The sequence below is a fragment of the Acinetobacter sp. Ac_5812 genome (genome assembly GCF_013072695.1).
Lineage (GTDB): Bacteria > Pseudomonadota > Gammaproteobacteria > Pseudomonadales > Moraxellaceae > Acinetobacter.
In genome coordinates this window covers 1-48855 of record NZ_LXUK01000019.1, presented here as the reverse complement: position 1 = coordinate 48855, position 48855 = coordinate 1, and the positions used below count along the sequence as shown (strand labels likewise).

General features: G+C 40.2%; 34 protein-coding genes. 20 read left to right on the top strand and 14 right to left on the bottom strand.

The annotated features are described in order from the left end of the window. The first annotated feature begins 74 nt into the window (after positions 1-74). The 4 genes from A7P55_RS13395 to A7P55_RS13380 all read left to right on the top strand — a co-directional run bounded on the left by A7P55_RS13395 (position 75) and on the right by A7P55_RS13380 (position 8459). Positions 75-5795 carry an Ig-like domain-containing protein gene (locus tag A7P55_RS13395; protein ID WP_216078052.1) on the top strand — a complete coding sequence of 1907 codons (5721 nt, stop codon included), beginning with the start codon at positions 75-77 and terminating at the stop codon, positions 5793-5795. A gap of 236 nt (positions 5796-6031) precedes the next feature. After that, positions 6032-6322, top strand: a complete 291-nt coding sequence (locus tag A7P55_RS13390; RefSeq protein WP_004652030.1) for a co-chaperone GroES — start codon at positions 6032-6034, stop codon at positions 6320-6322. A 58-nt stretch (positions 6323-6380) separates the two neighbouring features. Further along, entirely contained in the window at positions 6381-8015 is a 1635-nt protein-coding gene (groL, locus tag A7P55_RS13385; RefSeq protein WP_004801460.1) for a chaperonin GroEL, read from the top strand. 261 nt (positions 8016-8276) lie between these two features. Further along, positions 8277-8459, top strand: a complete 183-nt coding sequence (locus tag A7P55_RS13380; RefSeq protein ID WP_171552463.1) for a hypothetical protein — start codon at positions 8277-8279, stop codon at positions 8457-8459. Here the strand turns inward: A7P55_RS13380 and A7P55_RS13375 are convergent. Further along, complete coding sequence (locus A7P55_RS13375; protein WP_171552462.1) at positions 8446-8844, bottom strand: hypothetical protein; 399 nt, start codon at positions 8842-8844, stop codon at positions 8446-8448. The genes A7P55_RS13380 and A7P55_RS13375 overlap by 14 nt on opposite strands. 303 nt (positions 8845-9147) lie before the next feature. On the opposite strand from A7P55_RS13375, the gene A7P55_RS13370 reads away from it, so the two are divergent. Further along, a complete protein-coding gene (locus A7P55_RS13370) occupies positions 9148-13092 on the top strand; it encodes a YadA C-terminal domain-containing protein (RefSeq protein ID WP_171552461.1) in 3945 nt (1314 codons plus the stop codon). 143 nt (positions 13093-13235) lie between these two features. Here A7P55_RS13370 and A7P55_RS13365 read toward each other — a convergent pair whose 3' ends face one another. After that, entirely contained in the window at positions 13236-13610 is a 375-nt protein-coding gene (locus A7P55_RS13365; RefSeq protein ID WP_171552468.1) for a diacylglycerol kinase, read from the bottom strand. 190 nt (positions 13611-13800) lie between these two features. On the opposite strand from A7P55_RS13365, the gene A7P55_RS13360 reads away from it, so the two are divergent. Next, positions 13801-14868, top strand: a complete 1068-nt coding sequence (locus A7P55_RS13360; RefSeq protein ID WP_171552460.1) for a 4-phosphoerythronate dehydrogenase — start codon at positions 13801-13803, stop codon at positions 14866-14868. Then, positions 14865-15848 carry an EF-P lysine aminoacylase EpmA gene (gene epmA / locus A7P55_RS13355; RefSeq protein ID WP_171552459.1) on the top strand — a complete coding sequence of 328 codons (984 nt, stop codon included), beginning with the start codon at positions 14865-14867 and terminating at the stop codon, positions 15846-15848. The genes A7P55_RS13360 and epmA overlap by 4 nt, the downstream gene beginning before the upstream one ends. Before the next feature lie 19 nt (positions 15849-15867). Here the strand turns inward: epmA and A7P55_RS13350 are convergent, their stop codons facing one another. The 4 genes from A7P55_RS13350 to A7P55_RS13335 all read right to left on the bottom strand — a co-directional run bounded on the left by A7P55_RS13350 (position 15868) and on the right by A7P55_RS13335 (position 20636). Then, positions 15868-16995 (bottom strand): LuxR C-terminal-related transcriptional regulator, encoded by a 1128-nt coding sequence (locus A7P55_RS13350; RefSeq protein WP_171552458.1) that lies wholly within the window; start codon positions 16993-16995, stop codon positions 15868-15870. 211 nt (positions 16996-17206) lie between these two features. Then, positions 17207-18205, bottom strand: a complete 999-nt coding sequence (locus tag A7P55_RS13345; protein ID WP_216078051.1) for an SUMF1/EgtB/PvdO family nonheme iron enzyme — start codon at positions 18203-18205, stop codon at positions 17207-17209. Then, positions 18202-19884 (bottom strand): arylsulfatase, encoded by a 1683-nt coding sequence (locus A7P55_RS13340; protein WP_171552457.1) that lies wholly within the window; start codon positions 19882-19884, stop codon positions 18202-18204. Before A7P55_RS13340 ends, A7P55_RS13345 begins: the two co-directional genes overlap by 4 nt. Positions 19885-20018: 134 nt before the next feature. Next, positions 20019-20636 (bottom strand): rhomboid family intramembrane serine protease, encoded by a 618-nt coding sequence (locus A7P55_RS13335; RefSeq protein WP_171552456.1) that lies wholly within the window; start codon positions 20634-20636, stop codon positions 20019-20021. 153 nt (positions 20637-20789) lie between these two features. Between A7P55_RS13335 and nfuA the strand changes: the two genes are divergently transcribed. Together nfuA and A7P55_RS13325 are read left to right on the top strand one after the other, a co-directional pair. Then, positions 20790-21428 carry a Fe-S biogenesis protein NfuA gene (nfuA, locus tag A7P55_RS13330; protein ID WP_004652044.1) on the top strand — a complete coding sequence of 213 codons (639 nt, stop codon included), beginning with the start codon at positions 20790-20792 and terminating at the stop codon, positions 21426-21428. A gap of 226 nt (positions 21429-21654) precedes the next feature. Continuing rightward, positions 21655-23667 (top strand): ligand-gated channel protein, encoded by a 2013-nt coding sequence (locus A7P55_RS13325; RefSeq protein ID WP_171552455.1) that lies wholly within the window; start codon positions 21655-21657, stop codon positions 23665-23667. Between the two features lie 34 nt (positions 23668-23701). On the opposite strand, the gene A7P55_RS13320 is transcribed toward A7P55_RS13325, so the two are convergent. Beyond that, positions 23702-24706, bottom strand: a complete 1005-nt coding sequence (locus A7P55_RS13320) for a hypothetical protein (RefSeq protein ID WP_171552454.1) — start codon at positions 24704-24706, stop codon at positions 23702-23704. A gap of 24 nt (positions 24707-24730) precedes the next feature. Further along, positions 24731-25747, bottom strand: coding sequence for an alpha/beta hydrolase (locus tag A7P55_RS13315; RefSeq protein WP_171552453.1), 1017 nt, complete (start codon positions 25745-25747; stop codon positions 24731-24733). Positions 25748-25980: 233 nt separating this feature from the next. On the opposite strand from A7P55_RS13315, the gene A7P55_RS13310 reads away from it, so the two are divergent. Together A7P55_RS13310 and aac(6')-I are read left to right on the top strand one after the other, a co-directional pair. After that, positions 25981-26595, top strand: a complete 615-nt coding sequence (locus A7P55_RS13310; RefSeq protein ID WP_004652048.1) for a carbonic anhydrase — start codon at positions 25981-25983, stop codon at positions 26593-26595. Positions 26596-26695: 100 nt separating this feature from the next. After that, positions 26696-27136: an AAC(6')-Ighjkrstuvwx family aminoglycoside N-acetyltransferase gene (gene aac(6')-I / locus A7P55_RS13305; RefSeq protein WP_171552452.1), complete on the top strand. Its 441-nt coding sequence runs from the start codon at positions 26696-26698 to the stop codon at positions 27134-27136. Between the two features lie 25 nt (positions 27137-27161). Here aac(6')-I and A7P55_RS13300 read toward each other — a convergent pair whose 3' ends face one another. Continuing rightward, positions 27162-27791: an arylesterase gene (locus tag A7P55_RS13300; RefSeq protein ID WP_171552451.1), complete on the bottom strand. Its 630-nt coding sequence runs from the start codon at positions 27789-27791 to the stop codon at positions 27162-27164. Between the two features lie 36 nt (positions 27792-27827). Here A7P55_RS13300 and A7P55_RS13295 point away from each other — a divergent pair, with 36 nt between their 5' ends. Together A7P55_RS13295 and A7P55_RS13290 are read left to right on the top strand one after the other, a co-directional pair. Beyond that, positions 27828-28532: an ABC transporter ATP-binding protein gene (locus tag A7P55_RS13295; protein WP_159414456.1), complete on the top strand. Its 705-nt coding sequence runs from the start codon at positions 27828-27830 to the stop codon at positions 28530-28532. Further along, a complete protein-coding gene (locus A7P55_RS13290) occupies positions 28529-31012 on the top strand; it encodes an FtsX-like permease family protein (protein WP_171552450.1) in 2484 nt (827 codons plus the stop codon). Before A7P55_RS13295 ends, A7P55_RS13290 begins: the two co-directional genes overlap by 4 nt. Positions 31013-31030: 18 nt before the next feature. Here A7P55_RS13290 and A7P55_RS13285 read toward each other — a convergent pair whose 3' ends face one another. Together A7P55_RS13285 and A7P55_RS13280 are read right to left on the bottom strand one after the other, a co-directional pair. Further along, complete coding sequence (locus tag A7P55_RS13285; protein WP_171552449.1) at positions 31031-32290, bottom strand: HAMP domain-containing sensor histidine kinase; 1260 nt, start codon at positions 32288-32290, stop codon at positions 31031-31033. Then, positions 32269-33030, bottom strand: a complete 762-nt coding sequence (locus tag A7P55_RS13280) for a response regulator transcription factor (RefSeq protein WP_216078050.1) — start codon at positions 33028-33030, stop codon at positions 32269-32271. Before A7P55_RS13280 ends, A7P55_RS13285 begins: the two co-directional genes overlap by 22 nt. 164 nt (positions 33031-33194) lie before the next feature. Between A7P55_RS13280 and A7P55_RS13275 the strand changes: the two genes are divergently transcribed. Both A7P55_RS13275 and A7P55_RS13270 read left to right on the top strand, forming a co-directional pair. After that, the gene (locus tag A7P55_RS13275) at positions 33195-35345 is read left to right on the top strand and encodes a TonB-dependent siderophore receptor (RefSeq protein ID WP_216078049.1); all 2151 of its coding nucleotides are present in this window, start codon (positions 33195-33197) and stop codon (positions 35343-35345) included. A 79-nt stretch (positions 35346-35424) separates the two neighbouring features. Continuing rightward, entirely contained in the window at positions 35425-35703 is a 279-nt protein-coding gene (locus A7P55_RS13270) for a transcriptional repressor (protein WP_171552447.1), read from the top strand. Between the two features lie 9 nt (positions 35704-35712). Here A7P55_RS13270 and A7P55_RS13265 read toward each other — a convergent pair whose 3' ends face one another. Next, entirely contained in the window at positions 35713-36519 is an 807-nt protein-coding gene (locus A7P55_RS13265) for a rhomboid family intramembrane serine protease (protein ID WP_171552446.1), read from the bottom strand. Positions 36520-36591: 72 nt separating this feature from the next. Between A7P55_RS13265 and mtgA the strand changes: the two genes are divergently transcribed. Further along, a complete protein-coding gene (gene mtgA, locus A7P55_RS13260) occupies positions 36592-37266 on the top strand; it encodes a monofunctional biosynthetic peptidoglycan transglycosylase (RefSeq protein ID WP_167250749.1) in 675 nt (224 codons plus the stop codon). Between the two features lie 114 nt (positions 37267-37380). Further along, positions 37381-39459: a polyphosphate kinase 1 gene (gene ppk1 / locus A7P55_RS13255; RefSeq protein WP_171552445.1), complete on the top strand. Its 2079-nt coding sequence runs from the start codon at positions 37381-37383 to the stop codon at positions 39457-39459. 48 nt (positions 39460-39507) lie between these two features. On the opposite strand, the gene A7P55_RS13250 is transcribed toward ppk1, so the two are convergent. After that, positions 39508-41283 (bottom strand): ATP-binding protein, encoded by a 1776-nt coding sequence (locus A7P55_RS13250; RefSeq protein WP_216078048.1) that lies wholly within the window; start codon positions 41281-41283, stop codon positions 39508-39510. 77 nt (positions 41284-41360) lie between these two features. After that, a complete protein-coding gene (locus A7P55_RS13245) occupies positions 41361-42044 on the bottom strand; it encodes a response regulator transcription factor (protein ID WP_171552444.1) in 684 nt (227 codons plus the stop codon). A 257-nt stretch (positions 42045-42301) separates the two neighbouring features. Between A7P55_RS13245 and A7P55_RS13240 the strand changes: the two genes are divergently transcribed. From A7P55_RS13240 to A7P55_RS13230, 3 genes are all read left to right on the top strand, one after another. Further along, the gene (locus tag A7P55_RS13240; RefSeq protein ID WP_171552443.1) at positions 42302-42820 is read left to right on the top strand and encodes a hypothetical protein; all 519 of its coding nucleotides are present in this window, start codon (positions 42302-42304) and stop codon (positions 42818-42820) included. Between the two features lie 123 nt (positions 42821-42943). Then, complete coding sequence (locus A7P55_RS13235) at positions 42944-43738, top strand: hypothetical protein (RefSeq protein WP_216078047.1); 795 nt, start codon at positions 42944-42946, stop codon at positions 43736-43738. 282 nt (positions 43739-44020) lie between these two features. After that, positions 44021-48855: ESPR-type extended signal peptide-containing protein (locus A7P55_RS13230; protein ID WP_289847043.1), on the top strand; the 4835-nt coding region annotated here is incomplete at its 3' end.

Below are 48855 nucleotides of genomic sequence, written 5' to 3'. Positions count from 1 at the left end.
CTGATGGTGTTTACCAGTTCAAAGCGATCGTAACTGATAAAGCTGGAAACAGTGCAGAAGTATTGTCTACAAAGGTGACAGTCGATAATACTGTACCTGCCACCGGTACATTGGCATTCTCAAATTTTAATGATACAGGTATTTCGGCTACAGATTACATTAGCCAAGACCATAGCTTCGATTTGAGTTTAATAGGCCAGGAACAGGGGACGGAACTTGTTTATCAAGTGTCTAAAGATGATGGTGCGTGGACAACAACAACGGTAAACCAAAGTAATCTGTCTGATGGTGTTTACCAATTTAAAGCGATCGTAACTGATAAAGCTGGAAACAGTGCAGAAGTATTGTCTACAAAGGTGACAGTCGATAATACAGCACCCGTTGCTGGGCTATTATCAATTACGAATTTAAACGATACAGGTTCTTCTGCGACGGATCGAATCACTCAAGATAAAACCTTTGATTTAAGCCTGACAGGCCAAGAACAGGGCACAACAGTTGTTTATCAAGTGTCTAAAGATGATGGTGCTTGGACAACAACAACGGTAAATCAAAGTAATCTGTCTGATGGTGTTTACCAGTTCAAAGCGATTGTCACGGATGTGGCAGGAAATAGTGCAGAAGTATTGTCTACAAAGGTGACAGTCGATAATACTGTACCTGCCACCGGTACATTGGCATTCTCAAATTTTAATGATACAGGTATTTCGGCTACAGATTACATCAGCCAAGACCATAGCTTCGATTTGAGTTTAATAGGCCAGGAACAGGGGACGGAACTTGTTTATCAAGTGTCTAAAGATGATGGTGCGTGGACGACAACAACCGTAAACCAAAGCAATCTGTCTGATGGTGTTTACCAGTTTAAAGCGATCGTAACCGATAAGGCGGGTAATAGCGCAGAAGTTCTTTCCCCCATCGTTATTATAGACAATACACCACCAGTTGCAGGAACTCTGATATTTGGCGATTTAAATGACACTGGTGCTTCGGCAATTGACCGAGTAACACAAGACAACAGTTTTGAATTGCAATCTTTACACCCAGTCGTCATCGGGCAGGAGGTTGCTCTGACGGATCATTATGAGATCTCTATAGATGGTGGTTTGACATGGGCAACGACAACGGCACAACAAACAAATTTGATCGATGGGACTTATCAATTTAAAGCAATTGAAACCGATGTGGCAGGTAATGTCGTAGAGACTGTAATTGAAACAGTTGTGGTTGATACATTGAAGCCTCAAATGGCAACCAACTTATTCATCAGTGAAGATGGTTGGACTTTAATTGGTTTAAGTGAATCCGCCGGTTTGAAGGTGAGTGTCTTTGACCAAAATGGTTTTTTGGTTGGCATAGGTGAAAGTTATGGTGACGGGGAGTTTAGCCTGCGACTGAATCAATCTTATGTAGACAACGAGCAATTCAGAGTTGTGTTACATGATCGTGCAGGAAATGAGAGTGATGGTGCAAATGTGATTGCACAAGGTGATATTACCCAACCTGAGGCTGCCACAGAGCTTGAACTTATTGAAGGCAGTAGTGGTTCGATTTTAATGGGTAAAGCAGAACCATATGCTGTCATCCACGTTTATGATCAGCAGAATAACCTCGTTTATCACTGGAATAACGATGTGAGTGCTGATGGAACATTTACGGTTTATTTTGATCAGTACTATCTGAAGGGCCAAGTTTTAACTGTCACAGTTACTGATGCCGCTGATAATGTCAGTGCAAATACAATAGTGATTGCACCATCGGATGAGACAGATCCTCAGCCAATTGCTGATGTTATATTTGATGAAAATGGTCTGCAATTTATGACCCACGCCGAGGCTAATAGTACAGTTAAGGTCTACGATACGGACAATAATCAAGTCGGTATTGGTTATGCGGATAGTGACGGAAATATTTCGGGTTGGTTCAATAATGTTTATCTGGGGGGGCAATTACTCACCTTTATTGTATTTGACCGTGCTGGAAACCAGAGCACGGAAGTGCTACGCAACGCAATAGATGATAACTCTCCACCAGATATCGCAATAAATCTTAGCCTGACCGAGGGGAGTGGCGGTTCAGTTCTGACAGGTAAAGCAGAGCCGTATGCCACCATTCAGGTTTATGATCAAGATGATAATCCAATCTATATATGGAATAGCAATGTTAATATTGATGGTACTTTTACGGTTTACTTTGATCAATATTACTTAAAAGAACAAGTATTAACGGTGCGTGTCACAGACCGTTCGGGTCTTGTCAGTGAAAAAGCAACGATTGTTGCGCCATTAGATAATACCTCTCCTGATGCTATTCAGAATATTGAGTTCAATGAGGATGGGCGGAACTTCACGGCAACAGCAGAGGCCAATAGCAGCATTAAAGTGTTTTATGAGGGGAATGAGGTCGGCAATGGCTATACAGATAGTGATGGCCATGTATACGGGACTTTTTATCAGGTATTTCTGGATGGGCAGCAACTCTCGTTTGTTGTGAGCGATCGTGCACAGAATGAAAGTATTGCAGTTGATCATAATGCTTTGCAAGATCGAGAGGCCCCTGATGTTGCAACTGAACTTGAGTTGATTGAAGACGGCTCTATTTTAAAAGGTAAGGCTGAGCCTTATGGAACCATTCAAATTACAGATCAAGAAGGTAACTCGGTCATTTATTATTGGGCAAATAGTATTGTCAATGAAGATGGGACCTTCTCGGTTCAGTTAAATGACTATTTCCTTCATGGTGAAACCTTGACGGTGACTGTCAAGGACCGTGCCGGAAATGTGAGTGACGTTGTGACCATTGATGCCCCAGTGGATAACACAGAGCCAAATCCTATTGATCTTAATCATCTTGTTTTTAATGAAAATGGATTGGCCTTCACTGCGATTGCGGAAGCGAATAGTTATATTAAAGTTCTTTATAACGGTATTGAGGTGGGACAAGGTTATACCGATAGTGAAGGAAATGTGTCTGGTTCTTTCAATCAGGTTTTTCTAGATGGACAAGAGCTTATATTTATTGTGCTTGATCGTGCACAAAATCAAAGCACTCCAATAACAGCAATTGCGCTGAATGATGATATTGCGCCTTTGGCCGCAGGAAACGTTACAATTACACCAGATGGTTGGATCTCAGGTGAAGCAGAGCCTCAGGCACTTGTTGAAATTACAGATCGATATGGGGCGCTGATTAGCTCAGCTTATGTAACTTATAATGGTATCTTCAGCCAATGGATTAATTTGAGCCAATTTCAGACACAAGAATTGAGTATTGTGGTGAAAGATGCTGCAGGAAATCGTAGTGAACCTGTGCATAAACTTTTACCAGCATTGGTGGATACACCTGAAGCGGCAACAGGTGTAGCGCTAGATGCAGAAGGTCATATTTTAACAGGTATGGCAACTGCTGGTTTCTATATTGCTGTGACCAATACGGCCGGTGTACGTGTTGACAGTGGTGGGTGGAATTCAACGGTAAATGAAGATGGCACATTTAGTATCCAGCTCAATGATTATTATTTGCAAGGACAAACATTACAAGTCCGTGTGTTTGATTATGAGACAAATCAATATAGCTCAGTTACAGAAATTATTGCGCCTTTAGATAATACGATTCCTGTTATTGAGGACGTCGCAATCAATGATGATGGATATGGGATCACTGGGCAAACAGAGCCCAAAGCTACAATCAAGATTGTGGATGCTGATGGAGATCTACGAGCTGAATATCAAGTGGATGACACTGGATATTTTAATCTTAGTATTTATCCACAAATTCTGCGCGGCGAGCAACTTTTTATTACGGCAACTGATTTAGCGAAAAACGAGAGTCATCCGTTTAACATGACGTTTAGTGTTGATAGTCATGCGCCAAGTCCTGCAGAAAATGTGGCGATCTCTGAAAATGGGTTTTTCATGGAGGGGGATGCAGCAGCCAATAGTTATGTACGTATTGTTGATACGCAAAGTAATGTTATTGGTGGCGGTACAGTCGATGAGTCCGGGCATTTTAGTGTTCAGTTATATCCACCTCAGGCAAACGGAGCGCTTCTCCGGGTTGTGGTCGAAGAAAATGGATATCAAAGTGGCTACACCGAAGTTGCTGCACCAATAGATAGTACCGCGCCTGCAGCTGCTACACAGTTGTTATTGAGTGAGGGGCAGGTGTTGTCTGGGCAGGCTGAAGCTTATTTAACTGTTTATATTTTTGATGTAAACAATAGCCAAGTTGGACAGGCGACTGTAGACAGTAATGGCACCTTTATCACCAGTTTATGGTATCCATATTGGCATGGCGAAAGCTTAACCGTCAAAGTGGTTGACGCGAATCAGAATGAAAGTCCAAGCACCACAATCATCGCTACAAATGATACGGTAGCCCCTGATGTAGCCACACAACTTGGAATCAATGAGTGGAGTTATCTCATTGGACAGGCCGAGAGCAATGCGACTGTTGAAGTCACTTATTATTATCCAGATCTGGAGCCTTATACCAATAGCACAACCGTAAGTGTGGAGGGGACATTCTCTATTTATATGGATGGTGCGGTTACTTCATTTGACTTAACTGTTGTGGATCGTGCTGGAAATCATAGCACAACGGTGACGCTCAATCCGGCGGAGATCCCGCACATTGTAGCCGATCAATTTAAAGGAGATAACACCGATAATATTTACCAAATCGACCATGGGGCTGATTTTGTTCAGGAATATATCGTCGAATATTATGAAACCTATGAACAGGTTTGGGTGGACAATAGCTACTATACGACTGAATGGATTGAAGAAGGTCATTATGAGCAGCAATGGTTTGAAAGTGGTAACTATGAGCAGCAATGGGTTGAAGAGGGGCATGATGAGCAGCAATGGATCGAAAGCGGATATTCAGTTACTTATCAGGTTTATCAAGATCAATATGGTATTACCTATATTGATGATGGTACGACAGAAAGTGACTACAGCCAGTATTTACATCAATACTATGATTTTGACACAGGGCAATGGCAAGAAGGCTATGAGCTAACGTATTTTGGTGTACAAGATAATTGGGTTGATACCAGTCATTATGAGAATGTTTGGGTGGATACCAGCCATTATGAAGATGTTTGGGTCGATACTAGCCATTATGAGGATGTTTGGATTGATACCAGCCATTATGAAGATAGATGGGTCGAAAGTGGTTATTGGGATAATCAGTTGGTTGCTTCTGGCTATAGAGATGTCGATTTAGGGGGATATGACAAGGTCATCAGTTCTGTCAGTTATAGTTTGATGGACCATTATGATTCGGTGAATGATCCAGCGAGTGCGGATAACTATCTAGAAAGTGGTCGTTATGTTGAAGATATAGAATTGATTGGCAGTGCAAATCTCAATGCGACTGGTAATGGATTGGATAATGTGATTACAGGGAACGCTGGGAACAATATTCTGGATGGGCGTGGTGGCCATGATACCTATGTTGGAGGTGCTGGTTCAGATACGGTGATTTATAATGTATTGAACTCTAGTGATGGGTTGATGGATAACTGGCAGGATTTCCATGTTGCTAATTCACAGGATGATACACAAGCCGATAAAATCGATTTAAGCCAATTATTGGTGGACTATTCTGGTAATGGCTCAGTAGCTTCTCTGGAAAAATTTATTCAAGTGAATCAAGAGGGAGACCATACTATTGTGAGTCTTGATCGAGATGGTGAAGCCTCTGCTTATGATCCGGTTCAACTCGTGACACTCAACAATGTCAATACAACATTGAGTGAATTATTGGGTAATCACCAAATTATTTTTTAAACATTTTTTTATGAAAATCTAAGAGCTGTCAATGACAGCTCTTTTTCTTGGCTGTAGACAATTTGTTCAATCAAAATCAGTTTGAAGAAAAAATACTAAAAAAGTCGAGTTTTTTTTAAATCTCCCCTTGAAGCTATTTTTTTTAACCCCACAAAAGTGGCATATCAAAATTTTATGTATTGCCATGAATTGGCGATACGAATTAATCAAAAAGACTAAGTCTGATGGAGTTAACTATGAGCAACATTCGTCCATTACATGATCGTGTTGTGATTCGTCGCGTAGAAGAAGAAACTAAAACGGCTGGTGGTATTTTACTTCCAGGTTCTGCTGCTGAAAAACCATCTCAAGGTGAAGTAATCGCAGTAGGTAATGGTCAAATCACTGACAATGGCGTTCGTGCTTTAGACGTTAAAGTTGGCGATAAAGTATTGTTCGGTACTTATGCAGGTACAACAGTAAAAGTAAGCGGTGAAGAACTCTTGATCATGAAAGAGTCAGATATCTTAGCTGTACTTGAAGGCTAATCGATATATAACTCACAAATTAATCAGATACAGTATTTAAAAAGATTCGGAGTTTCACATGTCAGCTAAAGATGTAAAATTTGGTGATTCAGCTCGCTCAAAAATGATTGCAGGCGTAAACACACTTGCAGATGCAGTAAAAGTTACTTTAGGTCCTAAAGGCCGTAACGTTGTCATCGACCGTTCTTTTGGTGCACCACACATCACTAAAGATGGTGTAACAGTTGCAAAAGAAATTTCTTTAAAAGACAAGTTTGAAAACATGGGTGCTCAACTTGTTCGCGAAGTTTCTTCTAAAACAAATGACATCGCGGGTGACGGTACAACAACTGCAACTGTACTTGCTCAAGCCATCTTAAATGAAGGGATCAAATCTGTAACTGCAGGTATGAACCCAATGGATTTAAAACGTGGTATCGACATCGCAGTGAAAACGGTTGTTGAAAATATCCGTACCAATGCAAAACCTGCGGATGATTTCAAAGCAATTGAACAAGTAGGTTCAATCTCTGCGAACTCTGACACCACTGTTGGTAAACTGATCGCTCAAGCGATGGAAAAAGTAGGTAAAGAAGGTGTTATCACTGTAGAAGAAGGCTCTGGCTTCGAAGACGCATTAGACGTTGTAGAAGGTATGCAGTTCGACCGTGGTTATATCTCTCCATATTTCGCGAACAAGCAAGATACTTTAACTGCTGAACTTGAAAATCCATTCATTCTTCTTGTTGATAAAAAAATCGGCAATATCCGTGAATTGATTGCTGTATTAGAAGCTGTTGCTAAAACGGGTAAACCACTTCTTATTATCGCTGAAGATGTTGAAGGCGAAGCGCTTGCAACACTTGTTGTGAACAACATGCGCGGTATTATCAAAGTATGTGCGGTTAAAGCCCCTGGTTTTGGTGACCGTCGTAAAGCAATGCTTCAAGACATCGCGATCTTGACTGGCGCGACTGTGATTTCTGAAGAAGTAGGCATGTCTTTAGAGCAAGCTTCTCTTCAAGATCTAGGTACTGCACATAAAATCACGGTATCTAAAGAAAACACTGTGATTGTTGATGGCGCTGGTAATGCAGCGCAAATTGCTGAGCGTGTTCAACAGATCCGTGCGCAAATCGAAGAATCTACTTCTGAATACGACAAAGAAAAACTTCAAGAACGCGTTGCTAAATTAGCTGGCGGTGTTGCAGTCATCAAAATTGGTGCGGCAACTGAAGTTGAAATGAAAGAGAAAAAAGATCGTGTTGACGATGCGCTTCACGCAACTCGTGCAGCAGTAGAAGAAGGTGTTGTTGCAGGTGGTGGTGTTGCACTGGTACGTGCTGTAAACGTCTTGGATGGCTTAAAAGGCGCGAACGAAGATCAAACTGCAGGTATCAACATTTTACGCCGTGCGATTGAAGCGCCGCTTCGTCAAATCGTTTCAAATGCTGGTGATGAGCCATCAGTTGTCATCAATGCAGTGAAAGCAGGTGAAGGTAACTTCGGTTATAACGCTGCAACTGGCGAATATGGCGATATGTTAGAAATGGGTATCCTTGACCCTGCTAAAGTAACGCGTTCTGCACTTGAACACGCAGCTTCTGTTGCTGGTTTAATGTTGACAACTGAATGTATGATCACTGATATCCCAGAAGATAAACCAGCTGGTCCAGATATGGGCGGTATGGGTGGAATGGGCGGCATGATGTAATTACATCATCGTCTAGATCAGAAAAATCCCTGTCTAGGCAGGGATTTTTTTATATAAACATTAAAAATTATAATAGTTGATAATTTGTGACATTCTTCGTCTAGTGTGTAGATTTGAGATTAATTTAATATATTATAATAAGAGCTAAATTAAAGCAGAGTAAGTATATAAATAACACCTATAATATTTTTTATTTTAAATGAATTTGTGGTTGATTAAAAAAGTGTGTTTTCGAAAATGACTTTCTAGGTAGGAAATTTCATGATTAATTTTAATAAAGTAGGAGATTTTGAGTTATATCCAGTCATTGAAGTCAAAGATTTATATAAATATAAAATGAATTATTTTAAGTTGGTAGAAGAATTGAATTTATTAAAGAAAGAAAATGAAGCACTTAAGCTCTATATTGTAAAAATCATTAATCAAGATTTTATTGCTGATTAGTATCAATTAATGCATTAATTAATTCATAGACCAGTTGTTTTTGCTTTGGCGAGAGTTGTGCAAATTTCTCAGGTAAGTCTTGCTGTACAAGTTGTATACCTGAATGAACCATTTCTGGATGCTGAATTTCATGTGTTGCATTACCAAAACGTAACCATTGACTAGATACTTCTAGCCATGCTGCCAAAAGTTGAAGTTTATCTTGGCTGGGAATTGCTACGCCTAATAACCAATTGTTTGCAGTTTGGATACTTACTGATTTTCCACTATATCGTAGATTAAATTCTCTCGCTAACCATGTTGGGCTTGTTTTAGCCCATGAATGATTTGAAAGTGTCTCTTTCAGTCTTTGGCTAAAAGCCTGTTTTTCATTTGTTTCGTGCATAAAAGATGTTGAGCCTTCTTGACTGATCAGAAAATAAAATCTTATTTATAACCATGAGCTTATCTACTTTATTTTATCTTGGTATACAAGATCAAGATAGAGCATATATGATTTTTGTAGTTTGAAAAGAAAAGACATAGATTAGAAAAAAATATTTAATATCAAATTTTGATTGATAAAATTCTAAAGTAAAACTAGAATTCTTCATTGAGGGAATCCTAATTAATAAATTATTTCAAAAATATTATAAGAAGTTGTTTTTAAATAGGAAATCTCAAAAAAATTAAAACAGGAGAGATAGAAATGAGTTCACATTTAAAAAAAACGTCTATTGCATTGGCTGTAGCCGCTGTATCTGGAATGACATTTGCTGCGCCAACACAATTAACTGAGACCAAAACCGATACTGTATTAAATAATGATTATCAACAAACTGTAGGTACAGAGGACTCTGATGCCCAAGCAGGACGTTATACTTCTGAAAAAGATATTATTATGGAAGGAACGAAACAGGTTGGAGCGCTTGTTAGCCAAACTTCACCTGTTGTAAATGGGCCAGAAACACAGGTTGGTGGTATTAATTATCGTAATTACACCTATCAGGAAATCCGTAAGGGGCTTTTAGAATCTCGTGATAATAAAAATACAACGTCAACCGTGGATGGAACAACAACCAACTTAATGAGTTGGAATGATACATTGGCAACAGGAAACATCACTCGAACTGCGAATACGAGAGTTCAACTTGATAAAACAGTTAATCCTGCTACTGAAATTGAGGTAACTTCTGAACGTCTAGATGATACGGGATTTACATTTGCTGCAGATGATGTGAATACAGTGATTGGTGCACATACAGAAAGTAATGCGGGTTTAAGTGAAGATGTGGCATACGCGGCTACTGACGAACATATGCGTTCTGCAAAGTTTTCAATCACAAATTCTAATTTGACTACAGAAGCAAAACTAGGAGCGGATGGTAAGCCTATTTCTGGGCAAACGATTCGTGTTGGTACGGTTGAATCTAAATTTAGCCAAAATGATGTTAAGTATCAATCTACGTCAGATTCAGCAACAGGTAAGGTCACAAGTAAAAATGCAGAAGGCATGCTGTCTAGTGGTGAGCAAAGTTGGTCAAATCATACGGTTTCTACTGATTATCAGCATCAAAATAATGATCCAACCAAAGATGTTGTTGCTTTTAATTTAAGTGCAGATAGAAAGTCGGTTATAGAATCTACAGTAGATACTAATAAATCAGCATTTAGTTCCAAAAATTTAGATTATGATGATGTAAATACAGCAGGGCTAGATTATAAAAAAGAATCTAAATGGTCTCAGGATAATACGAAAGAAAGTATGCTGGATGGTTTTATTCGTGTTGATAAGGTAGGAAATGAGTTTACTGAAACACAGTTTAACCAAGCTGCTTTAGGCGCTAGTGATGCTTTAGATTTCATTCGTACATCTAAATCGAGTTCAGAACAAAAATATCGAGATTTTGTAACTAATGAAAATGGTGAAGTTGTATTAACTAATGCTAAGCCAACAATAAAGACTGAAACTGAAGAGAAGAATACCTTTGAGTCGTATGACTCAGCTTATCAGCCAACTCGTTATACGGCAGATAATAGCAAGCGCGGTATTCTTAAAGGTGATGCTTACAATACGCAAATTTTAAATGATGGTACACCAACGATTTGGACGGATACAGATGTCCAAAAATCTACCATGAAAGGTACAGCAAGTAAGGTTGTGACCCATAAACAAGATGGAGACTTCCAAGAACATTGGAAGACTTCACTGGATAACAGCACAATATATGCACGTAACCCACAAGAAAATATTGAAGTTGATCGTGATCTTGTATGGGGTGGGATTCACGATAATAAATTCCTAAGCAAAATCATGGGTGTCACAGTGACTGAATCTGCAAAAGCAGATGACTTTAAAATCGGTACTGTCGCTGTTGATGTAAATGGGAACAAATTTACAGCAGCCGATGTTCATAACTGGAAAGATGCAGAGGGAACAGATCATTATTATGTTGTGATTGGGCAAGACGTTAATGGGAGCGATATTCGTAGTGAGGTGACGTTTAAAGCGGGTAAACCATTAGAGACCAAAGCAGCTGAACAACAGACAGTGACTACAGAACTTGGATCCTATAACCGTAATGATAAGGTGACAATGGGACAGGAGATTGCTTACCATACCACCGATAAGTTCACTTGGGATAATAAAGAAACCTCTAAAGATGGAAGCACCATATACAGTGCTGACAAAGGGGGAAATGAAACTGATATTAAAGTGTATTCAGTTGGTAAAAATGCACTTCACCGTGAGGCTGTAGCGACGACCACGAGTGAAACAATTGAAACTGAGTTTGATCGTTTGAATGGTAATATTATTTTTAAAGGTACTCAGCCTGTTGTAAATACAGTTGCTTACGATAAACAAGCAAGTCAACAAACAGATCGCTTATTTCAGGAAGGGCAAGATAAAGTACGTGAAAACATTTCTACGGCTTCTTATGAAAGTAAAACGACAGATGCTGTGGGCACGGTTCAAAAGAGTCGGAGTGGTCACGATAATATAACCACTGTTGACTATGCAAAAGGAAAAGAATTAGCGCAAACTGTTTTGAAAGACAGTGCAGATGAAATTAATTCAAATGCCATAACGAGCAATCTTGGTTATAACTATACTGGTACAGCCAAAGCCAATATTGACAGCAATACTTTACGAAATGATGGAACTGTAGCAGCTGGTTTAGCAGTTAAAAATGCTCGAGCAGGCAATATTATTATTGATCAAAAGCTGAATATTTCAAATGTAGAGGACAACAAAACATATCAGGATGGCGGTGTTAAAGCATTAGAAAGCACAACAACCAAGACTAATATCCAAACCATAACTTATGCGGATGGAACAACAGGGACTGTAAAAGGTACAGATAACCAAGAATCTACAATTACTTTATTTAATAAAGGAAAAGCTGATAAATATCGTGAATCAGTTACAACGACCCAAACTGAAAATTCAGGTAAAACATTTAGGCAAGATGCTGATGGTGACATCATTCTAGTGAAGGGTAAGCCTGTTGAACAAGGTACAATGAGTGATAAACAAACAATTAAAACAACTCAAAATCTTTATCAGATTGGTCAGGAGCGAAAGGCTGATGAGATGATCGTTACTGATTCTTCGAAAGTGGCGACAAATGTTAATGGTTCAACTCGTAATTTGATTGCAAATACAACTGAACAGAATATTGAATATCGAGCTGGTCAAAAAGATGGTGTGGTCTTTGATGATAGTTCAGCAACAACAAGTGAATTAAAAGCTAAAAATACTGACAATAGTGGGTTTACTTACAAAGTTGAAAGTCAAAATAGTACTGTAATTAACAATACAACAGGTAATGTTGAAGATGCCAATCGTGGTGAGTTGAACGCTGTTCAGGGCAAAGATTATCTATTAGCGAAACGTGAAGTAAAATCTGTAGATAAACATGAATGGACAGAGTCACTGGCAGCTGATGGTAAAGATACAGTCAGTATTACACGTGGTAATGAAACCGTAAAGCGTACGGATAGTAGTACTACGTCAACCATTTATGGTTCTGAAAAGACCACTACTGCAAGCGGAGTAGGGACAACGGTTTCGAAGAAGCAAGTGAATGTTGTAGATAAATTTGGTATTGGTGAATCTTCGTCGCTTAGTCATACTGAAAGCAAAATTGCCTCTGATAAGTCCATAACGAGTACAACCGCAACGCGCACTGATACTGTGAAAGGTGTAGTTTTAACAGCGACTCAAACCAATACAGACACATCTGGACAATCGACGACCACTGAACAGAAAACGACAATTGATTCAGGTCATGTTACGACTGGTCAAGTTGTCGCAGATCGAATTATATTGCAAGGTAAGGAGGTTCAAGGTGAAATTAATCGTTTAGATAGCCGTGCTGATCAATTGAATCGTCGTGTCGATGATGTGCAAAAAACTGCTTATCGCGGTATTGCTATTGCACTAGCTGCTCAACAAGCTGTGCCAAATATTCAGTCAGGTCAAGTCGCTGTTTTTGGAGGTGTAGGGCATTATGAAGGCGAAACTGCTGGATCTATTGGAGTGGTAACCTCTTTTACTGATCGTATTTCAGCAAGTGGTGCTTTAGGTTTTGCAGGAGGAAATGAGTTTGGTGGGCGAGTCGGCGTTGCTTACTTATTTGGCGGTAAGTAAATTACTGAGCGCAAAATAACAATAATAAGGAGGAGCGTTTGGGGTTAATGCAAATTGGCTAGCATTAGTTTTAAACGCTCCTCTCTAAGATCATAGCCGTTCTAGGTTGACTGTATTAGCATAGAGACAACCTTTTTCAGCTTTTATCTAAACAAAATAATCATCCACGTAAAGAAAATAATCGCTAAAGATACAAATTGCGCAGCACTACCCATATCTTTTGCATTCTTAGACAATGGATTTTTTTCTAAGGACACACGATCGACAACGGCTTCAATGGCGGAATTAAATAGCTCGACAATAATCGCCAATAAACAGACAGCTACCATAAGCGCTTGTTCAACGGCGGATACGTGTACGAAGAAGCTAATCGGGATCAAGATCACATTAAGTAATAGGATTTGTCGGAAGGCAGCTTCATGGCTAAAAGCAGCTTTAAAGCCAGCAATGGAATAGCCTGTGGCATTTAAAATCCGCTTAATGCCACTTTTGCCTTTATAGGGAGAGTATTGCGTCATTACGATAGAGGAATGAGAGAAAGGCTTATTATAAGAGCAAAGATGTTGCAGTAAATTGGCAATATGTCGCATGCGTGTACCATGAGCCGCAGCTTTCTGCCATTAATCTCTACAAAGCTTGCATTTATAAATTGTCAATTTGTGCTGTGCTAAGGATAATAAGCACAGAATTATTGAAGGACATTTCTGCATGAAAATTATCGCAGATGAAAATTTGGCATTTACCGATTATTTCTTTGCGGAATTTGCAGAAATACAGCACCGAGCAGGGCGTACTCTGACCCATGCGGATGTACAGGATGCCGATGCACTTTTAGTTCGCTCAGTGACCAAAGTGAACCATGCCTTAATTGAGCAGACTAAGATTAAGTTTGTAGGTAGTGCCACTATTGGAACAGATCATCTTGATATTCAAGCCTTAGAACAACAACATATTACGTGGAGTAATGCAGCGGGTTGTAATGCGCAAGCTGTCGCTGAATATGTGATTACCGCGTTACTACATTTAGATATTCATCTCTTGGAAAAAAATAAAGCCTTCACTTTAGCCATTGTTGGTTTAGGAAATGTCGGCAGCCGTCTTGCCATAATGGCGCAACTGCTTGGTTGGAATGTAATTGGCTATGATCCTTATGTGCAATTAGGTGGTATTGAAAATGTCTCTTTTGACGAACTATTAAAACGCGCTGATGCCATTTCAATTCATGTGCCTTTAACCTTATCGGGCGATTTCCCAACGCAGCATTTATTTAATACCGCTGCTTTGGCTGCAATGAAACCCTCTGCTATTTTAATCAATAGTGCGCGTGGACCTGTCATTGAACAAGCTGCATTAATGGCAGATATTATCGCGACGCAGCGTCAAGTTGTTCTCGATGTATTTGAGTTTGAACCAGAAATTTCTGAGCAGTTATTAGATTTACTGGCCTTAGCAACGCCACATATTGCGGGCTATAGTCTGGAAGGTAAGGCCAGAGGCACACAGATGATCTATCAAGCTTTTTGCGATAAATTTTCTTACGAAGCCTCAAAGCGTTTTGAGAGTCAATTGCCTCAGGTGGAACAATATTTCGGGCAGCAGGATTTAAAAGCTGTGCTTAAACAACATCTCATTCAGATTTATGATATTGCTACCGATGATCAGCAACTCCGGGCCTGTATCCAAGATGGCAAAGTAGAACAAGCAGCATTTGATTTACTCCGTAAAAATTATCCTTTACGCCGTGAGTGGGCTGCACATGGTGGGCCAAAAGCATGAGTCAAGATATGAAAACTTACCAACCGACCTGTTCACTTGAGGCCTTAAAAGCGCGTGCTGAGATGTACAGCAAGATTCGTCAATTCTTTGCGCATCGGCAAGTGCTGGAAGTAGAAACACCAGTTCTGTCTCAGGCAGGTGTGACGGATGTACATTTGGCTTCTGTTCAAGTACAGCGTCATATTCACGGTAAATTAAATACCCAGTATTTACAGACCTCGCCTGAATTTCCAATGAAACGTTTATTGGCCAGTGGCAGTGGGGCAATCTATCAAATTTGCAAAGTGTTTCGTGATGATGAGCATGGGCGTAAGCACAATAGTGAATTTACGATGCTGGAATGGTATCGACCGGGATTAGACTTAAAGGGCTTGATGCATGAAACTGCAGATCTGTTAGAAACCTGTTTGGCACATCGTTTTGGCGATATTCGTCCAGTTGTTCTCAGTTATAAGCATGCTTTTCAGGATCGTTTGGATATTAATCCTTTGCAAGCGAGCTTGAAACAACTCAAAGATACAGCCAATCGTGTTGGGCTTAATCTTGATTTGGGTGATGATCGTCTAGCTTATATGGACTTGTTATTCTCACACTTTGTAGAACCGAGTCTAGGCTTCGATGCACCTGTATTTTTGACCGATTTCCCACCTGAAATGGCATCACTGGCAAAAGTTAAACAGGATGAGGATGGTGAGCCAGTTGCAGCTCGTTTTGAAGTTTATATTGAAGGCCTAGAGTTAGCCAATGCCTACGATGAGTTATTAGATGCTGAAGTTTTAGCATCTCGTTTTGAGGCCGATAATGCAGAACGTGCAAAGCAGGGTTTGGCTGTGATTCCAACGGATCAATATTTACTGGCAGCTTTACCCCATATGCCTGAATGTTCTGGTATTGCTTTGGGTATCGACCGCTTACTTATGGTTGCCATGAATCAAGTCAAAATTGATCAAGTCATTGCATTCCCAGCAGAGATTGCCTAGGACTTTTATTTTTCAATCTTTATAGAAGTTGCATTAATAGCTGCATCAACTCACTTTGGCGATGTGTTCGGGTTTTTTTGAAAATTGATTGCAAGTGCTTCTTTACTGTATCGGCTTGAATCTCATGTGAAAGCGCAATTTCTTTGGTGGTTTTTCCTTCTAGAAGTTGCTCACATATTTTATGTTCAACTGGTGTAAACATAAACAGCTGGGTACAAATGTCTTTTTGATATTTTGGCTTCTGTTTTAATCCAGAGAAGGTTGCAAGTAAGACTGGACGAAGGCCAAAAATCTTATGGGTTTTTTCTGGGCTGAGTAAATCTAGTGTTAAGAATAAGTGTTGATCCAACAGCATGATTTTGGAACGTTTATGATTCGTCTGCTCTGGATTGTTTTTATAATGACGCTCCAATTCAATCAGGTTTTGATCAAACTGAATTTGCCTGTCTTCACTGAAAATAAAGCGACGTTGTCGGATGTGGATATGTGGATTATTTTTCAATAACTGCTGAGCTTCGGAATTGATTTCTAAAATATCGCCATTGAGGTTAATAATGGCAATCGGTTGGTTCATTTTTTGAATCAGCTGTGACCCGAGTAAGGTCATGGTGGAATATTCAAAATGATGACGATATTGCTGAATTTTATGCTGTACGATGGGCAAAATTTCATAAATCGGCTGAAGTTCAGTACAGCTTAATGCACCACGCTTTGGGCTGGTGAGAAAGGCGAGTAATACACAGACTTTTTGATCATAAATGATTTGGATGGCTGAACAGAAACGTAGATCTAAGGGGTGTAAAACACGTTGGTAAACTTGTGTTTGTGTGATTTCGTGCTCTTGAAAGTGTTGAATGCAATGCATCCATCCCGTCATCGGCCCCAAAAGCATTTTCTTTAAACGAGGGTCATCATCTATGGCCAAGCGGATTTGGGTCAGTGCGGCTTGTTCAAGTTGATTGGAGTCAAAATTCACACCATGATGGACGCTGAAAGAGAGTGCTTGTACCTCAAGGTCAACAGCCAACAGTTGTGAAGCTTGCACATCAAAATAGTGATTCAGTTGCTCTAAGAAAATCATCCAATCATCAGCATGCTGAACTTTATTCAAGATGTCCATAACAGTACGATGCTGGGTCAAATTCATTTAAGAATCCTATCGAAATAAATAGAATATATTCCATATAGTCTATATGGGTTTTTGATAAATGAAATTCCTAAATGAAAAAAATGTGATTTTTTATGCAATTATCTGACAGAAAGGTGTTTTGGGTTGAATTATCTTAGAAGAAATAATAGTGAATATGCCTAAATACCTTGGACGTCTAGACATATTGAAGATTTAGTAGGGTTCCTTATTATTGTGTGCGTAAAACCGTTCTAAATCCGACATGCGTTGCTGCCAAATCGAATTCTTGCGGATAGCGGCTGCTATTGCGATAACGGGCGCAAAAGTTAGAGGCACATAGAAAAGAACCGCCTTTGAGTACATATTGCGTTGCGGTGCTGTTTTGTTGACGCAGTTCTGCATAATTGCCCATGTGCTGATCATGTGCGCCGTGATAAACAGATGAGGTCCACTCCCAGACATTGCCAATCATATCGAACAGCTTAAAGGCATTTGCAGGGTAGCAGCCGACAGGTGCTACACTTTGAAAATGATCTTCAGCCGTATTGTTGAAAGGAAATTCACCTTGCCAATAATTGGCTTGTGGATGTTGATGGGCATCGCGTGGCGCTTGGTGTAAAGGGGTATCTGTTTTTGAACCAGCCTTTGCTGCGTATTCCCATTCTTGCTCTGTAGGTAAATCACGACCCAACCAAACGGCATAGTGTTCAGCATCATTTTTAGTGACATAGCGAACTGGCTCAGAGGCAAGAGGGGCTTGACCTGCTGCACCATTAGGATTTTTCCATGTGTAATCTGTTTTTAGTTGCCACCATTGTTTTGGATTGTTTGTATCTGGCGAAAATACCGCAGCCTGCTTCTGTTTTTCTGCATCAGTGATATAGCCCGTCGCTTTGACGAAACTAGAAAACTGGGCCACAGTGACTTCGGTTTGATCGATCCAAAACCCGTTTACCTGACGTTGTGATTTGCCAAAATTCAGCTCATCTGGGTAAGCCAAGTTTGAACCCAGTTGAAATGAACCTTTAGGAACCCACACCATCCCAGCGGTTTTACTGTTCTGCCATGCCTCAGGTAAGCCTGAATATTGTTGGCATTGCTGTAATGAGCCCAATTGAGTCACTGTGCTGTTTTGTGTATGAGGATAAGTAGTATCAGGCTTAATTTTGCTACAGCCTGTCACGAGGGACAGGCTGCTCAATGAAATTAAAAAGCATACCCACTTCATTTAAGGTTGTATTCCTTAACCCCATTTTGCTGGGTGTATTGGTTATATACATTTACCAGCTCTTGTAATTTGGCCGGATTATCTTGAGCAAGGTTTTGCGTTTCACCTCGATCATTCTTGAGGTTATACAATTCCCAAGACCCAGTTCCTAGTTCTGATTTACCTTGTAATGCAATTTTCCAGTCTCCTTGACGGGCATATTTACTGCCATGTAATTCATCAGCAAAACTGAAATTAACGGGGCGAATGGCTTGCGCTTTATTATCGAGTACAGGTTTCCAAGAATAGCCGCTTGGTGTATTGATTTGACGACCTTTGTATTGACCTTGTGGGACAGCAATATTGGCATAGTCGAGCACGGTTGGGAATACATCCAATACTGAGGCGAAACCATGATGGTTTGCTTGTGCTTTGCTTTGGTATGGCAGTTTTACAATTGCGGGTGCGGTGGTTGCACCTTCACCCGCAGTGTCTTTCCAGAGATGGAATGGCGCAGCACTGACTTCTGCCCAACGTGGTCCAACATAGTGATAAGAGCTTGAAGTTCCGACGTTATTGACACTGTTATCAAAACCTGACTCAGCTCCATAATTGCCACGAATAAAACCTTCTGCGCCGTTATCGGAAACAAAGAAAATTAAAGTGTTGTCATATAAGTTATTACGTTTTAGATACTGAATTACTCGACCAATATTGGCATCCAGATTCTCGACCATGCCTGCATAGATTTCCATTCTGCGTGCTTCCAGCGCTTTTTGCTCAGTTGAAAGCTCATTCCACTTGCCATATTTTTGCGGTGCATTTTGTGTGGCGATTGGTTCAGCTGCTTTAAAGTTTGCTGGAATTAATCCGAGTTGTTTTTGGCGAGCAATCCGCGCATCACGAATCACATCATAGCCTGCATCATAAACCCCACGATAACGGTCACGATATTCAGCGGGTGCTTGTAAAGGCCAATGCGGTGCGGTGTAAGCAGCATAGGCAAAGAATGGCTTGCCTGAGTTTTTACCTGACTCGAGATAACTGATCAATTTGTCTGTGAAGTAATTGCTAGAGAAGAAATCATCGGGTAAGGATGAAATCGGAACTTGCTTACCGTCTTCGGTATAAGTGGCATTACGCTTATAGGCCGTCGGTGCTTGTTTGAAATGTAGGTCTAAGCCTTGTAATAACGTAAATGAATGATCAAAACCTTTGGCATGCGCATTGGTTGCATCGGTTAAGCCTAAGTGCCATTTACCGCTGATATAGGTTCGGTAGCCATTGTCTTTCAGGACTTCAGCAATCGAAAGTGAACGTTCATTTAAATAACCTTCATAACCAGGCTGACCTTTTAAGTGTGCTGGTGTGAGCTCAGCCATTGCACCAATACCTGCTAAATGGTGGTCAGTCCCCGAAATCAATTGTGAGCGGGTCGGTGAGCAGGTCGGGGCAGTATGATAATCCGTTAAAATGCGTCCTGCTCGGGTCAGTTCGTCAATATTCGGGGTATGAATTTCCCCACCAAAAGCGCCTAAGTCTGAATAGCCTAAGTCATCTGCCATGATGAATAAAATGTTGGGTTGCTTCTTGGTTTCAACCACGGTATTGGAATCATCAGAGTCGTTATTGCTGCACGCTGAAATTGAAAGACTAAATAATGCGATAGAAAGTGTGCTAAGAAGGCTATTACGAAACATTAGAATCGACTTAATTTTATAGAAGAATTAGGGCGAGTTTAGAGAGATGATTTTTATGATAAAAATAATTAAAATTTGATTATTAATCTTAAAAAAAGAAAAGCCCCAATACAGGGGCTTATTTTTAAGACGATTTAAAATGGGATTTTGGTGAGTTGATTCAAGAAATGTGGAACAACTCGCGGTTCCAAAATGATGGTCACTACCACGCCATAGGCGGCACCCCAGAGATGCGCACTGTGATTGATATTGCTATTGCCGCGTTTACCTGACCAGATGCTATAGGCCACATATAAAATGGCAAAAATAATTGCAGGAACTGGAATGAAGAACACAAAAATTAGATTCCATGGCTGGAACAGGATATAGGCAAATAGTACCGCTGAAACTGCACCAGAAGCACCTAAGCTCGCCCAGCGTGTATCATGACGATGTTTCAGATAGCTCGGTAAAATCGCAACAATCAGTCCGCCCAAATAGAACAAAACAAAGCCCATGTCATAGAAAAACTGACGATAGAAGCTTTCGATAATATTGCCGAAGAAAAACAGCGTGATCATATTGAACAATAGATGCGTGCCATCGGCATGAATGAAACCATGCGTGATAAAACGGTCATATTGCCCACGTTGCATTGCAGGAGGCCAAAAGATCAAACGGTTCATTACAGCCTGATTGGAGAAGGCCAATAAGGAGATTGCAACAGTAATAATAATCAGAGTCACAGTGTGACCAAAGGGTAGATGTAACATATAGGTTTTAAATTGATCAGTGTCTAAGCAATAATGCCATTAAAAACTTAATAAACAATGTTCTTGCATAGAATTCCTACAAAAATGGTTGATTTTTTTTTATTACCCTCCATCTTCGGTTAATATAACGACATCAGCTTGAGGATTATTGTTATGTCGACTGAGAACACCAACACTGCTGTCGCAGAAGAAATTCCAAACCTTTTAATTACTCCCTCAGCACAAGAGTATTTAGGTGATTTATTAGCAAAGCAGAATACCCCAGGAATTGGCGTTCGTGTTTTTGTAGAGCATCCAGGTACTCCACGTGCTGAATGTTGTATGGCATATAGCGCACCTGAAGAAGTGGTGCCGACAGACTATAAACAGGATTATCCTAATTTTCCTGCTTATGTTGATGCGCCATCAATTCCGTATTTGGTTGACGCCGTAATTGACTACAACAAAGATCGTTTTGGTGGTCAATTAACCTTCCGTGCACCAAACTCTAAAGTACCGCGTGTTGGTCCAGATGCTTCAATTGAAGAGCGTATTACCTATGTACTGCAATCTGAAATTAATCCAGGTCTAGAAGGACATGGCGGTAATTGTAGTTTGGTAGAAGTCAATAATGATCCAGAACACGGTCTGACTGCTGTATTGAAATTCGGTGGTGGTTGCCAAGGTTGTTCTGCAATTGATGTTACCTTGAAGCAAGGTGTAGAAACCACTTTAAGACAGCATGTGCCTGAATTACAGCGTGTGGTGGATCAAACCGATCATACGCAAGCAGAAGGCGCTTATTTTAAATAATCGCTGGAAATTTACTGTATTTTTTAAAAGCCCTTTCGAGGGCTTTTTTTATTGTTTAATCAAAACTGAGATGATTTTTCTTTATTCTATAAATAGATGTATGCAAAACAAAGTGAATTTATAAATAATAATAATTATCATTTTTATTGAGTTTTATTTGTTTTTTGTTAGAATTCTCATGAATTTTTAAGCAAATCTTAAGATTTTTTCTGAATTAGGTGGGAATATGTCCAATACAATAGTACGTCAATCACTACTCACAATTTCTGTGTTGAGCGGTATGATGACCGTTGCACATGCAGCAGAAACTCAAACTAATAAAGATGTAGTGCAATTAGACAAGATTGTTGTCACTGCAAGTGGCTTTGAACAAGATATTAAAAAAGCGGCGGCCTCGATTTCGGTACTGACACAAGAACAAATTAATAAAAAAGCGTATCGTGATGTGACTGATGCACTTAAAGACGTGCCAGGGGTTGTGGTCACAGGTGGGGGCAGTTCAAGCGATATCAGTATTCGCGGTATGGGCAGTGCTTATACCGTGATTATGGTTGATGGTAAAAAAGTAAATACCCGCTCTGTACGACCAAATAGTGATAATTCGGGGATTGAGCAGGGTTGGCTGCCAAATATTGGTGCGATCGAACGTATTGAAGTCATCCGTGGCCCAATGTCTGGTTTATATGGTTCAGATGCAATGGGTGGTGTGATTAATATCATTACCAAGAAAAACGTTACTGAGTGGACTGGATCAATCAAGCTTGATACCACATTGCAGGAAAATTCTGACTCAGGTAATCAATATCAAACCAATGCGTATATTGCAGGTCCTTTGATTGCGAATCTATTGTCTTTTAAAGCCAATGGCCTGTATTCACAGCGTGACGAAGATGAAATTTATGGTGGTTATAGCAAGCAAAAAATTCGTGCGGGTGGAGCTGCATTTAGTCTGACACCGAATGATGATCACACCATTGATTTAGAATATCAACGTTCGATTCAAAATCGTGATGCAACGGTTGGAAAGAGCATTTCTCCAGTACAAACCGGACGAAACAAACCTGCTAATTCGCTTACTGATTATTATCGTACTGAATATAGCTTAACCCATCGTGGCAAGATTGGTGCGGTGGAAACACACTCATATATTCAACGTGAGGAAAATGAAAATCCATCACGTAATATGGAAGCGACGAACACCACCTTTAATACCATCAATAAAATTAATTTTGATCGTCATAGCTTGAGCTTTGGTGGTATGTATTTAAAAGAAGAATTAGATGATAAAGGCAACCAGTTAAGCGTGGGTGGGGCGAAACCGGTTTCAAACCTTGATCGTTACAGTTGGGCATTATTTGCTGAAAATGCTTGGAACATTGTCGATGATTTCACCCTAACCACATCACTGCGTTTAGATAAAGATGAAAAATTCGGTGATCACTGGAGTCCCAAAGTCTATGGAGTTTGGGGACTCAATGATAATTGGGTGATTAAAGGCGGTGTTTCTACAGGTTATAAAACACCAGCACTTCGTGCCACAGTTGCAGAGTGGGGGCAAGCAACGGGTGGTGGGCAGAGTAAAGGCGTGATTGTAGGGAATCCTGATCTAAAACCTGAGAAAAGTGTCAACTATGAGGTTTCTTTCAACTGGGATAACTTGGATAACCTGACAGCAGGATTAACGCTGTTTAATAGTGAATTTAAAGACAAAATTACAGAAGTGAGAACCTGTCAGGGTAAAAATGTTGGCGCGTTAGAGTGTGATTGGTTGGGCGAGAAGTTCGACTTTGTTAGCTTACGTGAGAACGTTGATAAGGCTAGTATGCGTGGTGCGGAAGCAACCTTTGGCTGGAAAGTACTTCCTAATGTGAACTTAAGTGCAAACTATACCTTCACGGATACTGAACAAAAGAGTGGCGTGAATAAAGGCAAACCTTTAAATGAAATGCCAAAACATATGTTTAACACCACCGCTGACTGGGAAATTAATGATCAGTTCTCAAGTTGGGGGCGTGTTAACTATCGTAGTAAAACCTCAGATTATTTAAGCCGTACCGCAATGGCGAAAGGTAAACCTGCATATACCATGGTGGATGTTGGGTTAAACTATAAGCCTACACAAAATATCGCAGTGGCAGCAGGGATCTATAATCTGTTTGATAAAGAGATTGACACAGCAACCTATAATTATGTCTTAGATGGTCGCCGTTACAATCTTGGCGTGACCTATAGCTTCTAAATAACAGTAAGGAAAGGATAGGGCAGCAAATGCCTTATCCTTGCTTATTTAAGATTTGATTGACTCTTTCAGAATAATAAAATTTCTCTAAATACGCACGAGCACGCTGTCTTAAATAACCTGTTGTAATGACTTGCTGTAAAACAGGGCTGAGCAAATGGCTCAGTTCATTTTCAACCAATTCTTCATCAATATTCAGGTCACGTAGTAACAGGTCAAAAGTGCGTTCCTGATTACGGGCATACCATGCATAGACGCCATCATGTACTTGCTGTTTTAGGTAAGGCGTTTGACGGATATGTTCCCAAATTTCATGCCCCATGCCGACTGTCTTAGGCAAATCTTGTACTTCGACATAATTACGCAAAACCGATAAAGGCATGAGCTTAATTTTATGCCAGAGATTGGCCTGAAAATGATAAAGCTTGTCATCATTAAAATGTTGATTTAACACTTTTTCACTCATTTGACTGATTTTTAAAATGTTCTTTTGTAAGTAGTGGTTAATCGTGTCATTCAGGTTGGAATCGGTCACTGTTTCTAAAACTGATTTTCCCATTTTCATAAAATGTCCAACGCCAGGAACACGTTTTGACATGGAGTTGTCCAGATAATCTTGGATTGAATGTTGAATCAGTTGAGTAATCAATGCAGAAAAAGCCGGGTTGTTCACCACTGTTTTAATCAAACGCTGCCGATGACCGCTTTTGCTTGCTACATATTGTGCAATTGAGTCGATGGTCAGGACTGGAATGACCTGTTCAATCGTGGTTTGATCATTGATTGGATGAATTAAGGCAAAACGTATATGTTCCGAAATTTGTTCGATTAAAAATGGACTGGCAGGTGTGGCCAAAATCTGCTTTTCAATCAGCTCAAAGATTTGTTCAAACGACCAAAGATGCTGTAACTGTTGTAAGCGCAACCAATGATAGAACTGTTTAAACTCGTATTGAATCGTTTCTGCTTGTGCAAACTCCTGCTCTAGAAAATCAAGTTGTGCATCAATCAGTTGTTCTATCATGGGTTGTTTCAACATAAAATCTCAAATCGCTCATTAAATTTAGGGTGAAGGTGTTGCTGCAGGCTTTTGTGTCTGAATCTTACTGAGGAAAGGTAGATATTGCTGAACCACCAATTGATCTGCTTCCAAGATTGGCATATGTCCAACATTGTCTAAGATTACAGGTGCTTGTGCATTTTTCAGCAGTGATTTTAACTCAGGTGCAACTTCAACATTAATAATTTTATCTTGTTTACCCCATAAAATCAGGGTAGGTGCATCGATTGAGCGCGCCAATAAGGCAAATGAGTCTGGTGTGTAGAGCTTATTCAAGGCAATGATTTGATCCACCATCTTTTGGGTTTGCTCAACCTGACCTATCATCATTTTCTCTTGCGCTTGGGCAATTTCCTTAGGAATGAAGGGTGGTGTATGCATGGCTTGTTGCATCAAGAAGTTAAAGTCTCCTTTCTTGCTCACAATCATGTTTCTTACTTGGGTTGGATCTTTGAGATAAGATGTGGTGGCAGATTTATATACCCCAGCCGCATCAATCAAGAACAAGCTCTTGGTTTCAAATGGATATTGACCTGCATATAGCATCGCAATTGAACCACCGAGTGAATGACCTGCCACATGTGCTGGGCCGGTGAGGTTGGCTGCTTCAACAAAACGACGCAGTTTTTCAGTCACGTTGGGCACAGAATAATCAAAATCTTTTGGCACCTGAGTTTCACCACTGGCAGGCAAGTCAGGGATGACCACATGGTAATTTGCAGTTAAGGCACGTGCGACACGGTTCCAGTTATCGCGACTGCCTGCTAAACCATGAACCAAAATCACAATCGGTTTACCTGCTTGGCCACCCTCACTATAGGACCAAGTAATATCACCTACTTTTAAGGTTTTACTTTGTAAGCCTGCCCAAGCACGCTCTTGTTGCAGTAGGTTTTGGAAACTCATCTCAATTTCCGCAGCCTGTGTGGTGCTGATCGCAACTGTAGTCAAACTGCATGCCAGTAAAGCTGCAGTGAGTGTCCTGCGGAAGGGCATTGTAAATTGGTTTATTGTATTCATTGTTCTGTCCTTGATCTATTTTTACGCCCATTGATTATTGGGGAAAGTGCTGAAGGAGTCATTTGCATAATCTACAGCTGTATGGAAATTCTTGCCAATGAAATCATTAATTTTCCATTATTTTCCTGATTAAAACATTAGCAGACATACTGAGAGTTTTTATTTTTGTCAGTGACTTTCAAACAGGCGCACATTACACTATTTGCTCATGTCAACCATAGATGGATTTAAGCATGCTCACTGCTCAAGAAGCCCTAGAACGTTTAAAAGCTGGTAATGCCCGTTTTGTAAAGGGAGAGGCAGTTCAACAAAAATTATTGTCTCACCAAGAACGTGCCGAAATGGCAAGTGAACAAAATCCTTTTGCGATTGTTTTAGGTTGTTCTGATTCCCGAGTCCCTGCGGAAATGGTGTTTGACCAAGGTTTAGGTGACTTGTTCGTGATTCGTGTAGCAGGCAATATCGTTGCACCATCACAAGTGGGGAGTGTTGAGTTTGCGGCAGAACGTTATGATTGTGCTGTGGTGGTGGTGCTAGGGCATAGTCACTGTGGTGCGATTCAAGCAACGATTGATACCTTGATGAACCCACAGCAACCGCCATCATCGAATTTGATGTCGATTGTCAACCGTGTACGTCCTTCGGTTGAAATCTTGATGCAAACAGATTTAAAGAATGATTTGAAAAAACTGTCAGCTCATGCGGTTCGTTCCAATGTCTTTGCTTCAGTGAATCAATTACGTCATGGTTCGGCGGTGTTGGAAAGTCTGATTGAGAAAGGCAAAATGATTGTGGTCGGAGCAGAATATTCACTGGAAACAGGTGAAGTCAGTTTCTTCGATTTTTAAAGCAGATGGCGAGTTGAGAGACTCGCCATTATTTTATCATTCATGCTTTATATCCCTCGTTGATAAAATTTGGATGTTTCAATCAAAGAGCAGCCCCTTTATGAATATTATGCCGATATCTGAATCACAATTATCAGATTGGCTAGCATTAAGAAGTTTGCTCTGGCCTGATCATGAAGAAACACATTTACAGGAAATGCGTCAACTGGTCACACAGGCACATCGCTTACAATTATTGGCTTATACCGACACCCAACAAGCAATTGCCATGTTGGAGGCTTCGATTCGATATGAATATGTGAATGGTACGCAAACCTCACCTGTAGCTTTTCTTGAAGGGATTTATGTATTGCCTGAATATCGCCGTTCAGGTATCGCAACAGGTTTGGTTCAGCATGTCGAAATTTGGGCAAAACAATTTGCATGTACAGAGTTTGCTTCAGATGCAGCGCTGGACAATCAGATCAGCCATGCCATGCATCGAGCACTCGGTTTTCATGAAACTGAACGTGTGGTGTATTTTAAGAAAAATATCGTCTAAAATATTTTATCCATATATCAAGTACTTATAAGGCACCTTTGATATAGGGGTAAGCTACATTCAGCATAATCGGTTGCGCTTTGGCATTGGGATGGATTTGATCATTCTGAATTAAACTCTTATGCCCAGCCACGCCCTCAAGGAAGAACGGCAAGAGTTTTACTTTATATTGCTGACTTACAATTTTGTAATTATTTTCAAAAGCCGTGCTATAGGCGGTCCCATAATTCGGTGGTATTTTCATACCAAACAGTAAAACATTGGCTTTCTGTTTTTGGCTCAGCTGTACCAATTGAGCGAGATTTTTTTGAATCATTTGTGGTGGTTGGCCACGTAGACCATCATTGCCGCCAAGCTCAATCACCACAATTTCAGGCTTATAGGTTTGTAATAACTTCGGAAGTCTTGCCAATGCACCGCTGGTGGTTTCACCGCTGACACTTGCATTGACCACTTTGTGTTGTTTCGGATACTGTTGGTCTAGGCGTTGTTGTAATAATTGCACCCAACCTTGCTTTACATCGATGCCATAACCTGCGCTCAGGCTATCACCCAAAATTAAAATAGTCTTTGCTGAAACCAGTGTTGGGATCAAGCCAATGGCGATGATTCCAACTGCTTTTGATAGTGACCAGATAACTTTAGATTTTTGCATCGTATTTCAAATTTGTCCTAAAGGATACGTGACATCATGCCACAACCGATTATCTCTGCCCAAAAAGTTACACAAAACATTCAAATCAATCAGCAAAGTCTGAGCATTTTAAAAGACATAGATTTAGATATCTATCAAGGTGAACAGATTGCCATTACTGGCCGTTCGGGCTCGGGGAAATCAACGCTATTAGGTATTCTTGCGACATTGGATCGACCGAGTCTGGGAGAGTTATGGGTCTGTGGAGAAGCCGTTCATAAGCTTACTGAAGAACAACGTGCCCGTGTCCGTTTAGAAAATATTGGTTTTGTCTTTCAATCTTTTCAGTTGTTGCCGCAGTTAAGCGCATTGGAAAATGTGATGTTGCCTTTACGTCTGCAACCAGATTTTAATTTTAAGCAGGCAGAACAAAAAGCATTGGCATGGTTGGAAAGGGTTGGATTGATTCGACAAGCACAGCAAACACCGAAAGTGCTTTCAGGTGGAGAGCAGCAGCGTGTTGCAATTGCACGAGCTTTAATTGCCGAGCCGAAAATCATTTTTGCAGATGAACCCACAGGGAATCTGGATGGGCAAACTGCGGAAGAGGTTGAACAACTATTATTTGATTTAAATAAAGAATTAGGCACAACATTAGTCTTGGTCACCCATGATCAAAACTTGGCTGCACTTTGCCAACGCCATGTCAAACTCGCCGATGGTCAAATTCAGGAAATCGTCAAGTTGCAGGAGGGGGTATGAGTTCAGTCCTGAAACCCTTACTGTTACAAAGTTTTCGTACTGGAGGCTTATATCTGCTAATTATTGCCTTGTCTTTGGCAATTAGTGCAACCACGGCGCTCAAGTTTAGTAATACCCAAGTCCAAAATGCGGTGGCATTACAAGCTGCTGAAATGTTGGGGGGGGATTTAGTCCTATCAGACAAGGACCCTATTCAGCCGAATTGGCTGCAACAGGCAGATCAGCTCAAATTAAAACACGCCCCTGTGACCGTATTTAGCTCGATGGCACATACCCAAGATCAGTTTGTGATGGTCAATGTCAAAGCGGTAGATGGAAATTTTCCCTTACGTGGTCAGTTGGTGATTCAACCCAAAGCACAGGCGATACAAGCAGGAGAAGTCTGGTTAAGTCAGCGTGCCATGGATTTATTACATGCAAAAATGGGGGAGCCACTGGCAATTGCCGATGCTCAGTTTAAGGTCACGGGCATAATCGAGCGTGATTCTAATCAAGAGACTGGATTTTCAGGGTTCTCTCCGACGGTGATTATTCATCAAGCCGATATTGCCAAGACCAATGCAGTTCAAGTTGGAAGTCGTATTGAATATCGACTGCTACTTGCGGGGGAACCTGATTCAATCAAGGCCTATAAAAAGATTTTCAAACAATCTCAGAAGACTGAACAAGACACTGAACAGCAGGCAGATCAACAACTTGAAGGTGAGCAAAGTTCACTGAAACTCAGAGATGCCAGTCAATCCAATACCCGCTTAATGAAACCAATTGAAAATCTGGATACCTTCTTACAGCTAGCTAATCTATTGACTATTTTACTCTGTGGTATCGCGATTGCCTTAACCAGCCAGCGTTATGTACAACAAAATCAAGATCATATTGCATTGATGCGTTGCTTGGGTGCCAGTAAGCGACAAATTTTATTGGCCTATATTGCCTTGCTCGGAATCGTAAGTGCCTTGTCGATTGTATTAGGAAGTCTGATTGGGATTGCTTTGGGTTATGGTTTATTGCAACTGATGCTGCAATTGATTCCGCAACTGCAATTGAGCTTTGCAGTCATCGACCTACTTTATGCCTTGCCGATTGCGATTTTTACCAGTGTGATGGTGCTTATTGGCTTTATTTTGCCAAGCATTTGGGAATTATTAAATACACCACCGATTCGGGTGATTCGCCAACAGGAGCGTTCACGCAAGTCTTATGTGGCAATGTTTGCGATTGGTATTGTCAGCTTGATTCTATTTAGTTTGGTACTGAGTGATAACCTACAGTTGAGCTTGTTGGTACTTAGCGCAATCTTACTGCTTTGCGCGATGATGTATGCCGTGATTTGGCTGCTACTCAAAGCGGTTAAACAATGGAAACATCTTCTAGCGGCTTATGTCCGGATTCCACATCAAACTGCATTACAAATTACGGCATTGGCCCTAGGCCTGAGCTTGATTACAGTCCTGAGTGTTCTACGAACTGACCTGTTACAGCGTTGGCAGCAGCAATTGCCTGTGGGCACGCCGAACCAATTTGTCTATGGTTTGCCGCCGTTTGATATGCCTCAGTTCAAGCAACAGATCGAGCAGAATGGTTGGCAATCGACTCCGCTGTATCCGAATATTCGTGGGCGTTTGGTTGCTAAAAATGGACATGCCTTTACACCTGAGTTGGTCAAGCAAAACAACTCATTACGCCGTGAGCTAAATCTGACTCAAGCCAGTCTTTATCCTAAAGACAATGTGATTACCCAAGGGATAGCTAAGTTTAGCAAAGCAGGACAAGTCTCTGTAGAGGAAAAAACCGCACATGAGCTTGGCATTCAAATTGGTGATCAACTCAGTTTTAGCCTGCCTGAAGGTAGCTTAGAAGCCACAGTGGTGAACTTGCGTAGCGTCGAATGGGAAAGCTTTAGTCCGAATTTTTTCTTCATCTTCTCACCTGAAACGATGGATGAAAACGCGGGCAGTTATTTAGGCAGCTTCTATTTGCCACCTGCGGATCAGCCGAAAATGGTGCAATTGATTCAGCAGTTTTCCAATACGGTATTTATTGATGTCGGACGGATTCTGGATGAAATTAAACGCTTGGTGAATGTGCTGGTACAGATTGTCACGGTACTGGCTGCCTTAGTCGGCTTCTCTGGCGTATTGGTACTGATTGCATGTTTAAATGTGCTGATGGATGAGCGTCGTAAAGAAGTTGCGTTGCTGCGTTCATTTGGTGTTGCCAAGAATAAGTTAAAACGGATGCTCAGTCTTGAAATCGGTTTTATTGGATTATTGTCAGGTGTGGTGGCGTGTTTGTTTGCAGAAGTGATAAGTGCCATTGCCAGTCACAGGATGCAAATGGCCGTGCAATGGCATCCTGAAATTTGGTTGATCTTACCGTTGAGTATGATGATTATTTGTACCTTGATTGGTCGTTATCGCCTGAGTTATTTATGCAATATTCCACCCCTACAAAGTTTAAGAGAAATGAACCAATCGTAATTCTTTTTAACGGTTGGTTCAGGTAAAGCTGAGCATGACGATGGTGCCTTTTTCATGAGCTGGTTTAAATTGAAGTTGCCACTCAAAATGCTCACACAACCTTAATATCAGATCTATGCCAATACCGCCAAAGCCCTGTTGACCAGATTGCGCTAATCGCGTATAGAAATCACGTAATTCTGCTGTATCCATGTCTTGACCTGGGTCTGAAATGAATAATGTTTGGTTTTCAGCGTAAATTTGAATGATACCATGATCACTGTTTTCAATTGCATTCCGAACTAAATTGCCGATCGCAATACGTAATACTTGAGCTGGTGCACTCACCAGTAATGTGCTTGTCACTTGATTCTCTATGCTTAATTTTTTACCTGAGCAAAGGAAAAGATGATTTTCAATAATATTCGGAAGCTCAGACCGAAGATCAATCACTTCTGATATACGTTGCAGACGATCTTTATCTCGGGCCAAGGTTAAGAGTAAAGCAAGTAATTCCTCCATTTCATGTGAAACCCGAGCTGCACGTTGTAGATGGGGAATGAGGGAAGGAGCTGTATCTGGATGATTTAAAGCAACTTCCATTGCACCTGAAATCACTGAAATGGGGGTTCTTAATTCATGACTTGCAGTATTTATAAATTTTTTTTCTCTATGCATATATTGTTGAATTCGATCCATATATTGGTTTAAAGCATCAGAGATAAGAAAAGACTCATATGGAACTGATTTTTCTAGCTGGATTTTATTTCCGACTCCATTTGGAGGAAGTTTAGAGATATCTTTGGCGATTTGGAGAATTGGGTTGATAAGACGGCCCAATGCCCAATAGGCTGTAATGGCCATCAGAAAAACAACAATGAGTGTAAACACAAAAGTAGAGGCGAGTAGCATACTTTCATATGTTTCAATATGAGTAATATCCATTGCAAGAATTTGTTTATACGGTTTTTCTTCGACCATCACGACAAATTTTTTATTATCGTAGTCAATTTCATCATGAATTCCTGCATTTAAGGCAAAAAATGCTTTAGGAACTTTTCCTGTATTTTTTTCATCATACCAATAAAAACTATCTTTAACTGAAGCACTAAAATCAGGATCTTTGTCCAAACGCTTTTTGATATAGTCAAATTCAACGTCTAATACGGTTTTCCATACCAGTTTTTCAATATTCTCATTTACGATATAGCCATGGAGACCGACGATTAAAGTCAAAATTAAGCTATAAATACTGAGCCCAATAATAATTTGATTTCTTAAATTTGGTCGATTGTGCATGGATTTTCAGGAGCCAAAGAAAGTTGGTAGCCTACACGAGGGATTGTTTTAATTAATTTTAATTCATGTTGAGCGTCTATGCGTTTGCGAAGCTCGTAGATGTGAGTGCGTAATAGATCTTTATCGGGTAGTTCATCTCCCCAAAGGGTATTCTCAAGGCGTTCTTTAGTCACAATATTGGGACTTTCACGCATCAATACTGCCAGTAATTTCTTTCCTCCAGAATGAATATAAAGTGGTTTCTGTGCTCGAGTAACTTCATCTGTTGATAGATTATAAATGAGGTCACCCACTTGTAGAATTTTTTTCCTACCGATATAACGCTGGTGCAGTGCTAAAATACGTGCCTCTAACTCCGCAATAGAAAAGGGCTTAGTAAGATAATCATCAGCGCCCAACTGAAAACAATTTAATTTGTCATTAATTTCTGTTTTCGCAGTTAACATCAAGATTGGAAGATCAGAACCAATGTGTCGCAGTTTTTTTAACACATCAGCACCATTTAGTTTGGGTAACATCCAATCTAAAACTAGCACATCATATTGATATGCATCACAAAGTTTTAAGGCACTTATGCCATCTTGAGCAGCATCTAAAATAAAGTTTTTGCGCTCTAAAAAACTAAAAATATTTGCAACCAAATCGGTATGGTCATCGACAACGAGGACTTTAATTTTTGTTGTGTTTTTTCCGTGGAAATCCTGAGGTATTACGGCTGGGGATGTAGTGCTTAATTCCATTTCATAACACCTTTGATATTTAGCCAAGCAACAATAGCAAAGAATGAAATGATTGTCATTTTCAAGAAGGTTGAGCAATCTGACAGAAAACTGACAATGCTTATGTAACGATGTGTAAGTTGATAGTGATTTTCATTTACATTATGGCTGCTAAGAGTACCGCTATGGAATCTAGTTTGTGCAAAAAAAAGGTATTTCCTTTAAATGTTTTAGTCTCCGCTTTATCTTTAATTGCTGGCTCAAATGCGATTGCTGCAGATACAGCAACTGCCAGTCTATTGCCTACAATTGAAGTCAAGGCCGATGTTGATACAAAATACGTTGTGAAAAAAAGTAGTACTGCAACTAAAACGGACACATTGTTACGGGATACTCCCCAATCAGTTTCGATCGTAACACAAGACCAAATTCGTGATACCGCTGCACAAAGTATTGCAGAAGCAACTCGTTATGTACCTGGTCTGGGTTTCCAACAGGGTGAAGGGAACCGTGAAACACCTATTTTCCGTGGTTTCTCTACAACCGCTGATTTTTTTGTAGATGGTGTACGGGATGATGTTCAGTACTATCGTGATTTATATAATATTGATCGAGTAGAGGTGCTTAAAGGCCCGAATGGTATGATTTTTGGTCGGAGTGCAGTTGGTGGATTAATCAACCGCCTGAGTAAAGTTCCTGAATGGAATTCGAATCTAGGAGGTTCTCTAACTTTTGGAACAGACAATAACCGACGTGCCACAGTCGATATTAATCAAGCTTTAAATGAAGATATTGCACTGCGTTTAAACGGGTTATATGAGAATTCAGACTCTTATCGAGATGGCGTTAAAATTGAACGTTCTGGAATTAATCCTACCGTTGCTTTCAAGCTCTCGTCTGATACAAAATTGACACTTGGTTATGAACATTTTAAAGATGATCGTATTGCTGATCGTGGCATTCCTTCATTTAAAGGAAAACCAGTTGATACAGATCGTTCAACTTTCTTTGGTAATGCGAAACTAAGTCCAACCAATACTGAACTCGATGCCTTAACTGCCGTGCTTTCGCATCAGTTTAATGAAAATTTTAAAATAACAAACAAAACTCGTTGGTCTGATCAAGATAAATTTTATCAAAACGTTTTCCCTGGGGCGGTAAATGCAGCAGGAACAGAAGTTTCTATTGCTGCATATAACAACGCGACTACGCGTGAAAGTATTTTCAACCAAACAGATTTAAACTTTAAATTTGACACTGCTGGGATTCGACATACGTTATTAGCAGGTATTGAAATTGCTAAACAGAAGACGGCAAATTTTAGAGAGACTGGATATTTTGGGGCAGCAGCTACAGCGACTTCAGTTTCTGTTCCATTATCAAATCCAACTACGAATGAACTCATCACCTTTAAACAAGCTGCTTCAGATGCAGATAATAAAAGCGATTCAAAAAACTTTGGACTATACTTACAAGATCAAATTGAGCTGAATAAGAATTTTCAAATCATTGCTGGCGTACGTTACGACCATATTAAAAATGAGTTTTTAAATAAACGGACTTCCGCAACCATCGACGCCAAAGATTCGTTATTTTCACCTAGAGTCGGGTTGATTTATAAGCCTATTGAACCAGTTTCTTTATATGCAAATTACAGTTTAGCTTATCAACCTCGCGCAGGAGATCAGTTATCTAGTTTATCTGTGACCAATAAAGAGCTTGATCCTGAAAAATTCGTGAACTATGAGCTTGGTGCAAAATGGGATATTAAACCAGACCTCGCTGCAACCTTTGCTGCTTATCGTTTAGATCGTACCAATGTCATCATATTAGACCCGAATGATGCAACCAAAACGATTCTAGGGGATGGTCAACGTAGTCAGGGTATTGAATTAGAGCTGAACGGTAATATTACGCCACAATGGAGTATGAAAGCTGGCTATGCATTCACCAAAGCAGAGTTTACAGCGGATACAACGGCTACGTTACGTGACGGTGCCCAAGTTGCGCAAGTTCCAAAACACACGATTTCTTTGTGGAACCGCTATGACTTTACGCCAGTGTGGGGGGCAGGTTTAGGTTTATCCTATAAGTCTAAAATGTTTGCTGCGAATGAGTTAATTGCGACAACAGCAGCACCAATTCCAAATGTGGAATTACCCGGTTATTTCCGTACAGATGCGGCACTTTACTACAGCGCAAGTAAGTCAGTGCAATTACAGCTCAATGTAGAGAACTTGTTCGATAAGAAATATTATTTATCTGCACACAGCAATAATAATATTACCCCAGGATCTCCACGAGCATTTCGTTTAGGTATGAATTTCAAGTTCTAATTTAATTCAAATAAAGATTAAGCACAGTTTATGTACTGTGCTTAATCGCTTTTATATAATTTGAATAGGTTCAACTGATATGAATAAAATTGATAATATGCAGTTTTATATGCAGAAATTAGCGCAATATAACTTTCGAGTGACCATTCCGCGTATTCAGGTACTTAAAATTTTATTTGAGTCAAATACGGCCCTTACTGCGCATGAAATAGGCTATATTTCCCATAAGTCGGGGCAGTATTTATCTCAAGGTACAATTTATAACACACTCAGTGTGTTTAAAAAGTGTGGTCTAGTCAGTTATACAAAATTTGAAAATGACAAAGCACTCTATTCGACTCCATTTTCAAAAAATTGAAAAATAAAATTATTTTATCAATCCATTTTGTCCCAATATCTCCTGCCATAAAGGATTGAGTCCTGTGCTTAACACTGTGCAATACCAATAAAATGCAGTAAGTAGCAGCAGTCCACTACCTAAGGCGATAATCTGGAAGAGGCCCTTATTTTGCATCTTTTGACTGAAATACCATGTCGCAGCTAATAAAGCTCCCATGATCATACCGCCAATATGAGCAGCATTATTAATGCCTGAAACGGTAAAACCAAAGACAAGGTTAATTCCCATAATCATCAGTAATGACTTTTTATCTAGCCAAAAACGCTGTTGTGGCAAAGGTGGAAATAAGGATACGACGGTCAACGCAGCACCAAGGCCCATCACTGCGCCTGAGGCCCCAGCACTAATGTGTGGAAGCAGTTTAGGATCAAAATGTTGCAATAGTGCATAGCCATCACGAATGCTTAAATAGCTCGACAGTACACTGCCCATTAAACCGGCTAGAAAATACAGACCAATATAGTAGCTGCGGCCAAATAGCTGTTCGGCTACACTTCCGAAAATATACAGTGCCCACATATTTAGCATTAAATGAATCATGCCAAAATGAAAAAACATACTGCTGAATAAGCGTTCAGGTTCAGATGTGAAGGTCAGTGGGGTAAAATCTGCACCCCAAGCGATTGCATCTACTGGGGCAGGGTCGGTAATATTCACCCCTGAAAGAATTTGCCAGCCAAATAATCCGACATTGACTGCGATCAATAGCGCAGTAAACCACCATGTTTGTATTTGCAATTTTTGATTAATTTGTGGTGGAGTCGTTTCAGTCATGTGTTTACGCTAGTTATTGATATAAAAAATAGCTTAGCATGAATTTGTTGCACGATGGAGTGATGCATTTTAATGAAAGCCTTTTTAGCACGCGCAGTAATGTTGATTATCGGCGTCATTCTACTGATTCAGTTATGGATCTTTGGTAGTTTGGTCTGGTGGCGGACCCATCCGGTTGAAACGACGATGTTTATGCGTGCAGACTATTTGACTGACTTCAAACCGATTAAACAGGAATGGCGCGATTACGATGAAATTAGTGATAATTTCAAACGTGCAATATTAGCGGGTGAAGATGCTAAGTTTATCCATCATCATGGTTTTGACTGGGCTGGAATTCAATTTGCATTGGAACGAAATAGTGAAAAAGGTGAGTTGGTTGCGGGTGGATCAACGGTTTCACAACAGTTGGCTAAAAATTTATTTCTTTATAATCAGCGCTCATTTATCCGTAAGGGGCAAGAAGCAGTTGCCACATGGATGATGGAGCGGATGTGGTCAAAACGCCGCATTTTAGAAGTGTATATGAACTCGGTTGAATTTGGTCAAAACATTTATGGGGTTGAGGCAGCGGCTCAATTTTATTATGGCAAAAGTTCAAAAAGTTTAAGCCGAGAACAAGCGGCTTTCTTGGCGGCATTATTGCCTAATCCAAAGTACTATCAAGACAACCGCAATGATCGCAAACTGCAATATCGTAAACGTGTCATTTTAAAATATATGAATGCGATACAAATTCCGCAATAATCCAAAAAAAAATTTAAAAAAGCCCAATATTTTTGGGCTTTTTTACCAAATTGACATAATTTTGCAGCATACTTAAATCATCACTTGATGAATGATAATGCGACAAGGTTCGGTATGAATACTGCAGTGACGACAACAGCGCCCATAGAATATAGTTACAACGACCGTTATATTAATCGTGAACTTTCGATTCTCGATTTCCATCTTCGTGTACTTGAGCAGGCCGTCGACCCACTTCACCCCCTTTTAGAACGGATGAATTTCCTGCTGATTTTTTCACGCAACTTAGATGAATTCTTTGAAATTCGTGTTGCGGGAGTGATGGAGCAACTGACTTTAGGTAATGAAAGCCGCACACCAGATGGCTTAACACCTAAACAAGTTTTAGATCAAATTTCAAAAACAACACATGCTGCGATTGAACGCCAATATCGTATTTTAAATGAACAAATCTTGCCGAAGTTACGTGAAGAAGACATTTGCTTCTTACGTCGTGGTGAATTAACGCCAGCACAATCGGCTTGGATTAAAAAGTATTTCCAAGAGCAAGTTGCCCCTGTACTGACTCCAATTAGTCTTGATCCTGCACATCCGTTTCCGCGCTTAGTCAATAAAAGCTTAAACTTTATTGTGACGCTTGAAGGGAAGGATGCGTTTGGCCGTCAGATTGACCTCGCCGTTGTCCCAGCACCACGCTCATTACCACGTGTAGTACGTTTACCTGATGAACTCACCGATGGTAAAGAACATCATGTGATGCTGTCTGCGATCATTCATGAACATGTCTCTGACTTGTTCCCCGGCATGACCGCGACTGGCTGTTATCAATTCCGTGTCACACGTAATGCCGACTTAGCCTTGAATGAGGATGTAGAAGATCTGGCCAAAGCGCTCAAAGGTGAATTAAGTTCACGCCGTTTTGGTCGTGCAGTACGTTTGGAAGTCACGCATAATTGTCCAAAGCATATTTACGAATACTTGTTGGATGAGTTTGATTTAAACGAAGAGCAACTTTATCGTGTTGATGGACCAGTGAACTTGGCGCGTTTATTGTCGAACTTTAAGCGTCCACATTTACGTTATGACTCGCATACCCCTGTGATTCCAAAAGCATTTAAAAAGTCGGAAAGTATTTTTGCGGCAATGCAAAAGCAGGACATTTTATTGCATCATCCCTTTGAATCATTTGCGCCTGTGATTCAATTGTTGCGTGAAGCTGCGCGTGATCCGCAAGTGTTGGCAATTAAACAAACGCTCTATCGTAGTGGTGCAGATTCAGAAATCGTGCAAGTGCTTGCCGAAGCAGCACGAAATGGTAAAGAAGTGACCGCAGTCATCGAACTACGTGCACGTTTTGATGAAGAATCTAATATTGAAGTGGCCAACGTCCTACAAGAAGCAGGTGCTGTGGTCGTATACGGTATTGTAGGTTATAAGACCCATGCCAAAATGATTCTGGTGGTGCGTCGTGAAAATAATAAACTGGTGCGCTATGTACATTTAGGCACTGGGAACTACCATGCCACCAATGCACGTATCTATACCGACTATGGTTTGATGACCACAGACAAAGACTTGTGTGAAGACGTACACCGTATTTTTCAAGAATTAACCGGTATGGGTAAAATGGCAAAGCCGAAAAAGCTATTGCATGCGCCATTCACGTTGCATGCTCAACTCATCAATTATATTGATGACGAAATTGCCAATGCCAAAGAAGGTAAACCCGCACAAATTATTATTAAAGTGAATGCTTTAACTGAAGTTCAATTGATTAATAAATTGTATGAAGCATCGCAAGCGGGTGTACAGGTCGACCTGATCATTCGTTCGATTTGCTGTTTACGACCTGGTTTGCCAAATCTGTCGGAAAACATTCGTGTCCGTTCGATTGTAGGTCGCTTCTTGGAACATACCCGTGTTTACTATTTCAGCAACAATGGTAATCCACGTATTTATGGTTCAAGTGCAGACTGGATGGATCGCAATTTATTTAATCGCGTAGAAGCATGTTTCCCAATTGAAGATCCCGCTTTGAAGAAGCGTATCTATCAACTCGGTTTATTGAATTATCTCAAAGATAATCAGCAAGCATGGGTATTACAAGGCGATGGTATTTGGGATCGCGCACGACCTGTAGAAGGTGAAGAACCGCATAATGCACAGCATACTTTGCTAGAAGCAATCAAATAACTGCTTTTGTGTTCCAACAAGTCATTTACTTATTGGAACACATTTTAATTAAAGTGGAATACAGGCCTTTAATGAGGTACGTCCAGTTTTTGAATAGATATCTAAACAGCCACCTAAACGTTCTAAGCGAGTTTGCATACTTCGTAGTCCTACACTCATTCCCGCAGTTTGAACTGATTCAACGTTAAATCCGATTCCATTGTCTTCAATTTCTAAGACTAATTTTGAGTCATTTGAAAAAGAAAGATCAAACTGCACAGATGTTGCTTGGCTATGTTTTAAAATATTGGTTAAAGCTTCTTCTGCTACTCGCAGTAAAGTTAAGCAAATAATAGGACTTGGTTTTGTTTGCCAAGATTCTGGAAAAGACCATTTTGATGCAATATCGAGTTCGTCAAATAATTGACTGAAACGATAACGAAGCGGTGCTCCCCATAATATAGGCGTGTCTGGAACTTTTGCACCCGTACTGGAACCGCTATCTATGACTTGTCGTAAGTCATCTCTTAATATTTTTAACATCGATAAAAAATGTTGATTGGACAAATTGGTAGGGCTTTGGTCCACCATTACCATTGAGCGCACTAGGGAGCCGCCTAAGCCATCATGTAAATCATGCGCCAGTTGTAAACGTTCTTGTAGTTTGGCATTGTCTAATTCCAATTGATGCTGTGCATTGAGCGAAACAGTGAGCTCATCTTTGACCTGAATCATGTTCTGCGCTAGGGTCTGGTTAAACCTTTCAATTTTTTTGACATTTTTCGATAATCGTAAGGCCAAAATAATGGCAATACATAAGGTCATTACTGGGGCGGTATAAGGGATGAGGCCTGTGATTCTGCTTTCTACTTTGCTAAAAATAAGATAAACATCATGTGCCACAATAAATAAAAACAGTAGAAAAACACCTGCTAATAAATAAGCTTCAATTTGTTTTACTTTATAAGCGATAAAGGGAAAGCTAATACAATTGGCCAAAGTGATAAAAATCGCACTGAGAAAGGTGAATAATAAGAACCAAGATAAGTCTTTGTCAGGCAATAAGAGGGCTGAAACAGCCACAACTAGAAAGCAAATAAAAAATGTTTTTTCAATACGTGGAAAGCTTTGATGAGCAAAACGCCATGCATATAAACAACCACACAAGGAATGAGCAAAAATCATGACAATATTGATTCTTGCAATTTCTAAAGTCTTTAAACCAAAAGGTGGATTCAGAAGGGTGACATTGCTCATGATGACTACCCAACAAAAAGAGGTTAAAGCAAACCAACCGAAAGCTTTCTCTTGTCTTCGAAATAACCAGACCAAAAAAGCGATAATACCGAGCGTGAAAGAAAAGGTAAGATTAAAAAAATTTAAGACACGTTGTTCACGCCAAAAGGTTTCATATTTTGTTCGAGCAAGATTAGGTTTGTCTAAAATGACATAGCCCAATCCAGACTCTTGTGTTGCGACACCAACGACCCGAATCCATAAAGTATTTTTTCCTTGTTTTAAGGTTGAGGGCATTAAATCCCAATGACGAGGCATATTCCAACTACGGGATAGTGGTTCCACCAAAGACTTATCTTGCCATAGCAGTTCATCGTTTAAATAAATTTGGCCAGCCATATTAATGCTATTGATCACTAAGGCCACGGCCGTTTTTTGGTTCTGAGGACAATGATAATTCCAGATGATTTTGTACCAGGCACTGCCTGTATAGTCTGGCCAACGCACATGCCAACGGTCAGGTAGGTGGGTTGGTTGCCAGTCCTGATCAGGTCGTTGTGTTCCATCAGCACCGATGGCTTTAGCCACTTCTATGGATTCAATTTGCATGCTACATCTAGATGAGCTTGGTACTTCTGCAGCACTAATTTGTCCGCATAGGATGATCCAGCAAAGACAAAGGGACTTTATAAAAGACCGAGTGAGCGAGCTGTATTGATTGCTTTTGATCGGCTGCTGACCGAGAGTTTTCGATAAATATGTTTGATATGACATTCGATTGTATATTTTGATAAATGGAGAAAATCGGCGATTTCTCGATTACTCATTCCTTGAGAAACCAGTTGTAAAATTTCAAACTCTCGAGTTGAAAGTAAATTATTTTGTTGTAAAGCGGCGGTCTCTTTTACTTGAGGCTCAAATGAAATTTTTGACAAAATTTGTTGAGCAATAAATGGATCTATCGGTGCCCCACCTCTTAATATACTACGAATAGACAGCGTGATTTCAAAATCATCGCGCTCTTTTAATAGATAACCCGTTGCGCCTGTCTGGATTGCTTTAAGAATCGTTTCTTGGGTACTCCATGCTGAAATCACCAAAACAGGTGAGGATTCATCCATTTGCCTGAGTTTTTCGATAAAATCAGTCCCATTTCCATCAGGTAGACCAAGGTCTACCAATGCAAAAGAAATAGGGCTTTGCTGAAGTGTTTCTATTCCCTGAGCAAGGGTTTGCGCAAAAATTAGGGCATCCTGTGTATAGCCGATTTCCAATAATATTTTTTTCAGGCGTTGTTGCATGATTGCATCATCTTCCAGAATAAATACGGGCACAGGTAATGTGAGTTCATTCTGAGACACAGAGATCATCCTTAACCATTATTGTTTTCAGTTGCCATCATAGAGTTGATTTGATTTTTTGACTATCACTGTAATTGGGTATTTGGGGTTTTATTTTAACTAAATTTTTAACTGAAATCGCATTTAATTTATAAAATATTCGATTGAAAGTTTATATTGTTTATATTGGAAATTAATATTTTTTATGGAAATACCAGTTTTCAGTGATATGAATTGTTTTTTCGTTTGTTTAAATTTGATGCTTGTTTATTATATGAGTTAAAAAGATGGAAATATCCAGAGAGGTAATAAAAGAAGGTTTTTGTGGATTTAAGGCTTCGAGTGAAAAATTGGTAAAAGATCTATTTAATAAGAGTGAAGAAAAATTAAAAAGTAATCATCACTGGAACGGTTTTTATCTGGCACCAGAAGAAAAAACGGCATGTGGCTATTTGCCCAGCACGGTTGAAACAACAGATGGAAATGGGACTGGTTATATTCATAAAGTATCTTTTCAAAAAGATGTAAATGTATTAATCACTTATGATGAATCATTTAAAACGGGAAAAATTGATATGAATGATTTGATTGAAAGTGTAAGGCAGTTAGGTATTCCACTAGGAGATGGGGGTTTTATGGACGAACTTGGCAAGCAGAACTATATTTTTAAATGTTACGTCAATCTAGATAATGATTTTGAAATTATTATACCTGAATCAATGCAGTCTTCTATTGTACATTTGGAGAAATATAAAAGTTGTACTTTAAAGCAATATAAGGTACAGCAGTGTGAAATGTTGGACTGAAATATTAGACAAGAAGGTGGAGGGTGGATAGATGATTTAATTAATCAGGCTTTGTTTAGGTGTTTTAAATAATAATGTTGTACTTGATTTTTATAAGATGAAATTTTTATATAAGGATAAATGATGAAACTTAAAGAAATAAATACGCTTGTTGATGCTGGAGAGGTGAACCTTAATCGCTATACATTTGTTTCAGAGGAGCTCAATAAGGAAGAAAATACTCAGCTCATGGCAGATGAACCAACTGGGGATAAGGAGGAAAAAGTCTATTTCCGTTTAAATCAAACGGGAAATATATTTTATGCGATGACAGCGAACGTCGATGGGATTAATGACAGAACCAAGAAGTTATTTGAAAGTGTGACGGTATTATTCGCTGCGATGACAGCAGCTTTAGGCGCAGCAGAGAAAACCTTGTTTGACTATGAAGCATGGACAGCCTTAATTCGCAAGTCTGGTTTTTTTGTTGAAGTCCAGAAAAGTTATCATACACTTCATATCAAGGAGAAGAGTGTAACAATCGATACTCAAATTATACAGCAGCTTTTACCTGGTGTAGCAACAGGTAATGCCTTATTAATTGCTAAAAGTGTGTTAAGTGCTTTAAATGGGGAGTTTAGCTCTCGAACAGAAGATGATAAAACCAAGATTGCCCATCTATTATTTTTCTGTGAAGAGCTATTTGGCGCACCATCCGTCACTGTACGTGTTTTTTATGCCAGTAAAAATACTCACCATGAGTTAGTAAAAACATCGTGTGCCACAGTCAGTAATACTTCTATAGACTTAACACAGGAAGCCAATACATTTATGTTTGTGTCGCCTGACAGTATTGCTGAATTTGCCCAAAAATTTAAAGATGTACCAGAAGCTTATCTTGAGTTAATTGAAAAGTTCAAAAAAGATATTAGTTCTTAAATAGATTAGGGTGTTAAGGGAAAACTTTAACACCTTTTTTATTTTTTAATAAAGAGTTGAGAGTGGTTACCTGATGAAATGATTATTTATATTACAGAGTAAATAGGGAAAAGAAGTTCTTATCATTACAATACCCATTGATGGGTTTGTCGTATTTATTCACTGTTATTTTTTATGCGAAAAACTCACTACCATTAATCAAAATACCAGTTTTCAGTGATATACATGTTTTAGTGTAATGTTTTGTAATTGTACCGACTGATTAAAAATATAGGTACGGATATGAATCACATCTTTAAAAAAATTTGGAATAAATCACTGGGGCGTATGGTTGTTGTATCTGAAAATGCCAGAAGTGCTGGTAAAACAGACAATACCACTGGAGTGCTAGTCAGTTCGGATGCTGTCACAGCACGCTCTATTTCATATCGGGGATTTAGCCTACAAACGCTAGTTTTAAGCATTGCTCTGGTTACAGGAAGTAATGTTTGGGCTGAGGTTTGTGATGTAAATGGTAGTGGTGGAAGTGGAGGGAGTACGGCACTGTCTGGGACTTTCGTATGTGGTCTAAATAATACGATATCTAGTCTTTTGGGTGGCTCGCTTGCTATTGGGTCGGATAACTTTGTAAGTGGCACTGGCTTTAATTCTGCTCTAGGTAGCTACAACACGGTTTCTTCTGAGGGAGCTGTCTCAGTCGGATTTTTAAATTCAAGTATTGGACTGGGTTCTACTGCAATTGGAACCGCAACCAATGCTTTAAATCCTCAACATCATCGATTACTCGTAGATAATATACAAAATGGCGTATTGGTTAGCGTAAATGATATTGCTGTAACAGCCACTGGGGCATCTAGATCGACGATCACACATATTAACGGTCAGGCTGTTAGTACTGCTGAAAGGGATCGTTTTCTTACAAATTTGCAAATTGGTGGAAATATAGCTGTAGGCCGATTTAGCAGTGCAGTAGGTGTAAAAAACCTCACTTTGGGAGAGTCTAGTGCTGCGGTAGGCTTTAATAATAATGCGACCAAATTGAATAGTAGTGTTTTTGGTACCAATAGCCAAGCTATAGCTGATGGTGCAACTGCTATCGGTAATAATTCTCTAGCCAATGAAGCCAATACAGTATCAGTAGGGCGTAGTGGTGCAGAAAAACGAATCACTAATGTTGCAGCAGGTACACAAGGAACGGATGCCGTTAATCTAGGGCAGGTGCAAAGCCTGTTTTCGGCTATTGGAGTATCGGATAACTATGCCCATAACAGCAATGATACAGCATTAGGATCGACATCTGGTGTTGCACACGCAACGGAAAATAATGGTACGACTTTAACCAAAGTTGCAGAGATTTCAGTCACTTCGACTAGTACCAGCCTTGATGATATCGATTCATTTACCATAAACGGTATTACCACGACCAAAGCTGCTGCCCCTGATAAAGTGGCTGCTTTTATTCAAGCAGCGAAAAAGGGGGGGAATATTGCTGTAGGTACAAATAGTAGTGCAGTTGGCGTTGCTAATATCGTAACTAGTGCTTCGAGTACAGCGATAGGTTATTCAAATGAGGCGAGAGGGAATGCAAGTGTTGCGGTTGGCTATAACAATACTGCTTTAATGCATGCAAGTAGTGCAATAGGTCATGATAATGTCGCGCTCCATGATTATGGAACTTCGATTGGGGTCAATAATTATAGTCAGAACAAATCAAGTGTTGCCGTTGGTTCTAATATTTCCTCATTAAGACCTACATCTATAACAACAAATGGATTGGGTATCATTACAGAAATCAACGGGATTCCTGTCACAGCGACAGGTAATACAACCGCAACGATTACACATGTAAATGGTACTGCTGTGACTGCTACAGAAAGACAAGCTTTTTTAGAACGGTTGCAATGGGGTGGAAATTTAGCATTAGCAGAGAATAGTAGTGTCTTGGGGGTTGGTGGTATTACTTTAGGTGCTAACTCGACCGCAGTTGGTTATGGTAATACAGCGAGGGGAGCAAACAGTAGTGCGCTTGGTTATTTAAATACCAGTGTAGGGCAATCCTCAACGGCAGTTGGTAGCGCAACGAGTCCAGCAGGCCGAACCCCTCCCGGCGTTATTGTAACAGCAGGAGTTGTAGATGCTATTGATGGTGTAACGGTTGTGAGTACAGCAACAAGTTGGACCGATTTACGTGATAACCCGACCAAACTGACTTCTGTGAATGGGATGGTACTGAGTGAAGAACAGAAATCAGCTTATGTAAATGCTTTACGTTATGGCAGCAATGCTGCCATTGGTTCGGCAAGTAACGCGATGGGCAATGAAAATATTGCGCTAGGTCTAAACAGTAATGCGCTAGGTTCAAATAATAAGGCAATTGCTTCTACCACTAATGCTTTAGGTCGGACCAATCTTGCTTCTGGGGAGTATAGTAGTGCAGTAGGTCATGCCAATACCTCTTCTGGTGTAGATAGTAATGCTTTGGGTTCCTATAACGTCGCTTCAGCATCGGGTAGCAGTGCAGTTGGTCGCCAAAATACAGCATCAGGTCAATTCAGTAGTGCAGTTGGTTATCAAAACATTGCAAATGGTATGCGAAGTGTTGCCGTTGGTAGCAAGAATTTGGCACAGCAACTGGGTGCAACTGCTATAGGTGCCTCCTCAGCATTTGGTACAGTGAATTATAAAAATGATGGGACCAAGATTACATATATTAATGATATTCCTGTTACTGCGACGGGATTAACTGTAAGTACGATTACGGCGGTCAATGGCGTCAGTGTGACACAAAGCCAAGTCACAGATTTGATTAATGCACTTCAAGCGGGTGCTAATGTGGCTTGGGGAGTGCAATCAACGGCAGTAGGCTCACAGAATATTGCAGTAGATCAACAAAGTAGTGCAGTTGGCTCTAAAAACAGTGCAATAGGCTATACCAGTAGCGCGATTGGTAATAATAACGTTGCATTAAAAGATAATAGCAATGCCATTGGTGCTGATAATAGAGCGGTCCTTGCTAATAGTAATGCTGTCGGGACACGTAACATTGCAGCACAGGCCAATAGTAATGCAATCGGTACACGAAATACTGCATTAGGTTCATCTTCTACAGCAATGGGTAGTGCGATTCGGAACAGTGCGGTAAATCCTACTGTGGGCTATACAGCGGGAGTAGTCAGTAGTATTAATGGTGTTCGTGTTACCAGTACCGCAACATCATGGCTTGATTTAACCAATAATCCAAGCAAGTTAACTGCGATTAATAACTTAACATTGACTTCAGAACAAAGTACGGCATTTGTAACTAATGTGGGGTATGGCGGCAATATTGCATTTGGCACAGAGAGTAATGCGATTGGTAACCAAAACTACAGTATTGGGGCACAAAGTAATGCGATTGGTGTAGCCAATATTGCGTTAGGCTCATCCAGTAGTGCGGTAGGGGTGTCAAATAAAGCCAAAGGTAACCTGAGTTTTGCTGCGGGGAGCAATAATTTAAGTCAACAAACCGGATCAACTACAGTTGGGGCATCAACAGGTTTCACCTATGCTTTTTATAGTAATGATGGAACTAAGCTTACAGCGATTAATGGTATTCCAGTCACTGCATTAGATCTTTCAACTGCATCAATTACACATATCAATGGTCTAGCGGTGAGTCAGCAGGATGTGCAGGATTTCTTAAAATCGATCGAGAATGGAGGCTCAATCGCTTTCGGTACAAATAGTACGTCTGTCGGTAATCAAAATATTGCAGCAGGAAACCATAGCACCACTGTAGGTGCCAGAAACGTTGCGGGTGATATTGCAACAGCCGTTGGTCATAACAATACGGCAACAGGAGTTGCCAGTACGGCCGTTGGTCAAGCGAATAAAGCATTAGGTGGAAATAGTACCAGTGTCGGATACGACAATGAGGCAACGGGTGTTTTTTCAAATGCGTTAGGCTTTGATAATCAGGCAGCACACCAGAATACTAGTGCAGTGGGTGCAGCCAATAAGGCATTGGGTATCAATAGTAATGCTGTTGGATATCTCAACACAGCTCAAAGTGTAGACAGTTCGGCTTTTGGTTCTCAGAACTCGGTAACGGGAGTACGTGGTAGTGCATTCGGTTATAAAAACGAAGCATCTGGTTTAGATAGTAGTGCACTCGGTCATGAGAATAAGGCACAAGCAATGGATAGCGCTGCTTTAGGTACAGATAATCTAGCGAGTGGGATGGGAAGTAGTGCAGTCGGTAATGCGAACAAAGCCTTAGGATTCAAGAGTAGTGCCTTTGGTTCAAATAACTTGGCAAGTGGTCAGTCTAGTCATGCATTTGGTAATGATAATTCAGCCGTGGGCAAAAGTAGTAGTGCCGTTGGTGTTGGTGGAGCGGCTCTGGGCAATGCCAGCTCCGTCATGGGGGGGGCTTTGGAAGATCAATCAAGTTTTGATCCTACTCAACCGCTAACCGTTTTGAGTGGTCGTATCCTTGAAATTGATTCATCTACAATGACGGGAAAAATTGATGGCCTAGATTTTTCTTTTGATCCTAATAATCCTACACATCCCGTGACTTTAGGCGGTAAAGCATTCACCATAGAAGAAATGAATGCCTTAATGCAGGCGGTTGAAAAAGGTGGGGCGATTGCTGTTGGTCAACAGGCATTGGCTGCAGGTTCACGCTCAACTGCATTTGGCGATAAGGCCACAGCCATCGGTGCAGAAAGTAAAGCTTATGCAGATAATAGTGTTGCCTTAGGTGCTGGTTCAGTGGCTGATGAAGCGAATACAGTATCAGTAGGTAAGGCTGGGGCGGAAAAACGTATCACCAATATTGCTGATGCTCAAAATGATTATGATGCGGTCAATAAGAAAGTTCTGACTGCAGCGGTAGCAGATGCAGTATTTTATGATACGGGAAGTAGTAAAGAGCTGATTACGCTAACTGGAGCGACTGGTACAAAAATTACGAATTTAAAGGATGCAACACTAGATGTTAATTCGACTGATGCTGTAACGGGTAAACAGCTATATGCAACCAATAATAGTGTGGACAATCTAGATAGCCGTGTCACCACTGAAGTTGGGACTTTAAATACCCGTATTGATGGTGTTGATACCACAATTGCAGG

Excerpts from the sequence above, each read along its gene's own strand:
- A7P55_RS13280 (WP_216078050.1), bottom strand. The coding sequence starts at position 33,030 with ATGGAATTAAGCACTACATCCCCAGCCGTAATACCTCAGGATTTCCAC.
- A7P55_RS13350 (WP_171552458.1), bottom strand. The coding sequence starts at position 16,995 with ATGAATTTGACCCAGCATCGTACTGTTATGGACATCTTGAATAAAGTT.
- A7P55_RS13335 (WP_171552456.1), bottom strand. The coding sequence starts at position 20,636 with ATGTTACATCTACCCTTTGGTCACACTGTGACTCTGATTATTATTACT.
- A7P55_RS13235 (WP_216078047.1), top strand. The coding sequence starts at position 42,944 with ATGAAACTTAAAGAAATAAATACGCTTGTTGATGCTGGAGAGGTGAAC.
- A7P55_RS13315 (WP_171552453.1), bottom strand. The coding sequence starts at position 25,747 with ATGAATACAATAAACCAATTTACAATGCCCTTCCGCAGGACACTCACT.
- A7P55_RS13240 (WP_171552443.1), top strand. The coding sequence starts at position 42,302 with ATGGAAATATCCAGAGAGGTAATAAAAGAAGGTTTTTGTGGATTTAAG.
- A7P55_RS13360 (WP_171552460.1), top strand. The coding sequence starts at position 13,801 with ATGAAAATTATCGCAGATGAAAATTTGGCATTTACCGATTATTTCTTT.
- A7P55_RS13345 (WP_216078051.1), bottom strand. The coding sequence starts at position 18,205 with ATGAAGTGGGTATGCTTTTTAATTTCATTGAGCAGCCTGTCCCTCGTG.
- ppk1 (WP_171552445.1), top strand. The coding sequence starts at position 37,381 with ATGAATACTGCAGTGACGACAACAGCGCCCATAGAATATAGTTACAAC.
- A7P55_RS13325 (WP_171552455.1), top strand. The coding sequence starts at position 21,655 with ATGTCCAATACAATAGTACGTCAATCACTACTCACAATTTCTGTGTTG.
- A7P55_RS13300 (WP_171552451.1), bottom strand. The coding sequence starts at position 27,791 with ATGCAAAAATCTAAAGTTATCTGGTCACTATCAAAAGCAGTTGGAATC.
- epmA (WP_171552459.1), top strand. The coding sequence starts at position 14,865 with ATGAGTCAAGATATGAAAACTTACCAACCGACCTGTTCACTTGAGGCC.
- A7P55_RS13245 (WP_171552444.1), bottom strand. The coding sequence starts at position 42,044 with ATGATCTCTGTGTCTCAGAATGAACTCACATTACCTGTGCCCGTATTT.
- A7P55_RS13275 (WP_216078049.1), top strand. The coding sequence starts at position 33,195 with ATGGAATCTAGTTTGTGCAAAAAAAAGGTATTTCCTTTAAATGTTTTA.
- A7P55_RS13285 (WP_171552449.1), bottom strand. The coding sequence starts at position 32,290 with ATGCACAATCGACCAAATTTAAGAAATCAAATTATTATTGGGCTCAGT.
- mtgA (WP_167250749.1), top strand. The coding sequence starts at position 36,592 with ATGAAAGCCTTTTTAGCACGCGCAGTAATGTTGATTATCGGCGTCATT.
- A7P55_RS13375 (WP_171552462.1), bottom strand. The coding sequence starts at position 8,844 with ATGCACGAAACAAATGAAAAACAGGCTTTTAGCCAAAGACTGAAAGAG.
- A7P55_RS13290 (WP_171552450.1), top strand. The coding sequence starts at position 28,529 with ATGAGTTCAGTCCTGAAACCCTTACTGTTACAAAGTTTTCGTACTGGA.
- nfuA (WP_004652044.1), top strand. The coding sequence starts at position 20,790 with ATGTCGACTGAGAACACCAACACTGCTGTCGCAGAAGAAATTCCAAAC.
- A7P55_RS13295 (WP_159414456.1), top strand. The coding sequence starts at position 27,828 with ATGCCACAACCGATTATCTCTGCCCAAAAAGTTACACAAAACATTCAA.
- A7P55_RS13380 (WP_171552463.1), top strand. The coding sequence starts at position 8,277 with ATGATTAATTTTAATAAAGTAGGAGATTTTGAGTTATATCCAGTCATT.
- A7P55_RS13370 (WP_171552461.1), top strand. The coding sequence starts at position 9,148 with ATGAGTTCACATTTAAAAAAAACGTCTATTGCATTGGCTGTAGCCGCT.
- A7P55_RS13365 (WP_171552468.1), bottom strand. The coding sequence starts at position 13,610 with ATGACGCAATACTCTCCCTATAAAGGCAAAAGTGGCATTAAGCGGATT.
- A7P55_RS13310 (WP_004652048.1), top strand. The coding sequence starts at position 25,981 with ATGCTCACTGCTCAAGAAGCCCTAGAACGTTTAAAAGCTGGTAATGCC.
- A7P55_RS13250 (WP_216078048.1), bottom strand. The coding sequence starts at position 41,283 with ATGCAAATTGAATCCATAGAAGTGGCTAAAGCCATCGGTGCTGATGGA.
- A7P55_RS13270 (WP_171552447.1), top strand. The coding sequence starts at position 35,425 with ATGAATAAAATTGATAATATGCAGTTTTATATGCAGAAATTAGCGCAA.
- A7P55_RS13265 (WP_171552446.1), bottom strand. The coding sequence starts at position 36,519 with ATGACTGAAACGACTCCACCACAAATTAATCAAAAATTGCAAATACAA.
- A7P55_RS13340 (WP_171552457.1), bottom strand. The coding sequence starts at position 19,884 with ATGTTTCGTAATAGCCTTCTTAGCACACTTTCTATCGCATTATTTAGT.
- A7P55_RS13320 (WP_171552454.1), bottom strand. The coding sequence starts at position 24,706 with ATGTTGAAACAACCCATGATAGAACAACTGATTGATGCACAACTTGAT.
- A7P55_RS13390 (WP_004652030.1), top strand. The coding sequence starts at position 6,032 with ATGAGCAACATTCGTCCATTACATGATCGTGTTGTGATTCGTCGCGTA.
- groL (WP_004801460.1), top strand. The coding sequence starts at position 6,381 with ATGTCAGCTAAAGATGTAAAATTTGGTGATTCAGCTCGCTCAAAAATG.